General features: G+C 74.4%; 49 protein-coding genes, 1 rRNA gene and 1 pseudogene (1 of these 51 only partly in view). 38 read left to right on the forward strand and 13 right to left on the reverse strand.

Annotation, left to right across the window (positions count from 1 at the left end):
* Nucleotides 1–127 precede the first annotated feature (127 nt).
* The 3 genes and pseudogenes from rrf to WA788_RS28785 form a co-directional block, all read left to right on the forward strand.
* A 5S ribosomal RNA gene (gene rrf, locus WA788_RS28775) occupies nt 128–244 on the forward strand.
* 193 nt (nt 245–437) lie between these two features.
* The gene (locus WA788_RS28780) at nt 438–1523 is read left to right on the forward strand and encodes a hypothetical protein (protein ID WP_335982183.1); all 1086 of its coding nucleotides are present in this window, start codon (nt 438–440) and stop codon (nt 1521–1523) included.
* Nucleotides 1508–2177 (forward strand): annotated as a pseudogene (locus WA788_RS28785) (hypothetical protein); the annotation flags it as partial. The gene WA788_RS28780 and the pseudogene WA788_RS28785, both read left to right, overlap by 16 nt.
* A gap of 426 nt (nt 2178–2603) precedes the next feature.
* Here the strand turns inward: WA788_RS28785 and WA788_RS28790 are convergent.
* Nucleotides 2604–3911: a DUF1015 domain-containing protein gene (locus tag WA788_RS28790; protein ID WP_335982185.1), complete on the reverse strand. Its 1308-nt coding sequence runs from the start codon at nt 3909–3911 to the stop codon at nt 2604–2606.
* Between the two features lie 91 nt (nt 3912–4002).
* Here WA788_RS28790 and WA788_RS28795 point away from each other — a divergent pair, with 91 nt between their 5' ends.
* From WA788_RS28795 to WA788_RS28810, 4 genes are all read left to right on the forward strand, one after another.
* Nucleotides 4003–5025 carry an HAD-IIA family hydrolase gene (locus WA788_RS28795; protein WP_335982187.1) on the forward strand — a complete coding sequence of 341 codons (1023 nt, stop codon included), beginning with the start codon at nt 4003–4005 and terminating at the stop codon, nt 5023–5025.
* A 124-nt stretch (nt 5026–5149) separates the two neighbouring features.
* A complete protein-coding gene (locus WA788_RS28800) occupies nt 5150–5683 on the forward strand; it encodes a SigE family RNA polymerase sigma factor (protein WP_335982189.1) in 534 nt (177 codons plus the stop codon).
* Nucleotides 5676–6197 (forward strand): hypothetical protein, encoded by a 522-nt coding sequence (locus tag WA788_RS28805; protein ID WP_335982191.1) that lies wholly within the window; start codon nt 5676–5678, stop codon nt 6195–6197. The genes WA788_RS28800 and WA788_RS28805 overlap by 8 nt, the downstream gene beginning before the upstream one ends.
* A 182-nt stretch (nt 6198–6379) precedes the next feature.
* Nucleotides 6380–7615 (forward strand): mannosyltransferase family protein, encoded by a 1236-nt coding sequence (locus WA788_RS28810; protein ID WP_335982193.1) that lies wholly within the window; start codon nt 6380–6382, stop codon nt 7613–7615.
* Nucleotides 7616–7642: 27 nt separating this feature from the next.
* Here the strand turns inward: WA788_RS28810 and WA788_RS28815 are convergent, their stop codons facing one another.
* Together WA788_RS28815 and WA788_RS28820 are read right to left on the reverse strand one after the other, a co-directional pair.
* The gene (locus WA788_RS28815; protein WP_335982195.1) at nt 7643–8515 is read right to left on the reverse strand and encodes a siderophore-interacting protein; all 873 of its coding nucleotides are present in this window, start codon (nt 8513–8515) and stop codon (nt 7643–7645) included.
* A 4-nt stretch (nt 8516–8519) separates the two neighbouring features.
* Complete coding sequence (locus tag WA788_RS28820; protein ID WP_335982197.1) at nt 8520–9569, reverse strand: ABC transporter substrate-binding protein; 1050 nt, start codon at nt 9567–9569, stop codon at nt 8520–8522.
* Between the two features lie 56 nt (nt 9570–9625).
* Between WA788_RS28820 and WA788_RS28825 the strand changes: the two genes are divergently transcribed.
* The 3 genes from WA788_RS28825 to WA788_RS28835 are packed head-to-tail and all read left to right on the forward strand — an operon-like array spanning nt 9626 to nt 12854.
* Nucleotides 9626–10690, forward strand: coding sequence for a FecCD family ABC transporter permease (locus tag WA788_RS28825; protein WP_435131743.1), 1065 nt, complete (start codon nt 9626–9628; stop codon nt 10688–10690).
* On the forward strand, nt 10687–11760 hold the full coding sequence (locus WA788_RS28830) for a FecCD family ABC transporter permease (RefSeq protein ID WP_443034106.1): 1074 nt from the start codon (nt 10687–10689) through the stop codon (nt 11758–11760). The genes WA788_RS28825 and WA788_RS28830 overlap by 4 nt, the downstream gene beginning before the upstream one ends.
* A gap of 56 nt (nt 11761–11816) precedes the next feature.
* The gene (locus WA788_RS28835; RefSeq protein ID WP_443034107.1) at nt 11817–12854 is read left to right on the forward strand and encodes an ABC transporter ATP-binding protein; all 1038 of its coding nucleotides are present in this window, start codon (nt 11817–11819) and stop codon (nt 12852–12854) included.
* Here the strand turns inward: WA788_RS28835 and WA788_RS28840 are convergent.
* Nucleotides 12802–13149: a sterol-binding protein gene (locus WA788_RS28840; RefSeq protein WP_335982201.1), complete on the reverse strand. Its 348-nt coding sequence runs from the start codon at nt 13147–13149 to the stop codon at nt 12802–12804. The two genes, WA788_RS28835 and WA788_RS28840, sit on opposite strands and share 53 nt — an antisense overlap.
* A 150-nt stretch (nt 13150–13299) precedes the next feature.
* Here WA788_RS28840 and WA788_RS28845 point away from each other — a divergent pair, with 150 nt between their 5' ends.
* From WA788_RS28845 to WA788_RS28875, 7 genes are all read left to right on the forward strand, one after another.
* Complete coding sequence (locus WA788_RS28845) at nt 13300–14271, forward strand: histone (RefSeq protein ID WP_335982202.1); 972 nt, start codon at nt 13300–13302, stop codon at nt 14269–14271.
* Complete coding sequence (locus tag WA788_RS28850; protein ID WP_335982203.1) at nt 14264–14572, forward strand: hypothetical protein; 309 nt, start codon at nt 14264–14266, stop codon at nt 14570–14572. The genes WA788_RS28845 and WA788_RS28850 overlap by 8 nt, the downstream gene beginning before the upstream one ends.
* A gap of 7 nt (nt 14573–14579) precedes the next feature.
* On the forward strand, nt 14580–15386 hold the full coding sequence (locus WA788_RS28855) for a TlyA family RNA methyltransferase (RefSeq protein WP_335982205.1): 807 nt from the start codon (nt 14580–14582) through the stop codon (nt 15384–15386).
* Nucleotides 15383–16393, forward strand: coding sequence for an NAD kinase (locus tag WA788_RS28860; protein WP_335982206.1), 1011 nt, complete (start codon nt 15383–15385; stop codon nt 16391–16393). Before WA788_RS28855 ends, WA788_RS28860 begins: the two co-directional genes overlap by 4 nt.
* An 86-nt stretch (nt 16394–16479) precedes the next feature.
* Nucleotides 16480–18258 (forward strand): DNA repair protein RecN, encoded by a 1779-nt coding sequence (gene recN / locus WA788_RS28865; protein ID WP_335982207.1) that lies wholly within the window; start codon nt 16480–16482, stop codon nt 18256–18258.
* A gap of 86 nt (nt 18259–18344) precedes the next feature.
* A complete protein-coding gene (locus tag WA788_RS28870; RefSeq protein ID WP_335982209.1) occupies nt 18345–19175 on the forward strand; it encodes a hypothetical protein in 831 nt (276 codons plus the stop codon).
* Between the two features lie 154 nt (nt 19176–19329).
* Nucleotides 19330–20457, forward strand: coding sequence for a glycosyltransferase family 4 protein (locus tag WA788_RS28875; RefSeq protein ID WP_335982211.1), 1128 nt, complete (start codon nt 19330–19332; stop codon nt 20455–20457).
* Between the two features lie 51 nt (nt 20458–20508).
* Here the strand turns inward: WA788_RS28875 and WA788_RS28880 are convergent, their stop codons facing one another.
* Nucleotides 20509–22335 (reverse strand): glycoside hydrolase family 15 protein, encoded by a 1827-nt coding sequence (locus WA788_RS28880; protein ID WP_335982329.1) that lies wholly within the window; start codon nt 22333–22335, stop codon nt 20509–20511.
* A 542-nt stretch (nt 22336–22877) separates the two neighbouring features.
* Here WA788_RS28880 and WA788_RS28885 point away from each other — a divergent pair.
* From WA788_RS28885 to WA788_RS28930, 10 genes are all read left to right on the forward strand, one after another.
* Nucleotides 22878–24536 (forward strand): CTP synthase, encoded by a 1659-nt coding sequence (locus WA788_RS28885; RefSeq protein WP_335982331.1) that lies wholly within the window; start codon nt 22878–22880, stop codon nt 24534–24536.
* Between the two features lie 87 nt (nt 24537–24623).
* Nucleotides 24624–25247, forward strand: a complete 624-nt coding sequence (locus WA788_RS28890; RefSeq protein ID WP_335982213.1) for an NUDIX hydrolase — start codon at nt 24624–24626, stop codon at nt 25245–25247.
* A 201-nt stretch (nt 25248–25448) separates the two neighbouring features.
* The gene (locus WA788_RS28895) at nt 25449–28106 is read left to right on the forward strand and encodes a tetratricopeptide repeat protein (RefSeq protein ID WP_335982215.1); all 2658 of its coding nucleotides are present in this window, start codon (nt 25449–25451) and stop codon (nt 28104–28106) included.
* Between the two features lie 256 nt (nt 28107–28362).
* Complete coding sequence (gene ald / locus WA788_RS28900; RefSeq protein WP_335982333.1) at nt 28363–29478, forward strand: alanine dehydrogenase; 1116 nt, start codon at nt 28363–28365, stop codon at nt 29476–29478.
* Between the two features lie 261 nt (nt 29479–29739).
* Nucleotides 29740–30831, forward strand: coding sequence for a ParA family protein (locus WA788_RS28905; protein ID WP_335982217.1), 1092 nt, complete (start codon nt 29740–29742; stop codon nt 30829–30831).
* Nucleotides 30816–31448, forward strand: coding sequence for a hypothetical protein (locus WA788_RS28910; RefSeq protein ID WP_335982219.1), 633 nt, complete (start codon nt 30816–30818; stop codon nt 31446–31448). Before WA788_RS28905 ends, WA788_RS28910 begins: the two co-directional genes overlap by 16 nt.
* 45 nt (nt 31449–31493) lie before the next feature.
* Nucleotides 31494–32597: a segregation and condensation protein A gene (locus tag WA788_RS28915; RefSeq protein WP_335982221.1), complete on the forward strand. Its 1104-nt coding sequence runs from the start codon at nt 31494–31496 to the stop codon at nt 32595–32597.
* Nucleotides 32594–33322, forward strand: a complete 729-nt coding sequence (gene scpB, locus WA788_RS28920; protein WP_335982223.1) for an SMC-Scp complex subunit ScpB — start codon at nt 32594–32596, stop codon at nt 33320–33322. The genes WA788_RS28915 and scpB overlap by 4 nt, the downstream gene beginning before the upstream one ends.
* Nucleotides 33322–34422, forward strand: a complete 1101-nt coding sequence (locus tag WA788_RS28925) for a pseudouridine synthase (RefSeq protein WP_335982225.1) — start codon at nt 33322–33324, stop codon at nt 34420–34422. The genes scpB and WA788_RS28925 overlap by 1 nt, the downstream gene beginning before the upstream one ends.
* A 207-nt stretch (nt 34423–34629) precedes the next feature.
* Nucleotides 34630–35421, forward strand: coding sequence for a nucleotidyltransferase domain-containing protein (locus WA788_RS28930; RefSeq protein ID WP_443034112.1), 792 nt, complete (start codon nt 34630–34632; stop codon nt 35419–35421).
* A gap of 88 nt (nt 35422–35509) precedes the next feature.
* Here the strand turns inward: WA788_RS28930 and WA788_RS28935 are convergent, their stop codons facing one another.
* Entirely contained in the window at nt 35510–36253 is a 744-nt protein-coding gene (locus tag WA788_RS28935; protein WP_335982228.1) for a nucleotidyltransferase domain-containing protein, read from the reverse strand.
* A gap of 299 nt (nt 36254–36552) precedes the next feature.
* Between WA788_RS28935 and WA788_RS28940 the strand changes: the two genes are divergently transcribed.
* The 4 genes from WA788_RS28940 (at nt 36553) to der (ending at nt 40744) form a co-directional block, all read left to right on the forward strand.
* The gene (locus WA788_RS28940; RefSeq protein WP_335982229.1) at nt 36553–37638 is read left to right on the forward strand and encodes a prephenate dehydrogenase; all 1086 of its coding nucleotides are present in this window, start codon (nt 36553–36555) and stop codon (nt 37636–37638) included.
* A 150-nt stretch (nt 37639–37788) separates the two neighbouring features.
* Entirely contained in the window at nt 37789–38466 is a 678-nt protein-coding gene (gene cmk / locus WA788_RS28945) for a (d)CMP kinase (protein WP_335982231.1), read from the forward strand.
* 131 nt (nt 38467–38597) lie between these two features.
* Nucleotides 38598–39185: a lysophospholipid acyltransferase family protein gene (locus WA788_RS28950; protein WP_335982336.1), complete on the forward strand. Its 588-nt coding sequence runs from the start codon at nt 38598–38600 to the stop codon at nt 39183–39185.
* A 101-nt stretch (nt 39186–39286) separates the two neighbouring features.
* The gene (gene der, locus WA788_RS28955) at nt 39287–40744 is read left to right on the forward strand and encodes a ribosome biogenesis GTPase Der (RefSeq protein WP_335982232.1); all 1458 of its coding nucleotides are present in this window, start codon (nt 39287–39289) and stop codon (nt 40742–40744) included.
* 104 nt (nt 40745–40848) lie between these two features.
* Here the strand turns inward: der and WA788_RS28960 are convergent, their stop codons facing one another.
* Nucleotides 40849–41202, reverse strand: coding sequence for a hypothetical protein (locus tag WA788_RS28960; protein ID WP_335982234.1), 354 nt, complete (start codon nt 41200–41202; stop codon nt 40849–40851).
* Nucleotides 41203–41420: 218 nt separating this feature from the next.
* The gene (locus WA788_RS28965; protein WP_335982235.1) at nt 41421–42359 is read right to left on the reverse strand and encodes a hypothetical protein; all 939 of its coding nucleotides are present in this window, start codon (nt 42357–42359) and stop codon (nt 41421–41423) included.
* Between the two features lie 256 nt (nt 42360–42615).
* On the opposite strand from WA788_RS28965, the gene WA788_RS28970 reads away from it, so the two are divergent.
* On the forward strand, nt 42616–43479 hold the full coding sequence (locus WA788_RS28970; RefSeq protein WP_335982236.1) for a LysM peptidoglycan-binding domain-containing protein: 864 nt from the start codon (nt 42616–42618) through the stop codon (nt 43477–43479).
* A gap of 254 nt (nt 43480–43733) precedes the next feature.
* Nucleotides 43734–43952, forward strand: coding sequence for an I78 family peptidase inhibitor (locus WA788_RS28975; protein ID WP_335982238.1), 219 nt, complete (start codon nt 43734–43736; stop codon nt 43950–43952).
* Here the strand turns inward: WA788_RS28975 and WA788_RS28980 are convergent.
* Nucleotides 43909–44931 (reverse strand): phosphatase PAP2 family protein, encoded by a 1023-nt coding sequence (locus WA788_RS28980; RefSeq protein WP_443034108.1) that lies wholly within the window; start codon nt 44929–44931, stop codon nt 43909–43911. The genes WA788_RS28975 and WA788_RS28980 overlap by 44 nt on opposite strands.
* A gap of 396 nt (nt 44932–45327) precedes the next feature.
* Between WA788_RS28980 and WA788_RS28985 the strand changes: the two genes are divergently transcribed.
* Nucleotides 45328–47013: an MFS transporter gene (locus WA788_RS28985; protein ID WP_335982242.1), complete on the forward strand. Its 1686-nt coding sequence runs from the start codon at nt 45328–45330 to the stop codon at nt 47011–47013.
* A gap of 65 nt (nt 47014–47078) precedes the next feature.
* Nucleotides 47079–48269, forward strand: coding sequence for an acyl-CoA dehydrogenase family protein (locus WA788_RS28990; RefSeq protein ID WP_335982244.1), 1191 nt, complete (start codon nt 47079–47081; stop codon nt 48267–48269).
* A 42-nt stretch (nt 48270–48311) separates the two neighbouring features.
* Here the strand turns inward: WA788_RS28990 and WA788_RS28995 are convergent, their stop codons facing one another.
* A complete protein-coding gene (locus tag WA788_RS28995; protein WP_335982246.1) occupies nt 48312–48755 on the reverse strand; it encodes a cell division protein SepF in 444 nt (147 codons plus the stop codon).
* Nucleotides 48756–49141: 386 nt separating this feature from the next.
* Here WA788_RS28995 and WA788_RS29000 point away from each other — a divergent pair, with 386 nt between their 5' ends.
* Nucleotides 49142–50398 (forward strand): DUF5685 family protein, encoded by a 1257-nt coding sequence (locus tag WA788_RS29000; protein ID WP_335982248.1) that lies wholly within the window; start codon nt 49142–49144, stop codon nt 50396–50398.
* A 157-nt stretch (nt 50399–50555) separates the two neighbouring features.
* Nucleotides 50556–51560, forward strand: a complete 1005-nt coding sequence (locus WA788_RS29005) for a helix-turn-helix transcriptional regulator (RefSeq protein ID WP_335982250.1) — start codon at nt 50556–50558, stop codon at nt 51558–51560.
* On the opposite strand, the gene WA788_RS29010 is transcribed toward WA788_RS29005, so the two are convergent.
* From WA788_RS29010 to WA788_RS29020, 3 genes are all read right to left on the reverse strand, one after another.
* Nucleotides 51557–52021, reverse strand: a complete 465-nt coding sequence (locus tag WA788_RS29010; protein WP_335982252.1) for a PPOX class F420-dependent oxidoreductase — start codon at nt 52019–52021, stop codon at nt 51557–51559. The genes WA788_RS29005 and WA788_RS29010 overlap by 4 nt on opposite strands.
* 112 nt (nt 52022–52133) lie before the next feature.
* Entirely contained in the window at nt 52134–53186 is a 1053-nt protein-coding gene (locus WA788_RS29015; protein ID WP_335982254.1) for a DNA polymerase Y family protein, read from the reverse strand.
* 91 nt (nt 53187–53277) lie between these two features.
* Complete coding sequence (locus WA788_RS29020) at nt 53278–56760, reverse strand: DNA polymerase III subunit alpha (protein ID WP_335982256.1); 3483 nt, start codon at nt 56758–56760, stop codon at nt 53278–53280.
* 404 nt (nt 56761–57164) lie between these two features.
* On the opposite strand from WA788_RS29020, the gene WA788_RS29025 reads away from it, so the two are divergent.
* Nucleotides 57165–57504, forward strand: the 5' end (the start) of a protein-coding gene (locus WA788_RS29025) for a polyprenyl synthetase family protein (RefSeq protein ID WP_335982258.1). Its footprint extends 704 nt past the window's final position; only the first 340 of its 1044 coding nucleotides appear in the window; it begins with the start codon at nt 57165–57167; the stop codon falls past the right edge of the window.

Genomic DNA, 57504 nt, shown 5'->3' on the forward strand with positions numbered 1-57504 from the left:
ATGCTCGCGTCCACTGTTTGGTTCCCGGGTTGCGAACAGTCGCATCCGGTGAACATTCAACTGAAAAGTGTGCTTGTTCGCTCGGACTCTGTCGAAATCCCGTATATGCGGGATGACCCGATAGTGTTTCGGTGGTCATAGCGTTAGGGAAACGCCCGGTTACATTCCGAACCCGGAAGCTAAGCCTTTCAGCGCCGATGGTACTGCAGGGGGGACCCTGTGGGAGAGTAGGACGCCGCCGAACAATCTTTCTGGACCCTTGGTCCTGGCCTGAGCGCTGGGACCAGGGGTCCTTTTTGTTTTCCGCGCAGCGCGCCTCCCCGGCCGCTACGCGAGACTTGAACCACAGCAGTACGATCCGACAGGAGTCACGTCGATGCCCAACGCACCCGAAGACCGACCCGAACGCGGCGAACACCGCCGCGAGGATCGGCGTGATGACCGTCGAGACGACCGTCCCCGTCGTGATGACCACCGCGGTGGCGGGTTCCGCCGTGACGACCGGCGTGATGACCGTCCGCGGTACGACCGCCCGCGCGATGACCGTCAGGGTGGCGGCGGTTTCCGTCGGGACGACCGTCCCGGTGGGGGCGGTGGGTTCCGTCGTGATGACCGCGGTGACCGTCCGCGCTATGACCGCCCCCGCGATGATCGGCGTGATGACCGTCCGCGTGGTCCGCGTCGTGATGACGACCGTGGTGGCTTCCGTCGGGACGACCGTCCTGGTGGTGGCGGTGGGTTCCGCCGTGACGACCGTGGTGACCGTCCGCGCTTCGACCGTCCCCGCGATGACCGGCGTGACGATCGTCCGCGTGGTCCGCGTCGTGATGACGACCGTGGTGGCTTCCGTCGGGACGACCGTCCCGGTGGGGGCGGTGGGTTCCGCCGAGACGACCGGCGTGACGACCGTCCGCGGTACGACCGCCCGCGCGATGACCGTCAGGGTGGCGGTGGGTTCCGCCGTGACGACCGTGGTGACCGTCCGCGCTTCGACCGTCCCCGCGATGACCGGCGTGACGATCGTCCGCGTGGTCCGCGTCGGGACGACGACCGCGGTGGTTTCCGTCGGGACGACCGCCGTGACGACCGTCCGCGTGGTCCGCGTCGCGACGACGACCGGGGTGGCTTCCGCAGGGATGACCGGCGTGACGACCGTCCGCGCTTCGACCGTCCCCGTGACGACCGGCGCGATGATCGGCGCGACGACCGCCCGGGCGGTGCCTTCCGCCGTGACGACCGCCGCGATGACCGTCCGCGTGGTCCGCGTCGTGACGACGACCGGGGTGGCTTCCGCAGGGATGATCGGCGCGATGACCGCCGTGACGACCGTCCCCGTGGTCCGCGGCGCGACGACGACCGGGACCGCGGGCACGGCCGGCGCCCGGTGGTGCAGGGCCGCGGCCGGTTCGAGAGCCGCGGTGGCCGCGACGAGCGCCGTGACGACCGCGAGCCCATCAGGCGGCTGCCGATCCCGGACGAGGTCACCGGCCAGGAGATCGACCCGAGCGTGCGGCAGGAGCTGATGAGCCTGCCCAAGACGCTCGCGGAGGACGTGGCGCGCAACCTGGTGATGGTCGCGCGGCTGCTGGACGAGGACCCGGAGCAGGCGTACGCGTACTCGCGGGTGGCGCTGCGGCTCGCCTCGCGCGTCGCCGCGGTGCGGGAGGCGGCGGGCTTCGCGTCGTACGCCACCGAGCGGTACTCGGAGGCGCTGGCGGAGTTCCGCACCACGCGCCGGATGACCGGGACGGTGGACCTGTGGCCGGTGATGGCCGACTGCGAGCGCGGGCTCGGCCGGCCCGAGCGGGCGCTGGAGATGGCCGGGGCGCCCGAGGTGCACAAGCTGGACAAGGCCGGGCAGGTCGAGATGCGGCTGGTCGCGGCCGGCGCCCGCCAGGACCTCGGCCAGGCCGAGGCCGCAGTGGTGACCCTCCAGAGCCCGGAGCTGGCGGCGAACGCCATCCACCCGTGGACCGCCCGGCTGCGGTACGCCTACGCGGACGCGCTGCTGGCGGTCGGCCGCGAGAACGAGGCCCGCGAGTGGTTCGCCAAGGCGCTGGAGGCCGACCACAACGGGACGACCGACGCGTCCGACCGGCTCGCCCAGCTCGACGGTGTCGCGTTCGTGGACGCCTTCGACGAGGGGGACGAGGACAGTGGCGCGGACGGTGACGCGGACGAGGCCGAGGCGCCGACCGGCGGCGCGGCCGAGCCGGCCGAGGACGACGACCTGACCGACGAGGTCGTGGTCGACGGCTCTGACGCGGATGACGCTGACGACGAGGACGCGGACGACGAGGACGAGGACACGGACGACGACGAGGTCTCGTCGCACGCCGAGCCCGCGGCCGAGGAAGCCGACAGCGCGGCGGACGACGCGGACGACACGGATGACGCGGCCGACGCCGCGGAGGCCGACGCCTCCGACAAGGCCGACGACGAGAAGCCGGCCGACCCGTCCTCCTTCCTCGACTCGCCGTTCCGCGCCCCGGCACCGTCGGACCGCGAGGACGACTGACCGGTAGGCGCCACCAGTAGGACCGGGGGCGGCACCCGCGACCACGCGGATGCCGCCCCCGCCGCTTTTCCGGCTCCCCTCACCCCTATTCCACGCTCCGCATCACCAGTCCGCTGGCCGGCTTCGGCCCGAACGACGTCGACTTGCGGGGCATCATCACGCCCTGCCGGGCCAGGTCGAAAACGACGCCCTCGTGCACCGGGTGCATCAGGACGGCGGTGCCGCCGAGTTGACGGGCGAGCCGGACCGCGGCCTCGGCGTCGTGGATGTAGCGGATGTGCTCGGGGGAGTCCGGCACCCGCCAGACGTGGTCGAGCAGCAGGCTGTGCAGCACGGTCGCGTCCAGCCGCCGCCATGGCTCGGGCCGGTCGTCGGGCACCGTCTCACGCAGGAGCACGGCGTCCGGCCGGTCCAGGAGGTGGAAGTCCTCGCCCGCCAGCAGGAAGGCGTTCCCAGCACGCCCGGCCGCCGCACCAGGGCCCGCGCCCTCGGGCTCCCCGCTCGCCGTCGCCAGTGCCTCCAGCGCCTCCGCCAGGCCTTGGGCGGCCAGCCGCCGTACCCGGAAGGCGCCGCGCGCGGCGGCGAGGGCGGCGCCGGGCGCGAGCTCGGGCAGCACCCGGTGGATCGCGCGCACCCGCAGCGGATAGCGGGCGCTGTCCACGAGCAGCACCAGGCCGTAGTCCCAGCCGGTGCCGGGCGGGTGGTCGGCCTGGAGCCGGCGGTAGGTGGCCCAGCGGTGGTGCCCGTCGGCGATCAGGGCCTGGCGGGCGGCGAGTTCGGCGTCGACCGCGGTCAGCTCGGCGGGGTCGGTCAGTGCCCACAGCCGGTGCCGTACGCCGTCCTCGGTGGTGATCGCGAGCAGCGGTTCCGCGCTGGCGGCGGTGCGTTCGACGATTGCGGCGATGGCGGGTCCGTCGCGGTAGGAGAGCAGCAGGGGTTCGAGGTTGGCCCCGGTCGCGCGCATCAGGGCGGCGCGGTCGGCGACCGGTCCGGGCATGACGTCCTCGTGCGGGAGGACGGCGCCCTCCTCGGGGCCGCTGAGCCGCAGGGCGCCGATCACCCCGCGCTGGAGGTGGTCGCCGTCGCGCTGCTCGTAGACGTAGAGGGCGGGGGCCGGGTCCTGGGCGAGGACCCCGCGGTCGAGCCAGTGCGCCAGGGTGCGGGCGGCCTTGCGGTGCCGGGCGTCGGGGGTGGTGGCGTCCGGGAGGATCAGCCGGACCACGTTGTACGGGTCGGCGGTCTCCAGATGGCGCTGGCCGTCGGGGCGTACCACGACGTCGTACGGCGGCGAGGTGACGGCGGCCAGGCTGCCGACGTGCTCCCGTACGAAGCGCAGCCCGCGGAACGGCGCCAGGTGAGGGCCCCGCGGGTGGTCCTGATCGGTGTCGGTCATCCGCGCATGCTACGACGCCCTCGCGGCGCCGGGGCCGATCGGCATGGGGGATGATCGAGGGGTAGCCCACCGACGAGGAGCGAGCCCCGCCATGACGTACCGCACCAGCCCGCACCGCAGCGACGAGCCGCTGGACACGGCGTACGACACCGCGCTGCTGGACCTCGACGGCGTGGTGTACGCGGGCGGGGAGGCGATCGCGCACGCGGTGGAGTCGCTGGGCACCGCGCGGCGGCAGGGCATGCACCTCGCCTACGTCACCAACAACGCCTCGCGTACGCCGGACGCGGTCGCCGAGCATCTGACGCGGCTGGGGGTCCCGGCGGGGGCGGACGACGTGATCACCTCGGCGCAGGCGGTGGCGCGGCTGATCGCGGACCAGGTGCCGGCCGGTGCGAAGGTGCTCGCGGTGGGCGGGGAGGGGCTGATGGTGGCGCTGCGCGAGCGCGGCCTGGTCCCGGTGGACTCCGCGGACGACGACCCGGTGGCGGCGGTGCAGGGGTACGGTCCGGACCTGCGGTGGTCCCAGCTGGCGGAGATGGCGTACGCGGTGAACCGGGGGGTGCCGTGGTTCGCGTCGAACACGGACCTGACGATCCCGAGCGGGCGGGGCATCGCACCGGGCAACGGCGCCGCGGTGCAGGCGGTGCGGATCGCGACGGGCGGTGACCCGCAGGCGGCGGGCAAGCCGCTGCCGCCGATGCACCGGGAGACGGTGCTGCGTACCGGCGCGCGGCGGCCGCTGGTGGTGGGGGACCGGCTGGACACCGACATCGAGGGGGCGTTCGCGGGCGGGGTGGACTCGCTGCTGGTGCTGACGGGGGTGACCGACCCGGCGGCGCTGCTGGCGGCCGAGCCGAAGCACCGGCCCACGTATGTCGGGCGGGATCTGCGGGAGTTGCTGGTGGCGCAGCCGCCGGTGGAGGTGGGTGCGGCGGGGGCCGCCGTGTGCGGGGGGTGGAGTGCGTCGGCCGGGGGCGGCGTGCTCGCGGTGGAGGGCGACGGCGACCCGCTGGACGGGCTGCGGGCGCTGTGCGGGGCGGCCTGGAGCAGTGCGGGCGAGGGGAGTTGCGGCCTGGACGCGGGGAAGGCGGTCGGGCGGCTGGGGCTGTAGGGCGCGGTCGGGCCGGGCACCGCGGGCGGTGGTATGCCCGGCGCCGCCCCGAGCATCCACCCTATGACGCAGGTCACGTCGCGATGTCGCACGCGGTGTAGACCGGATCGGGCCCGACGAGCGTATGCCCGGTGAGACCGAGCAGACCCGGGAGCGATCGTTGACCGTCGAGGAGTTCGAGGAGTTCTACGCGCAGACGGTCGGTCGGCTGACCGGCCAGTTGTACGTGATGCTCGGCGATCACCAAGAGGCGCAGGACGTCGTGCAGGAGGCGTTCGTCCGTGGTTGGAGTCGGCGGCGGCAACTGCGGTCCGACGCACGCCCGGAGGCTTGGGTGCGTACGGTCGCGTGGCGGCTGGCGGTGAGCCGCTGGCGGGGCCGGCGGCGTACCGCGGAGGCATGGCACCGGACCGGGCCGCCGGTAACCGCGGAGGGGCCGGGGCCGGAGCCGGTGGTGCTGGTGGAGGCGCTGCGCGAGCTGCCGCCGAAGCAGCGCCGCACGCTGACCCTGCACTACGTCTGCGATCTGAGTGTGGACCAGATCGCGGCGGAGACCGGGGTGTCGGTGAGCACCGTCAAGACGCATCTGGTCCGGGGCCGCTCGGCGCTCGCCCACCTCCTGAACGATCCGCGGCACGAGGAGGCTTCCGGTGCCTGAACACCGCGACGCGCACGGCGACTTCGACGACCTGGGCGGCCTGCCGGGGCCCTTCGGCGGGTCCGGTCCTGATGGTCCTGATGGTCCGGACGAGCCGCTGCGCGCCCTGTTCAAGTCGGCCGCCGCCGACGGGCAGGCCAGGACGCGTTCCGCGCCGCCGGCGGAGGTCCGGGCGCGGGGAGCGGCGCGGCGCCGACGGCGTGCGGCGGTGGCCGCGGCCGCGCTGTCCGTGGTGCTCGCCGGAACAGCCGCGGGGCTGGTCTCGGCGTTGCCGCGCGGCGGCGGCTCCGTACCGCCCGGCAGCACGAGCAGCGGCGGGGGCGGGTCCGCCACCGCGCCGGGCACCGCGAGCAGCGGCCCGGTGCGCGGCGCGGACCCGGCCGGCACCACGCTGTCCCGGGCGCCCTCGACCACGACCAGCGTGCCGGGCACCGGCGCCGCGGACGGTGCCACCGGGCTGCCGTCCTCCCCGGCGAGCACCACACCGGCCTACCCGCGGACCACGGCGCCCTGAGCGCCCGCACCCCGTATCCCGCCCATACGCCCGCCCGCACGTCCGTCCCCCGTATCCCGAACGCCCGCTTCCGATCGACGGCTTCGCATCCTGATCCCGATATCCCGCACCGCCCCCGCCCGCGCGCCCCGGCCGCCAGGGCGCGGTGTCGTACGTCCGGACGCAGCCCGAAAGGTCCGTTCATGACGATCTCCCCTGCCCTGCCGACCGTCGAGGCGGCCGAGTCCGAGCCGGAGCGCCCCGGTGCTCGGCGCCGGCGCCCCTTCTCGGTGCGGCGGTTCACCGGCCGGCTGACGCGGGCCGACCGCGACGTGCTGTGGCTGTACGTCCTGACGCGGGCCGGGCTGTGGGGCACGGAGTACTGCGCCCGCTGGCTCTTCCCGGCCGATGGGGACAGCCGCCACCCGGCGGCGGTCCTCGCGCCGTGGCAGCAGTGGGACTGGGCGTATTACCTGCACATCGCGCGGGACGGCTACTTCCCGGCGGGCGCGCCGGGCCCCGGCCAGGTCGGCTGGGACAACCGGGAGGCGTTCTTCCCCGGCTTCCCGCTGGTGCTGCGGGCGGTGCACACGGTGATCGGCGACTGGACGGCGGCGGGGCTGACCGTCTCCTTCGCCGCCGGCGCGGTCGCGGTGGTGGCGCTGGGGCGGATAGCCGGGCTGGACCAGCCGGGTGCGGGCGCGCCGCGGCGGACGGCCGCGCTGTTCCTGCTGTCGCCGTGTGCGGTGTTCCTCGCCGCGGGCTACACCGAGTCGCTGTTCCTCGCACTGGCGCTGCCCGCGTGGCTCGCGGCCCGCCGGGAGGAGTGGGCGCGGGCGGCGGTGCTGGCGTGCCTGGCGTGCACGGTGCGGGTGTCCGGGCTGTTCCTGGTGGCGGCGCTCGTGGTCCAGCTGCTGGTGGCGGTGCGGCGGCCGCGCGACCTGCGCCCGCTGCCGTGGCTGGCGCTGCCCGCGCTGCCGCCGCTGCTGTACAGCGCCTACCTGCACTCGCGTACCGGCGACTGGCTGGCGTGGAAGGACGCGGAGGACCGGGGCTGGGCGCGGCAGTTCCACAGTCCGTGGAGCGCCTGGCACCACACGTGGACCGCGGCGTTCGGGCACACCCAGGGCACGGGGTACGCGGTGATGTTCCAGGCCGAACTGGTCGGGATGGCCGCCGGGACGGTGCTGCTGGTGTTCCTGCTGGTGCGGCGCCGGTGGGCGGAGGGGGTGTACGTCGGGCTGAGCCTGTGGGCGCTGGGCACGTCGTACTGGTACATGTCGATCCCGCGGGCGGCGCTGCTGTGGTGGCCGCTGTGGACGTCGCTGTGCGCGGCGACCGCGGTCCGGCCGCGGCTGCGCACCGCCTACTTCGCGGTGGCCGGGCCGCTGGGCACCGTGCTGGCGCTGGCCTTCTTCACCGGGCGGTGGGCGGGGTGAGGGCGGCCTGGCGGTGCCCGGCGGCGGTCAGGCGGCGGCCGTCTGTGCTTGCGCCTCGGCCGCGGCGACGGCGGCGCGGAGCAGGTCGTCCTCGGTGCGGCCCTGGCGCCAGTAGCCGGTGAACGAGACCGCCTTGCGGTCCATTCCGCGCTCGGTCACCAGGTGGCGGCGCAGCGCCCTTACGCAGCCGGACTCGCCGGCCAGCCACGCGTAGGGCGCGGCCCCGTCGGGGGCGGCGGTGGCGCGTACGGCGTCCAGCAGGGGTGTGGTGCGGTCGTGGCCGGCGCGGACCAGCCATGTGACGCGGGCGTCGGCCCGGGTGGGCAGGTGGCGGCGGTCGTCGGGGTGGCCGACCTCGACGAAGGCGCGGACCGGCAGTCCGGCGGGGAGCGCGGCGAGGATGTTCGCCACGGCGGGCAGCGCGGTCTCGTCGGCGGCGAGCAGCACCCAGCCGGTGCCGGCCGGCGGGCGGAACTCGATGCCGCCGTTGTCCTCGACGACGGGTGCCAGCAGCGCGACGCGGTCGCCGGGGCAGGCCCGCGCGGCCCAGCGGGAGGCCGGGCCGAGGTCGCCGTGCAGGGCGAAGTCGATGTCGAGTTCGGCGGTTTGCGGCCGGACGGCGCTGACGGTGTAGGTGCGCATCACGCCGCGCAGGGCCGGGTCGAGGCCGCGCCAGCGGGCGTACCAGTCGTCGTCGAGGACCTCGGGCAGGACGGGCGCGGACTGGCCGGGGCGCGGCAGGAAGAGCTTGACGCGCTGGTCGCGGCCGCCGGTGACGATCCGGGCGAGGCCGGCGCCGCCGAGCACGACGCGGCGCAGCGTGGGGGACAGCTGCCGGGTGCGCACGACCCGCGGGTGGAAGAACTGGTACGGGCGCTCGTTCACGGGGCGGTCGTTCACGGTGTCAGACCAGCTTCTTCGCGGAGGTGATGGCGTGGGTGAGGGCGTCGATCCGGTCGGCGCACTTGGCGTAGGAGAAGATCGGCTCGCTGGGCCAGCCGACGACCTGGCCGCCCTTGACCGCGGGGAGCTTCGTCCAGGTGGGCTTGCCGGTGAGGTCCTTGGGCTGGAGGGTGGCGGTGCGGTTGTCGAGCATGATGATGTCCGCCTGGTACTTGTCGGCGTTCTCCCAGCTCAGCGTCTCGAAGAAGCCGCCCTTGACCTGGTTCGGGACGATGAAGTCCACCCCGAGGCTCTGGTAGTAGCGCAGGTCGGAGGCGGCGGCGGGGGTGGAGACGTACAGCGAGTCGGCGCTCGCCGAGCCGGCCATGACGGTGATGCCGGGGTGCGCTTTGACGGCCGCGCGCAGGGCGGCGGAGGACTTCTCGAAGCGGGCCTTCTGGGCGGCGTTGGTGCCGGCGGCCATGTCGGCGCCCAGGGACGCGGCGAGTTCGGCGTAGCGCTGGAGCGGCGTGGTGAGGGGGACCCCGGCGACGTTGATGCCGACGCTGGGCGCCAGGGCGAGGATCTTCGCGGAGCTGTCGTCGGGGACGAACCAGAGCGTGGGGGCCTGGTACATGTGGCTGACGAGCAGGCCGGGGTCCAGGGCGGCGTACTTCTCGATGTTGAACTCGCCCCAGGCGTTGCCGATCACGGTGAGTTTCTTCACGTCGAGGTCGCCGGCCATCGGGTCGGGCGAGCCGTCCTTGAGGGTGGTCGGGCCGAAGACGCCGGTGCACTCGACGCCGTAGTCGTGCAGGGCCGCGGCGGTGCCGGTGTAGGCGACGAGGTTCGCGGGTATGCGGTCGGCCTTGGCGGTCTTCTTGCGGTCGTCGGTGAAGCTCCAAGGGCCGCCGGCCTTGGTGTCCTTGCCGCCGGAGGAGGCCGCGTCGGAGCCGGAGCCGGACGACCCGCCGCATGCGGCCAGCAGCGCGCCGAGACCGACGGACCCGCCCGCGGCGAGCACCCCTCGGCGCGACGGTTCGGAGACTGGGGCGAAACGGGACGCGTGCATGGGGCTACCGCTCTGCTCGAAGTGGACTGGCGAGGGTAGGCTAACCTAAGTCCGTGCTGGTCGACCGACACTCCCCGCCCCAGGCGGACACCGGGCCCCCGTCCGCCCCAGCGCGCGGCAGCGTCGCGCGCGCCGACGCGCGCCGGGCCGCCGGGCTGCTGCTGGCCGTCGGGCTGCTCGCCGTCGTGGTGGTGGCGAGCATCGCGATCGGCGCGCGGAACGTGCCCGTCGGCCACGTGTGGCACGGCCTGTTCCACTACACCGGCACGGACGACGACGTGGTCATCCGCAAACTGCGGCTGCCCCGTACCGTACTCGGCCTGGTCGTCGGCGCCGCGCTCGGTGTCGCCGGGGCCGCCATGCAGGCGCTGACCCGCAACCCGCTCGCCGACCCGGGCCTGCTCGGCGTCAACGCCGGTGCGGCCGCCGCCGTGGTCTCCGGGATCAGCTTCCTCGGGGTCACCTCCACCACCGGCTACGTCTGGTTCGCGCTGGTGGGCGCCGCGGTGGTCTCCGTGCTCGTCTACGCCATCGGCGGCAGCCGCTCGGCGACCCCGGTACGGCTCGCGCTCGCCGGCACCGCCATCACCGCGCTGCTCCAGGGCTGGACCACCGCCGTCGAACTCACCGACAAGGTCGCCCTGGACCGGATGCGCTTCTGGCAGGTCGGCTCGCTCGCCTCGGCGAACATGTCCACCGTGCGGGACGTCGCGCCCTTCCTCGCGGTCGGCGCGGTGCTCGCCCTGGCCACCGCCCGCCCGCTGAACGCCGTCGCGCTCGGCGACGACACCGCGCGCGGCCTCGGCGCGAAACTCACCCGCACCCGCGTGCTGGTGATGGCCGCGATCACCCTGCTGTGCGGCGCCGCGACCGCCGCGTGCGGGCCGATCGTCTTCGTCGGCCTGATGGTGCCGCACGTGGTGCGCGGCATCACCGGCCCCGACATGCGCTGGATCATCCCCTACGCCGCGGTGCTCTCGCCGGTGCTGCTGCTCGGCTCCGACGTCATCGGACGGGTCGTCACCCGGCCCGCCGAACTCCAGGTCGGCATCGTCACCGCCGTCATCGGCGGCCCCGTCTTCATCGCGCTGGTCCGACGCCGAAGGATGGCCGAACTGTGAGCCGGACCCTGACCCGGACCCCCGGCCGGAGCGCGGCCCCGCACCGGACCGTGCTGCGCCGAGGCCACCTCTCGCTGCCGGTCGACCGGCGCTCGCTGCTGGTCTGCGCGGGCCTGCTGGTGGTCGCGCTGGCCATCTCCGTGGTGCTCATCGGCACCGGCGACTACCACATCGCCCCGCTCGACGTGGTGCGCAGCCTCACCGGCCACGGCGACGCCGGGCAGGACTTCATCGTGCGCCAACTGCGGCTGCCGCGGGTCGTGGTGGCGCTGCTGGTCGGCGCGAGCCTGGGCATGGCCGGTGCCGCCTTCCAGACCGTCTCCCGCAACCCGCTGGGCAGCCCGGACGTCATCGGCTTCGGCCAGGGCTCGGCGGCCGGCGCGCTCATCGTGATCGTGCTGCTCAAGGGCTCCTCGTACCAGGTCGCGATCGGCGCGGTCGCCGGCGGGCTGCTCACCGGGATCGCGGTGTACCTGCTGGCGTGGAAGCGCGGGGTGCACGGCTACCGGCTGGTGCTGGTCGGCATCGGCGCGTCCGCGGTGCTGTCGGCGGTCAACAGCTACCTGCTGGTCAAGGCGGACATCGTGGACGCGGCCCGGGCCGTGGTGTGGATCACCGGGTCGCTGGACGGCCGCGACTGGTCGCAGGCGTGGCCGCTGCTGGGCGCGGCCGTCGTCCTCATGCCGACCCTCGTCATCAGCGGACGCGCGCTGAGGATCACCGAGATGGGTGATGACGCCGCCAGCGCGCTGGGTGTACGCGTCGAGCGCGTCCGGCTCGTCACGGTCCTGGCGGCGGTGCTGCTCACCGCCTCCGCGACCGCCGCCGCGGGCCCGATCTCGTTCGTCGCGCTCACCGCACCCCAACTGGCGCGCCGCCTGACCCGCTCGCCCGGCGTCGCCCTCGTGCCCTCCGCCCTCATGGGCGCGACCTTGCTGGTGGCCGCCGACTGGGCCGCCCAGCGCGCCTTCGGGACGGGCGAGGTGCCGGTCGGCGTGGCCACCGGGGTGCTCGGCGGCGGCTACCTGCTGTGGCTGCTGGTCAGCGAGCGGAAAGCGGGGCGGATATGAGCGGCAAGCAGTCAGCGCGGCCGGCGACGGCCCGACCGGGAAAGGGGTTCCGCCGGATGTTCCGCGGCACCGACAAGTCGACAACCGCCACCGCGAAGACGCCGGGCCGCGGCCAGGACGGCGAACCGTCCGGCGGCCCCCGCCTCACCGCCGAGTCCGTCACCCTCGGCTACGACCAGCGGGTCATCGCGGAGGACCTCTCGGTCGCGATACCCGACCGCTCCTTCACCGTCATCGTCGGCCCCAACGCGTGCGGCAAGTCCACCCTGCTGCGCGCCCTGTCCCGGCTGCTCAGGCCGGCGCAGGGCCGGGTGCTGCTCGACGGCCACGCGATCGGGTCCCTCCCGGCGAAAGCCGTGGCCAGGACCCTCGGCCTGCTCCCGCAGAGTTCGGTCGCGCCCGACGGCATCACCGTCTCCGGGCTGGTCGCCCGCGGCCGCTACCCGCACCAGGGCCTGCTGCGGCAGTGGTCGCCCGAGGACGAGCGGATCGTCGACGAGTCGATGGCCGCCACCGGCATCGACGCCCTCGCCGATCGCTTTGTCGACGAACTCTCCGGCGGGCAGCGGCAACGCGTCTGGATCGCGATGGCCCTCGCCCAGCAGACCCCGCTGCTCCTCCTCGACGAGCCGACCACCTTCCTGGACATCCAGCACCAGATCGACGTCCTCGACCTGTGCGCCGAACTCCACGAGCAGCACGGCCGCACCCTCGTCGCGGTCCTGCACGACCTCAACCAGGCTGCCCGCTACGCCACGCACCTCATCGCCATGAAGGACGGCCGGATCGAGGCCCAGGGCCCGCCCGCCGAGATCCTCACCACCGAACTGGTCGAGCGCGTCTTCGGGGTGCGGTGCCGGATCATCGACGACCCGGAGAGCGGCACGCCCCTGGTGGTGCCCGCCGCCCGGCGCGCGGCGGGCAAGACCGATGACGCGGCCGAAGGGGACGAGGACCGTACGGACACGGCAGAGGGGGACGAGGCCCGTACGGCCACGGCCGAAGACGGCGCGGAGGACCGTACGGACCGGGGCGGTGGCGCTACAGCAGCGAGCGCAGCCTCAGCAGGTCCCGCAGGCTCGCCTGCACCCTGACCCGGCCGGAGCCCCACGCCTTCGCGAAGTTCAACTCGCCGCCGACCAGCCCGACCAGCACGTCGCCGGTCATCGCCAGCCGGATCTGCGCCTTCTGCCGGGGGACGCCCGGCACCGTCACCACGTCCTGGATGCTGCTGCCCGCCAGCTTGCCGGCGAAGGTGACGTCCAGGTCCGTGAGGTGGCAGCTCAGCGAGCGTTCCAGGGCGGTGGCGTCGCGGACGGCGCCCTCGGCCTTCGCGAGGTTCGCCGCAAGGGTGTCGAGCGCGCTGCGGCACTCCTCGATGGTGGCCATCGGCTGAGATGTCTCCCGGTGGTCGGTACGTCCGGATGACGGTACCGCAGGGCCCGCGCTCGGGGAGCGGCGACGGAAAGAGGTAGCGTCGTCACCGCGTGCACCAGTGGGCGGCGACATGCGCCGACGGCGAGGCGAGGAGTGTGAGCGATGCGGGACGCGCTGCGTACCTGTCTGCAGATCGCGGGCGGCCTGACCGAGGCCACCCGCCGCCGTGCGGCAGAGGCCGCACGGGAGATGCTCGACCAGGCGGGTATCGACCCGGCGGCCCTCCAGGAGCGGATCGGCGCGGCCATCCCGCAGGAGGTGCAGACCCTCGCGGACGAGCTGGTCGCCTCCGGCCGGGCCAACCGCGACCTGCTGCTCGGCATCGTCCGCGAGGAGGTCGACAAGGCGATGAGCCGAGTCGGCCGGCTCGCCGACGAGGTCACCAAGGTCGGCGTCGTCCTGGAGGCGCTGGAGCGCCGGATCAGGAACCTGGAGCAGCCTGGGGCCGACACCGGTCCGGACGGCGCCCCGGGCGCGGGCCGTACCCGGGCCCCGGCTCCCACCCCCACCGCCACCGCCAAGGAACGGGCGCAGCGCACCCCGCCCGCGGCGCCACCCGTCGAACACGTCCGGGTCGACACCGAACCGGCCCCCACCTCGGTCGCCAACCCCCGCAGGACCGCCGCGCCCGGGAAGCCCGCGTCCGCGAAGCCCGCACCGGCGAAGAAGGCCGCACCGGCAGCGAAGAAGACGGCAGCGAAGAAGACGGCAGCCAAGAAGACCGCCGCGAAGCAGGCACCCGCGAAGGCGACCGCGGCCAAGAAGACCGCCGCCAAGAAGGCCCCCGCCAAGAAGGCGGCAACCACGGGCACCCCCGCGGAGGAGACCGCCGCACGGCCCGCACCGGCGAAGCAAACAGCGGCGAAGCAGACGCCCGCCAAGAAGGCCCCCGCGAAGACGACGGCCGCCAAGCAGGCAGCCGTAAAGAAAGCAGCTGAGAAGAAGGCCGCCGCCAAGAAGACCGCGGCCGCGAAGAGCACCCCGGCCAGGAAGGCCCCCGCCAAGCGCACCCCGGCGGCGGGGTCCGGCGGTACGGGGACGCCCGCCACCCCAAAGGGCACAGGCGATGAGTGAAAGCTACGATCTGCCGGGACTCGACCCGCACCTCCACCCCCACCCCCCGGCGGAGCCGCCCGCGGCGCAGCAGACCGCCCCGGCCCCGAGCGAGGAGCCGGGCGGGGCGGCCGAAGCCTCGCAGCGGGTGGAGCCGTTGGGGGTGGCGGTCGAGGCGACGGGGAATGCTGACGTCGACGCCGCGGTTGAGCGGCTGCGGGACGCGGACGCGCTCCCCACCGACGCGCACATCGAGGTCTACGAAGATGTGCACGCAGGACTGCGGAACGCACTGACCGCGCTGGACGAGAACAGGGGCTGAACCGTACGTGGCACGACGCCGACTCGACGCTGAGCTGGTGCGCCGGAAACTCGCGCGCTCCCGCGAGCACGCCGGGCAGTTGATCGCCGCAGGCCGGGTGACCGTGGCCGGGGCGACCGCGACCAAGTCGGCCACGCAGGTGGAGACCAGCGCGGCCCTGGTCGTCGCGAAGGACGACGGCGACCCGGACTACGTCTCGCGCGGCGGCCACAAGCTGGCCGGTGCGCTGGCCGCGTTCACCCCGCGCGGCCTGACCGTGGCCGGCCGCCGCGCCCTGGACGCCGGGGCCTCCACCGGGGGCTTCACCGACGTGCTGCTGCGCGCGGGCGCCGCCGAGGTGGTCGCGGTGGACGTCGGCTACGGCCAACTCGCCTGGTCGCTCCAGAGCGACGACCGGGTCACCGTCAAGGACCGCACCAACGTACGGGAGTTGACGTTGGAGGCGATCGACGGCCGGCCGGTCGGCCTCGTCGTCGGCGACCTGTCGTTCATCCCGCTCGGCCTGGTGCTGCCCGCGCTGGTGCGGTGCGCCGCGCCGGACGCGGACCTGGTGCTGATGGTGAAGCCGCAGTTCGAGGTGGGCCGGGAGCGGCTGGGCAGCGGCGGCGTGGTCCGCAGCAGCCGACTGCGCGCCGAGAGCGTGCGGAAGGTGGCCGAGCAGGCCGCCGTACTCGGGCTGGGAGCGCTCGGCGTCACCGCCAGCCCGCTGCCCGGCCCGTCCGGGAACGTGGAGTACTTTCTGTGGCTGCGCTCCGGCGCCCCCGCGCTGGACCCGGCCGAAGTCGACCGTGCTGTGGCGGAGGGGCCCCGATGAGCGAGCTGTCCAATACGTCCGAATCCGCGTCCGAGGCCGGGTCCGAGCCCGGGTCCGGGGACGCGTCCGTGCCCGCGGCTGCCGCCGATCCGGCGGACGGGGCCGCGGCCGCCGGCCGCACCGTCTTCCTGCTGACCCACACCGGCCGCGAGTCGGCGATCCGCAGCGCCGAGCGGGTGGTGCACGGGCTGATGCGCTGCGGCATCGGGGTGCGGCTGCTGGAGGACGAGGCCGCAGACCTGCCGCTGCCGCCCGCCGTCGAACTCGTCGGCGAGGTCGGTCCGGGTTCGGTCCAGGGCTGCGAACTGATCATCGTGCTGGGCGGTGACGGCACCCTGCTGCGCGGCGCGGAGTTCGCCCGCGCCTCCGGGGTGCCGATGCTCGGCGTCAACCTCGGCCGGGTCGGCTTCCTCGCCGAGGCCGAGCGGGACGACCTCGACAAGGTCGTGGACCGGGTCGTCACCAAGGAGTACGAGGTCGAGGAGCGGATGACCCTCGACGTCCTGGTGCGCAACGACGGCCGGATCGTCCACACCGACTGGGCGCTCAACGAGGCGTCGGTGGAGAAGGCGTCCCGCGAACGCCTGCTGGAGGTCGTCACCGAGGTCGACGGCCGCCCGGTCTCCGGGTTCGGCGGCGACGGCGTCGTGTGCGCCACGCCGACCGGCTCCACCGCCTACGCGTTCTCCGCCGGCGGCCCCGTGGTGTGGCCGGAGGTCGAGGCGCTGCTCATGGTGCCGATCAGCGCGCACGCGCTGTTCGCCCGGCCGCTGGTCACCTCGCCGCGGTCGGTGCTGGCGGTCGAGGTGCAGCCGCAGTCCCAGTACGGGGTGCTGTGGTGCGACGGGCGGCGCACCGTCGAACTGCTGCCCGGTGCCCGGGTGGAGGTGCGGCGCGGCGCCGTGCCGGTCCGGTTGGCCCGGCTGCACCACGCCTCGTTCACCGACCGCCTGGTGGCGAAGTTCGCACTGCCCGTCTCCGGCTGGCGCGGGGTCGTCGTGCCCTGACCCACCGGGGTGGTCCGGTGCGGTCGGTACCCCCGACTCATGCGAACGGGTACCCCGGGCGGTCCCACGGCCAGCCGAAACCTCGTATGGTCGTATCCGTGTTGGAGGAAATGCGGATTCGGTCGCTCGGAGTCATCGAGGATGCCGTGGTGGAGCTGTCCCCCGGCTTCACCGCGGTGACCGGCGAGACCGGCGCGGGCAAGACCATGGTCGTCACCAGCCTGGGGCTGCTGCTCGGCGGCCGCGCCGACCCGGCGCTGGTGCGGATCGGCGCCAAACAGGCGGTGGTCGAGGGCAGGATCGGCCTCGACCCGCAGGCGCCGGCCGCGGTGCGGGCCGCTGAGGCGGGCGCCGAACTGGATGACGGCGCGCTGCTGATCAGCCGTACGGTGTCGGCCGAGGGCCGGTCCCGCGCGCACGTCGGCGGCCGGGGGGTGCCGGTCGGCCTGCTCGGCGAACTCGCCGACGAACTGGTGGCGGTGCACGGCCAGACCGACCAGCAGGGGCTGCTGCGCCCGGCGCGGCAGCGCGAGGCCCTGGACCGGTACGCGGGCGACGCCGTCGCCGGCCCGCTGGCGACGTACGGCGCGGCCTACCGGCGGCTGCGCGAGGTCGCCGAGCAGCTCGACGAGCTCACCACCCGCGCCCGGGAACGCGCCCAGGAGGCGGACCTGCTGCGGTTCGGCGTGGAGGAGATCTCCGCGGCCGAGCCGCTGCCGGGCGAGGACACCGAACTGGCCGCCGAGGCCGAGCGCCTGGGCAACGCCGAGGCGCTGGCCGCCGCGGCCACGCTCGCGCACGCGGGCCTGGCCGGCAACCCCGAGGACCCCGAGGGCGTCGACGCGGGCACCCTGGTGGCGGCCGCCCAGCGCGCCCTGGACGCGGTCAGCGCCCATGACCCGGTGCTCGCCGACCTCGCGGCCCGGCTCGGCGAGATCGGCATCCTCGCCGGGGACGTCGCCGGGGAGCTGGCCGGATACGCCGACAACCTCGACGCGGACCCGCTGCGGCTGGCCGCCGTCGAGGAGCGGCGGTCCGTCCTGGCCCACCTGGTCCGCAAGTACGGCACCGACGCCGCCGACACGGCGGAGGGCGGCGGCATCGACGCGGTCCTCGCCTGGGGCCGGCGCAGCGCCGCCCGGCTGGACGAACTCGAGGGCGACGACGACCGGATCGCCGAACTGACCGCCGAACGCGACGCGCTGCGCGCCGAACTCGGCGCGCTCGCCCAGCGCCTGACCGACGCCCGTACGGAGGCCGCCGAGCGGTTCGCGGTCGCCGTGACCGCGGAACTCGCCGAACTGGCGATGCCGCACGCCCGCGTCACCGTCGGCATCCGCCAGACCGAGGCGGCCGACCCGGACGCCGGCGTGGAGGTCGGCGGCCGCGCGGTGCTCTACGGGCCCACCGGCGCCGACGAGGTCGAACTTCAACTCGCCCCGCACCCGGGCTCCCCGGCGCGCCCGATCGCCAAGGGCGCCTCGGGCGGCGAGCTGTCCCGGGTGATGCTCGCCGTCGAGGTGGTCTTCGCCGGCTCCGACCCGGTGCCCACCTACCTCTTCGACGAGGTGGACGCCGGGGTCGGCGGCAAGGCCGCGGTCGAGGTCGGCCGGCGGCTGGCCCGGCTGGCGCGCACCGCCCAGGTCGTCGTCGTCACCCACCTGCCGCAGGTGGCCGCGTTCGCCGACCGGCAACTGCTGGTGGAGAAGACCAACGACGGGTCGGTCACGCGCAGCGGCGTGTCCGTCCTCGAAGGCGAGGACCGGGTGCGCGAGCTGTCCCGCATGCTCGCCGGGCTGGAGGACTCGGAGCTGGGCCGCGCCCACGCCGAGGAACTCCTCGCCGCGGCCAAGGCGTCCCGCTGAGCCCCCGCCCCTCGCCGCGCCACGCCCGGCCGGGCCTGGCGCGCGGCGTTACGAACGCGAGTCACTACGGCGAGGAGCCGCACACGGTGAACCGGAGCAGCGGGCACGTATCGGTCGCCGCGTCGGCGGCAGCGGCCACCAGGGCCGCCTACCGGCAGCTGCGCCGCCGCCCCCCGGTGGAGGCGCGGATGTGGCAGCGCACCAACTACGCGGGCCGGGGCGTGGAGTTGTACGGCGGGCTGGCGGCGGCGGCCGGCGCGGCGACGGCGATGGCCGCCGCCCGCGGGGTGAGCGTACGGGCCCGGATCGCGGCGGTCGGCGCGGCGCTCGCGGCCGGCGCGTGCGGTGCCTACGACGACCAGAAGGGCGTCCCCGGCGAGCGCGGCTTCGCCGCCCACCTGGGCGCGTTGCGCGAGCGGCGGCTGACCTCGGGCGGGGTGAAGCTGCTCGGCATCGGCGCGGCGGGCCTGGCCGCGGGCGCGCTGCTCAAGGCCCGGCCGCTCGACCAGGTGCTGGCCGGGGTCGTCATCGCGGGCAGCGCGCACGCGGTGAACCTCGCCGACGTGGCGCCCGGCCGCGCCGCGAAAGCGGTGATCACGGCCGGGCTGCCGGGGCTGCTGCGGCGCGGCCCGGGCGCGGTGCTGGCCTCCGCGCCGCTCGGCGCGGCCGCCGCGGTGCTCGGCGACGACCTGCACGAGCGGACGATGCTCGGCGACGCGGGCGCGCACGCGCTGGGTGCGGCGCTGGGCGCGGCACTCGCGCTCGCCGACGGGCGCGGCGCGCTGGTCGCGCACGCCGCGGTCGTGGTCGCGCTGGCCGCGGTGGGGGACCGGGTGGGGGCGGGGCAGCGGTTCTGGAGCGCGCCGGTGGTACGCCGGTTCGACGCCTGGGGTCGAACGCCCCACCCGTACGGGTGATCCGGGGCGCGGACGGGCGGCATTCGCGCCCTCCTGGGCGGTCAGGCCCGGGCCAGGGCCTGGCATCCTGGAGCGGGCGCCGGTAGCCGCGCCCCCTTCGCCCGCGGCCTTCCGCGGCCGTGTCCGCACACCCCGAGTCAGGAGCCCCACCCGCGTGAGCAGCAGCCCGCACCCCCTTCAAGGGCAGCTCCACGCCGTGCACGTACTGGGCGCGGCGGCGGGCGCGCACGTCCGCTCGCTGTCCGCCGGGCTGGTGGCACGCGGGGTGGACGTCACCGTCTGCGGCCCGGCCGGGACCGACACCGAGTACGGCTTCGGGACCGGCGGGGCCCGCTTCCTGCCCGTCGACGTCGGCCGCAGCGCGGCCGCCGACGGTCCCGCGCTGGCCGCGCTGCGCACCGCCTTCAGCGGCGCGGGCGTCGTCCACGCGCACGGCCTGCGGGCCGGGTTGCTCTCCGCGCTCGCGCTCGGCGGCCGCCGGGTGCCGCTGGTGGTGACCTGGCACGGCGGCGAGACGCCCGCGGACGGCCGGGCCGGGCCGATGGTCCGCTGGCTGGAGCGCCGGGCGGTGCGGGCGGCGACGGTGGTGCTCGGGGTCTCCTCCGACCTGGTCGACCGGGCCCGCGGCCACGGCGCCCGCGACGTGCGGCTGGCGCCGGCGGCCGTACCGCGGCCGCAGCCCAGACCGCCGCTGCTGCCGGCCGACGGGGAGCGCAGGAAGCAGCGCGTGCGGGCCGAGTTCGGCGCCGAGGAGCGGCCGCTGCTGCTGGCCGTCGGCCGGCTCGAACCGGCCAAGGGGTACGACTTCCTGCTGACGGCCGCCGCGTACTGGGCCGACTCCGAACTGCGGCCGCTGCTCGCGATCGCGGGGGAGGGGCCGCAGCGGGCGGCGCTGGAACAGCGCGTCGAGGCCGAGAAGTTGCCGGTGGCGCTGCTCGGGCGGCGCGACGACGTGCCCGAACTGCTGTCCGCCGCCGACCTGGTGGTGCTGCCCAGCCGCTGGGAGGGGCGCCCCCTGATCGCGCAGGAGGCGCTGCACGCCGGGGTGCCGCTGGTCGCCACCGCGGTCGGCGGCACCCCCGAACTCGTCGGTGACGCCGCCCACCTGGTGCCCTACGGCGACCCCTACGTCCTGGCGCGCGCCGTCGTGGACCTGCTCGCCGACCCCGAGCGCCGGGCCGCCCTGGCGATCGCGGGCCGCGCCCAGGCGGCGACCTGGCCCACCGAGGACGACACGGTCGCCCAGGTCCTCAGCATCTACGACGAACTGGCGGGCCCCTGAACCGCCGGGATTCCAGGGGCCGTCCACCCGGCCGCGAGGCCGTCCGCCCGGCTACGGTTCCAGCGCGCCGCAGGCGGTCAGGCGCAGCGCGGTGTCGATCAGAGGGACGTGGCTGAACGCCTGCGGGAAGTTCCCCACCTGGCGCTGGCGCCGCGGGTCCCACTCCTCCGCGAGCAGCCCGAGGTCGTTGCGCAGGGCGAGCAGCTTCTCGAAGAGCCGCCGCGCCTCCTGCACCCGCCCGATCATCGCGAGGTCGTCGGCGAGCCAGAACGAGCAGGCCAGGAAGGCCCCTTCGTCGCCGGGCAGCCCGTCGAGGTTCTCCTCGCCGCTCGCGTCGCCGCTGGAGGTGGGGTAGCGCAGCACGAAGCCGTCCGCCGTGGACAGCTCCCGCTGGATCGCCTCGATGGTGCCGATCACCCGCTTGTCGTCCGGGGGCAGGAAGCCCATCTGCGGGATCAGCAGCAGCGAGGCGTCCAACTCGCGCGAGCCGTACGACTGGGTGAAGGTGTTGCGCTCCTTGTCGTACCCCTTCTCGCACACGTCGTAGTGGATCTCGTCCCGCAGTTCCTTCAGCTGCTCCAGCGGGCCCTCGATCTCGCCGGACTCGATGAGCTTGACGGTGCGGTCGACGGCCACCCAGGCCATCACCTTGGAGTGCACGAAGTGGCGGCGCGGGCCGCGCACCTCCCAGATGCCCTCGTCGGGCTCCATCCAGTGCTTCTCCAGGTAGCGGATCAGCTTGAGCTGGAGCACGCTCGCGTAGTCGTTGCGCGCCAGGCCGGTCATGTGGCCCAGGTGCAGCGCCTCGGTGACCTCGCCGTACACGTCGAGCTGGAGCTGGTGCGCGGCGCCGTTGCCGATCCGCACCGGCGAGGAGTTCTCGTAGCCGGGCAGCCAGTGCAGCGTGTTCTCGCCGAGCTCGCGCTCCCCGGCGATGCCGTACATGATCTGGAGGTTCTCCGGGTCGCCGGCCACCGCCCGCAGCAGCCACTCGCGCCAGGCGCGGGCCTCCTCGCGGTAGCCGGTGCGCAGCAGCGACGACAGGGTGATCGCGGCGTCCCGCAGCCAGGTGAAGCGGTAGTCCCAGTTGCGCACCCCGCCGATGTCCTCCGGCAGGGAGGTGGTGGGCGCGGCGACGATCCCGCCGGTCGGCCCGTAGGTGAGGGCCTTGAGCGTGATCAGGGAGCGGATCACGGCCTCGCGGTAGGGGCCGGAGTAGGTGCACTGCTCGACCCACTCGCGCCAGAAGTCCTCGGTCGCGGCGAGCGAGCCCTGCGGGCCGGGCAGCGACGGCTGCGGCTTGTGCGACGGCTCCCAGCTGATGGTGAAGCAGACCCGGTCACCGGGGGAGACGGTGAAGTCGCTGTAGGTGGTCAGGTCCTCGCCGTAGGTCTCGACATCGGTGTCCAGCCAGACCGAGTCCGGCCCGGCCACCGCGACCGTGCGGTCCCCGACCTGCTGCACCCAGGGCACCACCTGGCCGTAGGAGAAGCGCATCCGCAGCGAGGAGCGCATGGCCACCTTGCCGCTGACGCCCTCCACTATCCGGATCACCTGCGGCGCGCCGTCGCGCGGCGGCATGAAGTCGATCACCCGGGCGGTGCCGGTCGCGGTGTCCCACTCCGACTCCAGGACCAGCGACTCGCCGCGGTAGTGGCGGCGCGTCGCGTCCGGTGTCCTCGCACCCTCGGGCACAGCCGGGCCGATCCGCCAGAAGCCGTGCTGGTCGGTGCCGAGCAGGCCGGCGAAGACCGCCGGCGAGTCGAACCGCGGAAGGCACAGCCAGTCGACGGTGCCGTCCCTGCAGACCAGTGCGGCGGTCTGCATGTCACCGATGAGTGCGTAGTCCTCGATACGCCCTGCCACGTGAAACTCCAGTCGAACACGGCGCCGCCCCCGCTGGGACGGTCTTGCGGTATGGGGGCAATTCCTTCGGCGAGTCAGCTCTGGAACTGTGGACGAGCTAGTGATCCGGAGGGGGGCGGGGATGTGCCGTGCCGGTCGCTCGCGCAATGCGTTCGAGCAGAATACGTCCTCCCAGCGAGCCGTGCGTGCCTCTCGCTGATCTTCATTGAGCCGGTCGGGTGGCCCCGCCGCCCGGCGGCCGCGGAGCGGACGTCGCCGCAGGCAGACGCGGTGAGCGCCCGCCGTCCAGCCTCGCACGCCGAGCCCCGGGCACGCGATCGGCACCCGGCGTCCCCGCGGTCGCCACCGTTTCCTCACACCATCGCCATGCGGCCGTCGCGCGGTGCACACTCCCCGGCGGTCCGCGCCTGTCGCCCATCGCGCCCGGCGGCGCTGATACCCTGGTAGCCCGTGGGCCGGTGGGCTGTGAACCACTGAACCGCCGCGGCGGCGCGCCAGACCCGAGCGCCGCCCGACACTCACCTCGCGACCACGGGAGCCCCCTCTTGGCCTCATTGCTGAACAGTGCGCCGAAATCCACGACGACCAAGCACATCTTCGTCACCGGCGGGGTGGCCTCGTCGCTGGGCAAGGGGCTCACCGCCTCCAGCCTCGGCGCCTTGCTCAAGGCACGCGGCCTGCGCGTCACCATGCAGAAGCTCGACCCGTACCTGAACGTGGACCCGGGCACGATGAACCCGTTCCAGCACGGTGAGGTCTTCGTCACCGACGACGGCGCCGAGACCGACCTCGACATCGGCCACTACGAGCGCTTCCTGGACGTGAACCTCGCCGGCTCGGCCAACGTCACCACCGGCCAGGTCTACTCCACGGTGATCGCCAAGGAGCGGCGCGGGGAGTACCTCGGCGACACCGTCCAGGTCATCCCGCACATCACCAACGAGATCAAGTCCCGTATCCGGCGGATGGCCGGCGAGGACGTCGACGTGGTCATCACCGAGGTCGGCGGCACCGTCGGCGACATCGAGTCGCTGCCCTTCCTGGAGTCGGTGCGCCAGGTCCGCCACGAGGTCGGCCGCGACAACGTCTTCGTGGTGCACATCTCCCTGCTGCCCTACATCGGCCCGTCCGGCGAGCTGAAGACCAAGCCGACCCAGCACTCGGTGGCCGCCCTGCGCAACATCGGCATCCAGCCCGACGCGATCGTGCTGCGCGCCGACCGCGAGGTGCCCACCGCCATCAAGCGCAAGGTCTCCCTGATGTGCGACGTCGACGAGGACGCGGTGGTCGCCGCGATCGACGCCCCCTCCATCTACGACATCCCCAAGGTCCTGCACACCGAGGGCCTGGACGCCTACGTGGTGCGCCGCCTGGACCTGCCCTTCCGCGACGTGGACTGGACCCAGTGGGACGACCTGCTCAAGCGGGTGCACGAACCCGCCCACGAGGTCACCGTCGCCCTGGTCGGCAAGTACATCGACCTGCCCGACGCCTACCTGTCGGTCACCGAGGCGATCCGGGCCGGCGGCTTCGCCAACAACGCCCGCGTCGCCGTCAAGTGGGTCGCCTCCGACGACTGCGAGACCCCGGCCGGCGCCGCCGCGCAGCTCGCCGGCGTCGACGCGGTGTGCGTGCCCGGCGGCTTCGGCGACCGCGGTGTGGAGGGCAAGGTCCGCGCCATCACCTACGCGCGCGAGAACCGCATCCCGCTGCTCGGCCTGTGCCTGGGCCTCCAGTGCATCGTGATCGAGGCCGCCCGCAACCTCGCCGGGATCGCCGACGCCAACTCCACCGAGTTCGACCCGGCCACCCCCCACCCGGTGATCTCCACCATGGCCGAGCAGCTCGACATCGTGGACGGCAAGGGCGACCTCGGCGGCACCATGCGCCTGGGCACCTACCCCGCGCAGCTCGCCGAGGGCTCCATCGTCCGCGAGGTCTACGGCGACCGGCCCCGCGTCGAGGAGCGCCACCGCCACCGCTACGAGGTGAACAACGCCTACCGGGCCGAGCTGGAGCAGAAGACCGGCCTGGTCTTCTCCGGCACCTCGCCCGACGACAAGCTGGTGGAGTACGTCGAGTACCCCCGCGAGGTGCACCCGTACCTGGTGGCGACCCAGGCGCACCCGGAGCTGAAGTCGCGCCCCACCCGGCCGCACCCGCTCTTCGCCGGCCTGGTCAAGGCCGCGGTCGCCGCCCAGGCGAAGCGCTGACGCCCCACCGGCGTCCCCGCCGACTCCCCGCCGGCGTCCCCGTACGCCGGCGGTGATCCGACTCCCTGACATCCCGGAAGGCGCAGCATGCTCCAGGACACCCCGCAGGAGTGGCAGGTCACGGCCACCGCCACGCCGTTCACCGGCAAGAAGACCGGTGTGCGCACCGACCACGTGGTGATGCCCGACGGCTCCACGGCCAGCCGCGACTACCAGGTCCACCCCGGCTCGGTCGCCGTCCTCGCCCTCGACGACGCCGACCGCGTCCTGGTGCTCAAGCAGTACCGGCACCCGGTCCGGCAGAAGCTGTGGGAGATCCCCGCCGGGCTGCTCGACATCCCCGGTGAGAACCCGCTGCACGCCGCCCAGCGCGAGCTGTACGAGGAGGCGCACGCCAAGGCCGAGGACTGGCGGGTGCTCGCCGACATCTACACCAGCCCCGGCGGCTCCGACGAGGCGGTGCGGGTCTTCCTGGCCCGCGGCGTCTCCGACGCGGACGGCGAGCGCTTCGCGGTCAGCGAGGAGGAGGCCGACCTGGAGTACGCGCGGGTGCCGCTGGCCGAGCTGGTCCAGGCGGTGCTGGCGGGCGAACTCCACAACAGCTGCCTGGTGGTCGGGGTGCTCGCGCTCAACGCGGCGATCGCCTCCGGCGGGCTGGACGCCCTGCGGCCGGCCGAGGCGCCGTGGCCGGCGCGGCCGTTCACCGCGTAGCGGAGCCGTCCGCGGCAGAGAGCAGGGAGCAGGATGCGGGAAGCGGGGTGTGAAGGGCAGCGGTCCGAGGGCGCGGGGTGATCTGAAAGGGTGATCATTGGCGCCGCCGTCGGCCACGGGCCCGGGGGCGTGGGGCCCGGCGTGAACTAGGCTCGACGCGCCCCCTTCCCGGGGCACCACCTCACCTCCGGGAGCGCGCCCGTGCCGGACCAGGCCCTCGACCCGTGGCGGTCCCCTGCGGGGAACACCGGCGAGACCGGCCGCCCCGCGGACCCCGAGCGCACGCCCGACCCGGACCCGGAAGAGGGCGCGGCCGCGCGGGGACGTGAGCTGCCCGCGGAGGAGGCCGAACCGGCGGCGGAAGAGGCCGAGGCGGCCGGAGAGGCTGAGGAGTCCGCCGGAGAGCCCGAGGCGGCGGAAGGGCCGCGACCGGCGGCGGAAGGGGCCGAGCCGGGCGAAGCGCGGGTCCAGTTGCCGAGGCCGCCCGCCCGGGCGCCCGAGCCGGCGTCCGGGGCCGCACCGGACGGCAGTGCCGAGGCCCGCGCCGTACGGCCCCGGCCCGGCACGTACACGGCGACCGCGGCCGCACCCGTTCCGGCCCCAGCGGCCCCGCCGCGGCCCCCGCACCCGCCCGCCGCGGCACCGCCCCAGGCCCCGCCGGCCACCGAACCGGACAGCGGCGCCGTGGTGCGCCCACTGCCCGAGCCGGCACCGTACTTCACCGGCCGGGAGCGCGAACTCGCCCAGCTGCGGGCCGACATCGTACGGCCCGGGCTTGCCGCGGCGGGCCGGAAACAGCCGGACCGCGGCCGGGTGCTGCTGGTGGTCGGCCGGCCCGGCGCCGGTCGCACCGAGGTGGCGGTGAAGCTCGCCCGGGAGGTCGCGGCGGCCTACCCCGACGGCCGCTTCTTCACGCGGCTCACCGGCACCGACGGCGAACCCGTGCCCGCCGAGAGAGTCGCCCGCGCGCTACTGGGGGCCCTGGCCGCCCGGGTGCCCCCCGCCGCCCGCCCCGCGGTGCCCGGGCAGCCGTCGCCCGGCAGCGGCGGCGCCGAACCGGCCGAGGACCCGGTGGCCGCGCTGCGCAAGGCAACCGCCGGGCGCCGCCTGCTGCTGGTCCTCGACGACGTGGCACGCGCCGACCAGCTCGCCGCGCTGCTGCCCGACGCGCCCGGCAGCCTGGTCGTGGCGACCGCGGACGGCCCGCTGACCGGCGTCCCCGACGTCCGCCCCTGCGCCCTCGGCGGCCTGGACGCCCCCGCCTCCCTGACACTGATCGCCCACACCACCGGCCGCACCCGCCTGACCAACGACCCGCGGGCCGCCGAGGCACTCGTCCAGGAACTGGCCGGGCACCCCACCGCGCTGCGGCTGGCCGCCGCCTGGCTCGCGGCCCAGCCGCGCATGCCGCTGTCCGAGGCGACCGCGCGGCTGCGCGCCCTCCCCGGCACCCCGCCCGCCCCTGCCGCCCCGCCGGCACCCCCGGCCCCGGCCCCGGCGCCCGCCCCGGACGGCCCGGGCCCGGCCGAGGAGGGCGGCGGCGCGGCTCCCCAACAGCCCGGCCCCGTGCCGCCCCGCCCCGCACGCCGCCCCAGCGCTCCGCCCGAGCTGCTGCGGGCCTTCCGGGCCGCGTACGGCATCCTCCCGGCGCCGGTCGCCCGCCTGCTGCGCAGCCTCGTGCTCGCCCCGGCCGGAAGCATCGACGCCCAGGTCGCCTCTGCGCTGGCCGGCTGCGCGGTGGACGCCGCCGAGCGCGCCCTCGCCGGCCTGGCCGACGCCGCGCTGCTGGTGCGCGGCCCCGCCGACGGGCTGTACCGGGTGCCCGGCTGCCTCGAAGAGCTGCTGCGCGCCCTGCTGGCCGGCAGCGACCGCCCGCAGGACATCCGGCTGGCCCGGGCGCGGATGCTGGAGCGGACCGTACGGCTGCTGGAGTCGTGCCGGGCGGCGCTGGCGCGCGAGGGCGGCACGGACGCGCTGCCGGCCACCGTCCGGTTCGCCTCGCCCGCCGCCGCGGCCGGCTGGCTGCTGGCCCGCCGCCCGGCACTGATGGCCGCCGCCCGCGCCGCGGTGGCCGACGGCGAACTCGACACCCTCGCCCGCCGGTTGGTCGCCGCGCTGGTCCGCGCACTGCTCGCCCTGCCCGCGGCCGCGCCCGGGCCGGCCGGCGGAAGCCGCGGCCCCGGCACCCGCGCCGAGCGCTACGAACTGCACACCCTGGCGCTGACCGTCGCCGAGCGCCGCCGCCTGCCGCGCGAGCGGGCCGCCGCGCTGATCAACCTCGCCGACCTCGACGCGGAGGCGGGCCGCACCGAACAGGCCGTCACCGCCTACCGCGACGCGCTGCAAGCCGCCCGCGCCGCCGACGACAGCGGCGCCGAGGGACGGGTGCTGGAGGCGATCGGCGGCTGCCACCTCGAACTCGGCGACCTCTCCCGGGCCGGCGACTGGTTCGGTCGCGCGCTCGCCCTGCGCCAGGGCCGCGGCGAACTCGCCGACCAGGCGCGGCTGCACGCCCGGATCGGCGCGGTCCTGACGTACCAGGGCAGCCACGGCCTCGCGCTGCGCGAGTGGCGTGCGGCCGCCGGGGTGCACCGTCGCCTCGGCGACGTGGGCGCGCAGGCCCGCGCGCTGGCCGAGGCGGCCCGGGTCCAGGAGTACGCCGGGCTGCCCGAGGACGCCCTGCGCACCTGCCGCGACGCGCTGTACTACGCCCGCCAGGTCGGCGAACGGCGGCTGGAGGCCGCCGTGCTGCTGCGGCTGGCCGACGCGCTCCAGCACCTTGGCGACACCGGGGGCGCCGACCTCCAGCGCGCCGCCGCCCGCCGCCTGCTGCGCGCCGGCGAGCGCCCGGCGTTCTGACCCGCGCGCTGCCCGCAGCCGGGCGTAACAACGGCGTCATCTGGACGTGACCAGCCTACGAAACTGCCAATGCTCTCCGCTGAACCCACCACTTTGTAAGGCTGGACAGCGGCTCTTCCTTCACTAGACTGAGTTTCGCCGCACACAAGCCGGTCAGGTCCGGAGTGTCGCGCGATGCCGCCGCATGTCCGGACACCGGACGTGTGGGCGCACCCTCTCCCGAACCTCCCTCCTCAGTGCAAGGACCGTGATCGACGTGAAGGTGGGCATCCCCCGCGAGGTCAAGAACAACGAGTTCCGCGTGGCCATCACCCCGGCCGGCGTCCATGAGCTCGTCCGGCACGGCCACGAGGTCGTCGTCGAGCAGGGCGCTGGGGCCGGCTCGTCGATCCCCGACGAGGAGTACCTGTCGGCGGGCGCGGCCGTGCTCGGCGGCGCCGACGAGGTGTGGGGCGCCGCGGACCTGCTGCTGAAGGTCAAGGAGCCGGTCGCCGAGGAGTACCACCGGCTGCGCAAGGACCAGGTGCTGTTCACCTACCTGCACTTGGCCGCCTCCCGCGCCTGCACCGACGCGCTGCTGGCCTCCGGCACCACCGCGATCGCGTACGAGACGGTCGAGACCCCCGGCCGCCGGCTGCCGCTGCTGGCCCCGATGTCCGAGGTCGCCGGGCGGCTCGCCCCGCAGGTCGGCGCCTACCACCTGATGCGCTCGGCCGGCGGCCGCGGGGTGCTGCCCGGCGGGGTGCCCGGGGTGAAGTCCGGCCGCGCCGTGGTGATCGGCGCCGGCGTCTCCGGCTGGCACGCCACCACCATCGCGCTCGGCCTCGGCTTCCACGTCACCCTGCTGGACAAGGATGTCGACAAACTGCGCGAGGCCGACAAGGTGTTCGGCAACCGCGTGCAGACCGTCACCTCCAACGCCCTCGCGCTGGAGCAGGCCGTCCTCGACGCCGACCTGGTCGTGGGCGCGGTGCTGGTGCCCGGCGCCAAGGCGCCGAAGCTGGTCACCAACGACCTGGTCTCCCGGATGAAGCAGGGATCGGTACTTGTCGACATCGCGATCGACCAGGGTGGCTGCTTCGAGGACTCCCGCCCCACCACGCACGCCGAACCGACCTTCGCCGTCCACGACTCGGTCTTCTACTGCGTGGCCAACATGCCCGGCGCGGTGCCCAACACCTCGACGTACGCGCTCACCAACGTGACGCTGCCCTACATCGTCGAACTGGCGAACCGCGGCTGGCGCGAGGCGCTGCGGCGCGACGAGGCCCTCGCGCTGGGCCTCAACACCTATGAGGGGCAGGTCGTTTACGGGTCCGTCGCCGAGGCGCACGGCCTGACCGCCGCTGACCTGCACACCGTGCTGGGCTGACCGCCCGCGCGTGCGAAGAAACGTCACGCGCGCACGGCCGGTGCCAACTGCGCGCCCACGGCGGGGTCTTGTCCATCGAGACCCCGCCGTCCGCGTGGTTACGCCCTTGACAGAGGGGTGTTCCGTTCCCGACACATCGTGCCGTGTCCGGCGGATTGTGTTGCTGCGAACCACCGACACGCCATAGAGTCGCGAAACGTCGGCTGTAGTCACGCTGACCTATCTAGAAGTTTCCTGGTCACCAAGGAGGTAAGACGACTTGTGAATGAGTCGACATTTGCTCCCGGGGGTGGTCAACCAGGAACGACCGTCGGTTCGGTTGCGGTCCGTACCTTCGATTCCCGCCGGCCCGAGACGACGACCACGGAGACGCTCCCCGGTTACGCCATGGCTCCTTACGACGACGACCACGACCTGCAAGACGGTCAGTTCTACGACCCGGACGCCGAGTACGAGCCGGACCCGGAGTACGCGGCCACGCTCGCGCCCGACGCCGCCCGGCAGCGCCGCGAGCGCGTCGGCCCCACCGGCCGCCCGCTGCCGTACTTCCCGATCCCGAACCCGCTCACCGACCACGGCCCGGCGAAGATCATCGCGATGTGCAACCAGAAGGGCGGGGTCGGCAAGACCACCTCGACCATCAACCTGGGTGCCGCGCTCGCCGAGTACGGCCGCCGGGTGCTGCTCGTCGACTTCGACCCGCAGGGCGCCTTGTCGGTCGGCCTCGGGGTCAACCCGATGGAACTCGACATCACCGTCTACAACCTGCTGATGGAACGCGGCCTGGCCCCCGACGAGGTGCTGCTGAAGACCGCCGTCCCCGGCATGGACCTGCTGCCCAGCAACATCGACCTGTCCGCCGCCGAGGTGCAGCTGGTCAGCGAGGTGGCCCGCGAGTCCGCGCTCCAGCGCGCCCTCAAGCCGCTGATGTCCGACTACGACTACATCGTCATCGACTGCCAGCCCTCGCTCGGCCTGCTCACCGTCAACGCGCTCACCGCGGCGCACTCGGTGATCGTGCCGCTGGAGTGCGAGTTCTTCGCGCTGCGCGGGGTCGCGCTGCTCACCGAGACCATCGAGAAGGTCCGCGAGCGGCTCAACCCCGAGCTGGAACTCGACGGCATCCTCGCCACGATGTACGACTCGCGCACCGTGCACAGCCGCGAGGTGCTGGCCCGGGTGGTCGAGGCGTTCGACGACCACGTCTTCCACACCGTCATCGGCCGCACCGTGCGCTTCCCGGAGACCACCGTGGCCGGCGAGCCGATCACCACGTACGCGTCCAACTCCGTGGGTGCCGCCGCATATCGCCAACTCGCCAGGGAGGTGCTCGCCCGGTGCCACGCCGAGTGAGTCTGCCGGGCGCCGACGAACTGTTCCGGACCACCGGCGGGGCGTCGCTCCAGGCACCCTCGCCGCCGCACGGCGCCGAGGCGGACACCGACGCACGGCCCGGCGGCCCCGGCGCGCCGGGCAGCGGCGCCGCGCCCGCCGCCCCCGCACCGAACGGGTCCGCGCCCGGTGAGGAGCACACCGGTCGGGACGGCGCCCGTACGGTGCCGCCCGGGCAGCGCCGCCCGGCGCCCGGGGAGCGCACCCCGGAGCGCGGCGGCGCCGTCCAGGCCGCCGCGACGGCCCCGGCGCCCGGGGCGACCGCGACCGTCACTCCGGGCAAGCCCACCCCGCCGCCGATCACGGCGACACCCCAACCCGCCGCGCCCGCACGGCGCAAGGCGCCCCGGCAGAACCGCCGGCCCAGCGGGCGCGAGCGCCACGACGAGAAGATCACGGTCTACGTCTCCGCGGAGGAGCTGATGGACCTGGAGCACGCCCGGCTGGTGCTGCGCGGCGAGCACGGGCTCGCCATCGACCGCGGCCGGATCGTCCGCGAGGCGGTCGCCGTCGTCCTGGCGGATCTGGAGTCGCGCGGCGACGCGAGCATTCTCGTCCGCCGCCTCAGAGGGCGCTGACGCGCCGACGGGACCGCCCCGGCCACGGCGAGTAGCCTGCTGGCGATGCCTACCTCACCCGCCACCCCCCGCCGCAGCCTCGGACGCGGCGCAGCCGCAGCAGCAGCGGCGGAACCGGCCCCTGCGCCGGAACAGGCGGCGGACGAAGCAGAGGGCGCGGCCGCGGACGTGACCGCGGAGGTGGCTGCGGAGGCAGCGGAGGACGCACCCGCGGAGGTGGCGGAGGACGCACCCGCGGAGGTGGCCGCCGACGGGCCCGAGGGGAGCGAACCCGAGGGGGGCGGGGACCGGTTCACGGTGCGGCTGGCGAACTTCGAGGGGCCGTTCGACCTGCTGCTGCAGCTGATCGCGAAGCACCGCCTCGACGTCACCGAGATCGCCCTGTCGAAGGTCACCAACGAGTTCATGGCGCACCTGCGCGCGATGGGCGCGGACTGGGACCTCGACCAGACCACGGAGTTCCTGGTCGTCGCGGCCACGCTGCTGGACCTGAAGGCGGCCCGGCTGCTGCCCGCCGCCGAGGTGGAGGACGAGGCCGACCTCGCGCTGCTGGAGGCGCGGGACCTGCTCTTCGCCCGGCTGCTCCAGTACCGCGCGTTCAAGCAGATCGCCGCGATCTTCGCGGAGCGGCTGGAGCAGGAGGCGCTGCGCCACCCGCGCACCGTCGGACTGGAGCCGCAGCACGCGGAGTTGCTGCCGGAGGTGGTGCTGAGCATCGGCCCGGAGCGGTTCGCGCAGCTGGCGGTGAAGGCGATGCAGCCCAAGCCGAAGCCGCAGGTGTACGTGGACCACATCCACGCACCGCTGGTCAGCGTGCGGGAGCAGGCCGAGCATGTGATCGCGCTGCTGCGGGAGCGCGGCGCGGCCAGCTTCGGCGAGCTGACCGCCGACGCGGCCGACACCCTCACGGTCGTGGCGCGCTTCCTGGCGCTGCTGGAGCTGTACCGGGAGAAGGCGGTCGCCCTGGACCAGGAAGAGGCGCTGGGCGCGCTCCAGGTGCGCTGGACGGGTGCGGCGCGCGACGCGGCGCCGCTGGTGACCGACGAGTTCGACCAGGAGGCCGCGGCGGCGGACTCCCGCGGCACCGGCGGGCGTACCGCCGGCGCCGCCGCCGACCCCGGCGCGGCCGGGAAGGGAGAGCAGGGATGACCGACGTGACCGACCTCACGCGGGGCGCCGCGGGCACCCCCGCCGCCGACGGTGCGGCCGCCCCCGCGGGGCTGCTCGCCGCCGAGACCGCCGAGCTGGAGCTGAAGCCGGCGCTGGAGGCGGTGCTCATGGTGGTGGACGAGCCCGCGACCGAGGAGCACCTGGCGAAGGTGCTGGGCCGGCCGCGGCGGGCGGTGGGCAAGGCGCTGCGCGAGCTGTCCGACGACTACACCCGCGAGGGCCGGGGCTTCGACCTGCGGCTGGTCGCGGGCGGCTGGCGGTTCTACACCCGCCCAGGCTTCTCCGCGGCGGTGGAGAGCTTCGTACTGGACGGCCAGCACGCTCGGCTGACCCAGGCCGCGCTGGAGACGCTGGCCGTGGTCGCCTACCGGCAGCCGGTCAGCCGGTCCCGGGTCTCGGCGGTGCGCGGGGTCAACTGCGACGGGGTCATGCGCACCCTGCTCCAGCGCGGGCTGGTGGCCGAAGGTGGGACGGAACCCGAGACAGGTGCGATCCTGTACACGACGACGAACTACTTCCTGGAACGCATGGGCCTGCGCAGCCTCGACGAGCTGCCCGAGCTCGCCCCGTTCCTGCCGGAGGCGGAAGCGGTCGAGGCGGAGTCCGCGGAAGGGCTCCCGTCCTTCGACCCGGACGCCCCGGACGATCCACCGACGACCTCGAACATGTCGAACACCTCGAACACCTCGATTACGGAACCTTGATGCGAAGCAGCGACAGGAACAGCGGCGGCAACCGGAAACCCCGCGGCGGCAGTGGCGGCGGGCCCGCCGGCGGCTCTTCCGGCGGTTCTTCGGGCGGCCGGCGCGCCGACAAGCCCGAGCGCCCCCGCAAGCCGCGTCCGGAGGAGCGCCGCTACGACGTGGGCGCCACCGGGCAGTCCGGCGCGAACAAGCCCGGCGGAATGCCGCGCACCAAGGACGCGGGCGGCGCGAAGCCCGGGGCCCGGCCGACCGGCAACCGCGGCCGCAAGCCGGTCCCCGCCCGCCCGCGCGAGCTCGACGCCCAGATCGAGGAGCGCAACCGCGAGCGGCACAGCAAGCCGCAGATCCGGACGCCCAAGACGTTCCCCGGTGCCGAGCAGGAGGGCGAGCGGCTCCAGAAGGTGCTGGCCAGGGCCGGCATGGGCTCGCGCCGCGCGTGCGAGGAGCTGATCGAGCAGCGCCGGGTCGAGGTGAACGGCGAGATCGTCACCGAGCAGGGCATGCGCGTCGACCCCGACCACGACGAGGTGAAGGTCGACGGGCTGACCGTCGCCACCCAGTCGTACCTGTTCTTCGCGCTCAACAAGCCGGCCGGTGTCGTCTCCACGATGGAGGACCCCGACGGGCGGCAGTGCCTGGGCGACTACGTCACCAACCGCGACACCCGACTCTTCCACGTCGGTCGGCTCGACACCGAGACCGAGGGCCTGATCCTGCTCACCAACCACGGCGAGCTGGCCCACCGGCTGACCCACCCGCGCTACGGCGTGCAGAAGACCTACCTCGCCGCGATCCAGGGCCCGTTGCCCCGCGACCTGGGCAAGCAGCTCAAGAGCGGCATCGAGCTGGAGGACGGCTGGGCGCGCGCCGACCACTTCCGGATCGTGCACAACACCGGCAAGAACTACCTGGTCGAGGTGACCCTCCACGAGGGCCGCAAGCACATCGTGCGCCGCATGCTGGCCGAGGCGGGCTTCCCCGTCGACAAGCTGGTGCGCACCAGCTTCGGGCCGATCCCGCTCGGCGACCAGAAGTCCGGGTGGCTGCGCCGCCTGACCAACACCGAGGTCGGCATGCTCATGCGCGAGGTCGACCTGTAGCAGGCGGGGGCGGCGGCCTCCCGGTAAGGGCCGGCATCCTGGGCGGCGGCCACTTACCGGTGGCCGCCGCGTCCGGCCCGCGCGCCTGTCGGAACCGCCTCGACAGCCGTACCCGCCCGCGGCTTGGATGGACGCGTGACCGTACCTCCCGCGTCCTCCGCCACCGCCGCGCCCCGTGCCACGGCCGCCACCGCCGCGTCCGCCGGCGTGCCCGTCACCTCCCTCGCGACGCTCGCCGCCGCACAGGTGCCCGACCTCGCGCCCGCCGTCGCCGAACTGCTCGGCAGCGGCCCCGAGCTGCTCTTCGCCACCGTCTCCGGCGCGCACCTGTACGGCTTCCCCTCCCGCGACTCCGACGTGGACCTGCGCGGGGTGCACCTGCTGCGCCTGCGCGAGGTGATCGGGCTGCGCGAGGGCGAGGCGACCCGGACCCGGATGTGGCAGCGCGACGGCCTCGACCTGGACCTGGTCACCCACGACCTGCTGAAGTTCGCCCGGCTGATGCTGCGCCGCAACGGCTACGTACTGGAGCAGCTGCTCTCACCGCTGGTCGTCCACACCACCGCCGCCCACGCCGGACTCACCGCGCTGGCCCCCGGCGTGATCACCGCCGGCCACGCCCACCACTACCGCGGCCTCGCCACCACCCAATGGCGGCTGCACGCCAAGAACGGCGAACTCAAGCCGCTGCTGTACACCTTCCGGGGCCTGCTCACCGGCATCCACCTCATGCGCACCGGCCAGGTGCTGGCCCACCTGCCCACTCTGGCCGCGGAGGTCCCGGAGGCGCCCGCCTACCTGCCCGACCTGATCGCCGCCAAGGCCGAGGCCGAGCACGGGCCCACCCCCGACTTCCCCGCCGAACGCCTCACCGCCGACGTGGCGGCCCTGCACGAGACCCTGACCGCCGCGCAGGACGCCTCCCGGCTGCCGGACCGCCCGAGCGCCGAGGACGCGCTGCACGACCTGGTCGTCCGCACCCGCGAGGCGGCCGTCTGAGGCCGGGGCCCGTCACCCGAGCCGCGTCACCGCACGCTGGCCGCGTCACCTCACCCGGGCCGCGTCACCCCACGCCGGCCCCGCCCCGTCACGGGACCCGCGTCGTGGCCGGGGACGGCGGCGCAGGCGCCGAGGCGGCGGACGCGGCGCGCACACGGATCAGGAAGTCCTCGACGCGCGCGATGTCCGGCTCGTCCGGCAGCGGGCTGCGGGCGGCGGCCGCGTCGATCTCCTCGTTGAGCGCGCGCACCCACGCCCGCAGCTCGTCCCAGCCCAGCTCGCCGCGCCGGACCGCCAGCAGCCGGTCGCGGTGCTCGCTCGCGTCGATGTCGAGCCGGCCGGTCCGCACCAGGTCGCGGCAGCTCAGCAGCAGCCGCAGCAGGTGCATGCCGTGCTTCCAGCGCGGCCGGCCCTGGGTGCGCAGGTCGGCCTCCAGCTTGCCGAGCTGCTGCACGGCGTAGCCGCGGAAGGACGCCTCGGCGCGGCGGGAGAGGAATGCGTCGCGCAGCGCGAGCAGTTCGCGGCCGGTCGCGTCGGCGTGCTCGACAAGCGGGGAGTGCAGGCACTCCAGGATGTTCGGGTTGCCGCGCAGCGCGAGCACGCAGAACCGCTCCAGCTCCCAGGAGAACTGCTCGTCCAGCGGTCCGGTGACATGGGTGGGCGGCTTGTCCAGCCGCCAGTACAGCGGGGTCGGCGCCAGGAACACCCCGCGCCGGTCGATGTCGCTGCCGTCCGTGGCCAACCCGAAGGCGCGCGAGCCCATCACGCACGCGTAGACCGTGTGGTCCGTGACCAGTCGGTGTCCCACGTCGTCCCCGAGCGATGCGTGCATGAGGGCGATTATGGCCATCCGGTCGGCTCGCGCGGGCGGCTTTCCGTGTTCCCCGCGGGTCGGCGGTGGCGCTGCGGGGCGGATGGTGCGCGCGGGGCCGCCGCGGGGTGCCGTGCGCCTCGCGGTCCGGTCCCGTCCGTCCCGGCCCCGTCTCGGCCCGCGGTCGGCGCCGCCCCGCCCCCGCGCGGCTGGCTACGCTGGACGCGGACCGCCACCTGCCGGCCCGCGGTCCTGTACGGGCCGCAGCCCGCACCCCCTTCGCACCCGCCCGCCCCTCGTACCCGCAAGGACACCCTTTCGTGAGGACCGCCCTCGTCATCGGAACCGGCCTGATGGGCACATCGGCCGCGCTCGCACTCAGCGGCCGCGGGGTCGACGTCTATCTGACGGACTACGACGAATCCGCCGCCCGCACCGCCGAGGCGCTCGGCGCCGGGAGCGCCGGGCAGCCGCCGCGGCCGGTGGACCTGGTGGTCGTCGCGGTGCCGCCCGCGCACGTGGCCGCGACCCTCGCGGACGCGATCGGTGACGGCCTGGGCCGCGGCTACCTGGACGTCGCCAGCGTCAAGGGCGGCCCGCGCCGGGAGCTGGACGCGCTGGGCTGCGACCTCACCCGCTACATCGGCACCCACCCGATGGCCGGGCGGGAGCGCTCCGGCCCGTTGGCCGCCAGCGCCGACCTCTTCGAAGGCCGCCCCTGGGTGCTCACCCCCACCGCCGGCACCGACACCGAGGTGCTCAACCTCGCCCTGGAACTGGTCGCCCTGTGCCGCGCGGTCCCCGTCGTGATGGACGCCGACGCGCACGACCGCGCGGTGGCGCTGGTCTCGCACACCCCGCAACTGGTCTCCAGCATGGTCGCCGCCCGCCTGGAGCACGCCGAGGACACCGCCGTACGCCTGTGCGGGCAGGGCATCCTCGACGTCACCAGGATCGCCGGGTCCGAGCCGGGCATGTGGATGGACATCCTCGCCGCCAACCCCGGCCCGGTCGCCGACGTCCTCGACAAACTCGCGACCGACCTCGCCGGGACCGTCACCGCGCTGCGCGCCCTCCAGTCCGCCGACGGCGACAAGCGGCGCGACGGCGCGAGCGGCATCGAGGACATCCTGCGCCGCGGCAACGCCGGCCGCGCCAAGGTCCCCGGCAAGCACGGCGCCGCCCCCAAGCCGTACGAGATCGTCTCCGTGCTCATCGGCGACCAGCCCGGCGAACTGGCCCGGCTCTTCGCGGACGCCGGCGCCGCGGGCGTCAACATCGAGGACGTGCGGATCGAGCACTCCACCGGCCAGCAGGCGGGCCTGGTCCACCTCACCGTCGAGCCGCGCAGCGCCCCCGTGCTGGCGGCGGCGCTGCGCGAGCGCGGCTGGGCGCTTCGGCAGTAGGCGCGCGCGCCGCCCCGGCGCCCCCGCCCGGGGCCGCCGGGGCACGGGTGGCACGGGGCCGCCCGGGGGGCCGGTAACCTTGGGGGATGGCATCCGGCGCGCCGCCGGCCCGCCCGTACCCGCATCCGTGCACGAGGAAGGCCACCCGCTGTGTCAAATCCGGTGATCGTCGCGATCGACGGCCCCTCCGGCACGGGCAAGTCCAGCACATCCCGGGCGGTCGCGTCCCGGCTCGGCCTCAGCTACCTGGACACGGGTGCGCAGTACCGCGCGATCACCTGGTGGATGCTGTCCAACGGCGTGGACGTGGACGACGCGTCGGCCGTCGCCGACCAGGCGGGCAAGCCGGCGATCGTGTCCGGTACCGACCCGGCCGCCCCGGCGATCACCGTGGACGGCGTGGACGCGTCCGGCCCGATCCGCAGCCAGGAGGTCACCGCCGCGGTCAGCGCCGTCAGCGCCGTGCCCGAGGTGCGGACCCGGATGGTCGAGATCCAGCGCGCCGCGGCCGCCGCCGCGCCCGCCGGGATCGTGGTCGAGGGCCGCGACATCGGCACCACCGTGCTGCCCGACGCCACCGCCAAGATCTACCTGACCGCCTCCGCCGAGGTGCGTGCCGCCCGCCGCAGCGGCGAGCTGAAGGGCGCCCAGTCCGTCGCCGACACCCAGGCCGCCCTGGTCCGGCGCGACGCCGCCGACTCCGGCCGCAAGACCTCCCCGCTGGCCAAGGCCGACGACGCCATAGAGGTCGACACCAGCGAGCTGACCCTCGAACAGGTCGTCGAGCAGGTCGTCGCGCTGGTCGGGGAGAAGCGAGCGGCGCGGTGAGCACGCAGCCGGCGCGGCCGGTACGGCCCGTGCCGCCGCCGCACCCTTCGCCCCGACGGCAGCCGTCGGAGCCGTCGCCGCTGCCCAGCGCGCGAGGCGCCGCGGTGGCCCGCGGCATCGGCATCGGGCTGATGAACGGCCTGTGGCGCCCCCGGGTGCTCGGCGACTGGCGGCTGCCGGGGCACGGCCCGGTCATCCTCGCGGGCAACCACAGCCACAACGTCGACGGCCCGATGCTCATCGGCACCTGCCCGCGGCCGCTGCACTTCCTGGTGAAGAAGGAGGCGTTCGTCGGCCCGCTCGACCCGTTCCTGCGGGCCATCGGACAGGTCGAGGTCGACCGCTCCGGCGCCGACCGCGGGGCGATCACCGCCGCGCTGGGCGTGCTGGAGCGGGGCGGGGTGCTGGGCATCTTCCCCGAGGGCACCCGCGGCGAGGGCGACTTCGCGCAACTGCGGGCCGGACTGGCGTACTTCGCGGTGCGCTCCGGCGCCCCGGTCGTGCCCGTGGCCGTGCTCGGCAGCGCCCGGCGCGGCCGGCTGGTCGGCGGCCTGCCGCCGCTGGGAGCCCGGATCGACGTCGTCTACGGCGAGCCCTTCCAGGCGGGCGACGGCAGCGGGCGGCGGACCCGTACCGCGCTCGACGACGCCACCACACGCATCCAGGCGCACCTGACCGCGCACCTCGCCGAGGCCAGGCGGCTCACCGGCCGGGCCTGACCCGGGCGGACGGCGGCCGGCCCCCCGGCCGACCGCGCACCGCCGGCCGGGCCCGGGCGGATCGCGCCCACGTACTTCTTGCTGATCGACGGAGAGACCTCATGGACCAGGGACACGAACACGGCACCGCCGACGCGCTCGGCGACGCCGAATACGCCGAGTTCATGCAGCTCGCCGCGGAGGAGGGCTTCGACCCGGAGGAGGTCGCCGACGACCTCGCCGACGCCGGGCACGGGCCGCTGCCCGTGCTCGCCGTGGTCGGCCGGCCGAACGTCGGCAAGTCGACACTGGTGAACCGGATCATCGGCCGCCGCGAGGCCGTCGTGGAGGACCGCCCCGGCGTCACCCGCGACCGGGTCACCTACGAGGCGAACTGGAACGGGCGCCGCTTCAAGCTGGTCGACACCGGCGGCTGGGAGCAGGACGTGCTCGGCATCGACGCGTCGGTGGCCGCGCAGGCGGAGTTCGCGATCGACGCCGCCGACGCGGTGGTTTTCGTCGTCGATGCCAAGGTGGGCGCCACCGACACCGACGAGGCCGTGGTGAAGCTGCTGCGCCGGGCCGGCAAGCCGGTGGTGCTCGCCGCCAACAAGGTCGACGGCCCCTCCGGCGAGGCCGACGCGTACGCGCTGTGGAACCTCGGGCTCGGCGAGCCGTACCCGATCTCGTCGCTGCACGGCCGCGGCACCGGCGACCTGCTCGACGCCGTCATGGAGGCGCTGCCCGAGGCGCCCGCGATGACCTTCGGCGAGGCCCTGGGCGGGCCGCGCCGCATCGCGCTGATCGGCCGCCCCAACGTCGGCAAGTCCTCGCTGCTGAACAAGGTGGCCGGCAGCGACCGGGTGGTGGTCAACGAAATCGCCGGCACCACCCGCGACCCGGTCGACGAGCTGATCGAGCTGGGCGGCGTGACCTGGAAGTTCGTCGACACCGCCGGTATCCGGCGGCGGGTGCACCTCACCGAGGGCGCCGACTACTACGCCTCCCTGCGCACCGCGGCCGCGGTGGAGAAGGCCGAGGTCGCGGTGGTCCTGATCGACGCGAGCGACACGCTCAGCGAGCAGGACACCCGGATCATCTCGATGGCGGTCGAGGCCGGCCGCGCCGTCGTCATCGCCTACAACAAGTGGGACATGCTCGACGAGGAGCGCCGCTACTACCTCGAGCGCGAGATCGAGCGGGACCTCGTCCAGGTGCAGTGGGCGCCGCGCGTCAACGTCTCGGCGCGGACCGGGCGGCACATGGAGAAGCTGGTCCCGGCGATCGAGACCGCGCTCGCCGGGTGGGAGACCCGGGTGCCGACCGGGCGGCTCAACGGCTTCCTCGGCGAGCTGGTCTCCGCCCACCCGCACCCGATCCGCGGCGGGAAGCAGCCGCGCATCCTGTTCGGCACCCAGGCGGGCACCAAGCCGCCGCGCTTCGTGCTGTTCGCGTCGGGCTTCCTGGAGGCGGGCTACCGCCGGTTCATCGAGCGCCGGCTGCGCGAGGAGTTCGGCTTCGAGGGCACGCCGATCCAGGTGTCGGTGCGGGTGCGGGAGAAGCGCGGCCGGAAGAAGTAGCGGCGCCGGCGCCGGTAGTGGCTCGACCCGGTAGGGCCGCTACTACCGGGCCCGGGCGCTGCCTGTCCGGCCGTCACCTGGTCCGGCCGCTATCTGTCCGGCCGTTACCGGTTCCGGTCGTCGCCGCGGCCCGGGGGGAGCGCCGCCGGGCCGTCCCCGTTCGTCCCGCCGCGCCGCCCGGTCCGGCCGCCGCGCCCGTTCGCACCGCCGTTCGTGCCGCTGCCCGAGCCGTGCGCCCCGCCGCTCCCGGCGCCCCCGGGAGCGCTGCGGTGCCGGCCGCCCGGCGCCAGCGGCGGGTACTCCGCCTGCCAGGCCGCGAACCCCTTGAACTGAAGGGACTCCTCACCGCTGCGGTCCCCGGGGAGGGTACGGAACAGCCGCTGGTACTCCGAGTACAGCGCGTCGTAGATCGGCGTGTTCGACGCACCGGACCCGCTCCCGTCCTGCGCGGTGCGCATGGGCGGGATGTAGCGCTGGTAAGGGGCTCGGGAGGATGCGTCGAAGCTGTACACGTAACTGCCAACGACCCGGCGCCGGGCGGGATGCGGGCCGGGCGGTTGAATTGCCGATATTTGACCAGGTCAACGCGGCGATGGCGGCGGTATGACGTGCGAAGGGCGCGCGTGGCGTACCGCGCGCGCCCTCCGACCGGGTGATCGCTATGACGATGTGCTGATCACGTTCCCGACAGCGGCATGGTCGCCGCGACGAGCTGGCCGCGCGCGCAGGCCCGGGCCAGCGCGTCCCGCATCAGGTCCTCGCGCGGCTGGCGGCCGATCGAACCGGCCGGGCCGGCGTACACGTACACCTCGTTGCCGCGCTGCACCGCGGCCCGCCAGCCGTCGCTGACCTGGAGCGGCTGGTGCGCCTGCCACCAGGCCGCGGCCGGGCCGCCGCCCACGCCCGGCTGGAGCACGGCGTGCAGCTTGCCCATGGCCAGCAGCACCGACCAGCCCGGCAGCGGCGACGGCGGCGCCTCCAGGTCGAGCTGGGGGACGAAGCCCTGCTCGATGAGGAGCGGCAGGAAGTCGTCGCCACCGCCGGTGGAACCGACCCGGGCGACCGGTCCGGTCGGCTCCACGACCAGCGCCGGGCGCAGTTGCTCCTCCACGATGATCAGACCGCAGGTGATGCCCAGCACCGCTTGCCGGGGGGCGAGGTCGAGGTCGGGCGCGGCCGGCCCCGACGGTCGCGCGGACGCGGCCGACCGGTCCGCGCTCTGGCCGCCCACCGTGCCGCTCCCCGCGCCGCCCCCTGCCGTGCCGCCGCCCTCGGGTCCCCCGTACGGCGCGCTGTGCGGCGGGACACCGCCGGCGGGGCTGCCCGGCCCCGCGGGCACACCGCCGGAGATGCTCGCCACCGCGCCCTGCAACTGGGCCTCGGACACCGGCACGACCTGCGAGGGGATGCACGCGGCGTGCGCGAACGCCAGCACGGCGGTCTCGTCGCCCACGAACAGCACGGTGCTGGTCCGCTCCTGCCCGCTGTCACCGGGCGTGCGGCAGGACGTGCAGTCGTACGTGCCCGGCAAGCTCTCGCCGGTGAGGAGCCGGTCGGTCTCCTCGTCGCCGATCTCGGCTCGTACCTCATCGCTCACGTCGAGCATGGGCGCCACGGGAGTCTCCTTGGAAGTGCGGTGCTGCGGTCACGAATGCGGGCCGGGGGTCCGGTCGCCGGGCGGGTCCCGGCGCACTGTGACAACGGACGGCCCGCGCGCGGAGTCACGGTTTACGGGATACGGGTTGCGCCGGGTGCGTGCGCCGTCCGGGTGAGGTGTAGGGCGTGCGTGCCGTGGCGGCGGCGTGCCGTGGCGGGGGCGTGCCTAGCGTGGCCCGATGATCGAACTGTCGAACTTGTCGGACTCATCTGATATGTCAGCCCCGCCAGCTCAGCCGGTTCAGTCACGCCGGCCGGCCTCCCAGCCGGCGCCACCGCAGGCGGCGCTCCCGTGGGCCGCCGAGCAGGCGTCGCCCTCCCCGTCGCCCTGGGGCGAGGCATGGGCCGCCGCCCGCCGCTCGCGCCACCTCGGCGGCATCCGCCGCATCACCCTGGCCGGCATCCGCGGCCCGCGCGCCGTCGCCGCGGCCGCCGTGCTCGGCGCCTGCGCACTGCTGCCGATGGTGACGCAGACCGCCGCCGCGGCTCCCGCCCCCCAGCAGCCCGCCTCCCTGGACACGGCCCGCACCGTCGACCCGCAGGCCGGTACGGCGCAGCTCGGCGACGTCGCCCCTGCCGCGGCCACCGCGACCACCGCAACCGCCACCACCGCCGCCACCACTGCCGCTGTGCCCGCCGCGCCCCGTGCGGAGAGCTTCACCCGGCAGCGCTCGGTCTGGGACGACATCGCCCTGTGCGAGAGCAGCGGCAACTGGCAGATCAACTCCGGCAACGGCTACTACGGCGGCCTCCAGTTCTGGCAGCCCACCTGGGAGCTGTTCGGCGGGCTGAAGTACGCGCGCCGCGCCGACCTCGCCTCGCCCCAGCACCAGATCGACATCGCCGAGGCGGTGCTGCGGGTACAGGGCTGGAACGCCTGGCCGGTGTGTGCCAAGCGCGCCGGGATGAGCGGCTTCAACCACCTCGTGCACACGGTGCAGCCCGGCGAGACCCTGTCGGGGATCGCCGCCTCCTACGGCGTGGACGGCGGCTGGCAGCGGCTGTACCAGCTCAACAAGAGCCTGGTCGGCGATGACCCGAACGAGCTGGAGCCGGGCACCGTCCTGACCGTCAACTGAACCGGCCGGCCGCCCTGGCCATCCCGGCCATCCCGGCCGCCCGGACCCTGCGCCCCCTGTGGGGCCGGTGGGATTCCCCACCGGCCCCACAGGTGCGGGCGGGAGCCGATCGTCCGGTGTCGCGTCTTAACTTGCGACCGCCCGGTAAACCACTGGAAATGATGGTTTTTTGTGTGGGGGCTGTGCGGGAGGTGTGTGTTCCGTTCGCGTACTCCGTACCGCGTACGGCTATTGCAGCGAATACCGTTGCCCTCATGGGACCGCAGCCGAACCCCCAGGACCGCAATCCGGACGACAACCTCGACGCCTATCTCGGGCTGCCCGCCGCCGAGGCGGAGGCCCGGGCGCGCGCCCACGGCTGGACTACGGTCCGCAGCCTGCCGCCCGGGACGGTGGTGACGATGGAGTTCGTCCTCGGGCGGCTGAACTTCATCGTGGCCGAGGGCCGCGTGCAACGCTGCTGGCTTGGCTGAGCGGCGGCACGGGGCGCACGATCTGCCGGTCCACCGGGCGGCGGCGGGCGCCGCCCGAGCCGGGCGGGGTGCGCTCGCCGCGCACCGTGGCCGGTCGGCCGGGGGAGTGCCCGCCCGCTGAGGCCGAGCCCGCCGCGGTGGCCGCGGGTGCGGCGACCGGGGCAGGGGTCGTGACGACTGTGCCCGGCGCCGGTGCGCCGGAGGGCGCTGCCACCTGGGCGGCCGTGCCCACCGTCTCGCGGTCCGGTTCGCCCTCGCCGCTTTGCTGGCCGGCGGGGACGGGAGCGGCCGGCGTCCCCGCGCCCGGGGCGGCGCGGCGGGCGCGGAAGCGGCGCCAGGCACCGGTGAGCCAGTCCTCGGCCTTGGACATGAACGGCTCGAACCACGGCAGCGCCAGCAGGATCAGCAGCCCCGCCGCCCAGCCGAGCAGCACATCGCTCACCCAGTGGGTGCCGAGGTAGACGGTGGTCGCGCCGACGCCGAGCGCCAGCAGCGCGCTGGCGATCGAACCCCAGCGGCGGGCCCGCGGAGTCGTGGCGAGATAGGCCAGTACGCCCCAGGTCACCACCGCGTTGGCGGTATGCCCGGAAGGAAATATATCGCCGCCGGCGAACATCTCCGCGGAGCCGACGGTCGTCGCGTAATGCGGACCGAGCCGGCCGAGGCCGTATTTCACGGCCCCCACGGTGATGTTGAGCAGCAGCAGGGAGGTGCCGAGCACCAGCAGGGGGTGCAGGGTGCGGTGGCGCCAGGCTCGCCAGCCCAGCCAGGCGAGCACCATCACGGCGGTGGGGCCGCGCTGGCCGAGGACGACGAAGTAGTCCAGGAACGCGTGGATCTGCGGCCACTGCTTGTAGGGGCGCCAGAGCATGACCTGCCAGTCGAGCGTCACCAGCTTCGAGGTGGTGAGCACGCCGACGACGATCGCTACGTAGGAGGCGACGGTGAGGCCGAACAGCCACACGCGCGTTCGGCTCATCCGCGGCAGGCCGCGGCTCGCCGGTCGCTCGGCCGCGCGGTCGGGCCCGTTATCGGTACGCACTGAAACGACGTTACAGCGTGTGATGGCGTGCAACCGCCGTACGGACGGATCTGTAATGACGATGTGATGTGGAGTGCGTCTCACCACCCCTTTGGGGGACGGTGATTGAGGTGAATGCGAGGAGGCCGTGGAGTTTATGTTCGGGTGTCGATACTCACACGGCCGTGTTCTTATTCGTTGCTTATTTCCCTCGAATTTATTCGGGGTTTCCCGCGTGCTGGCCGCCCGGGCGGGGGGCGGGCGCCGTGGACGGCACAGGACGGCCACAGCCCGGTCACGTACGCTGGCCGCTCACCGCCCTGGAAGCACGGAGTCGGCCGTGGAGGTACGCCTATGACGCGGCAGGTCAGCCGCTGGACCATCCTCGTGGTGCTGTGCGCGAGTCTGCTGATCGTCGCACTGGACGCCACCGTGCTGCACGTGGCGGTGCCCGCACTCACCGAGGACCTACGGCCCGGCGCCCAGGACCTGCTGTGGATCGTCGACGTCTACCCGCTGATCGCCGCCTCGCTGCTGATCCTCTTCGGCACCCTCGGGGACCGGATCGGCCACCGGCGGGTGCTGCTGATCGGCTACACGCTCTTCGGCGCGGCCTCCGGGCTGGCCGCGTTCGCCCCCACCCCCGACGTCCTGATCGCCGCCCGCGGCCTGCTCGGCGCCGGCGGTGCGATGATCATGCCCGCCACGCTGTCCATCCTGCGGCAGGTCTTCCCCGACCGGCGCGAGCGCGCCACGGCGATCGGGGTGTGGAGCGCGGTCGCCGCCGTCGGCGCGGCGGTCGGCCCGGTGCTCGGCGGCTTCCTCGTGGAGCACTTCTGGTGGGGCTCGGTCTTCCTGGTCAACATCCCGCTGATGGCCGTGATGCTGCCGGTCGGCCGGCTGCTGCTGCCCCCCTCGCGGGGCTGCGCCGAGGGCCCCTGGGACGTGGCCGGCGCCGCCACCGCCGCGCTCGGCGTGCTGGGCGCGGTCTTCGGCGTCAAGCGGTTCGGGGCGGGCGCGGCCCCGCTGGAGCCCTCGGTCTGGGTGCCGCTGCTGCTCGGGCTGGCGCTGCTGGTGTACTTCGTGCGGCGGCAGCGGCGCCTGGCGCACCCGCTGATCGATGTGCGGATGTTCGCCCAGGCGGCGTTCTCCACCTCGGTGGGCTGCATCGTGCTGGCCATGCTGGCGCTGGTCGGGCTCGAGCTCATCGCGGTGCAGTACCTCCAACTCGTGCTCGGCCTCAGCGCGCTGGACACCGGGCTGCGCCTGCTGCCGCTCACCTTCGCCGCGATGGCGGCCGGGCTGGCCGGTTCCAGGGCGCTGGCCCGCTTCGGGCCGCGCCGGATGGTCGGCGGCGGCTTCCTGCTCACGGCGCTGGCCGTGCTGTCGCTGACCGCGATGGGGCAGCAGGACCGCCCGCTGCTGCTCACCGTCGCCTTCGTCGCGCTCGGCTTCGGCCTGGAGGCCACCCTGTTCGGGGCGTACGAGTCGATGCTCAGCCAGGCGCCGGCCAGCCGGGCGGGCGGGGCGGCCGCGGTCGGCGAGACCGCGTACCAACTCGGTGCCGGGCTCGGGATCGCGCTGCTCGGCAGTGTGATGAACGCGGTCTACGCCCCCCACGCCTCCGGGATCAGCGCCACCGACACCACGGCGGCCGGCCAGTCGCTGGGCGGCGCCTACGACGTCGCCGAACGCGTCGGCGGGGCCCGGGGTACGGCGTTGCGGACGGCCGCACGTCACTCGTTCGTGCATGGCCTGCATGTGACGCTCCTGGTGAGCGTGGCGCTGCTGCTGTCGGGCGCGTGGGCGGCGCGGCGGCTGCCGCGGGTGATGGAGTGCGCGGTGGGCGGCGGTGCGGGCCGGTCCGATGAACGGGCCGCGGTGGAGCTGCCGTGGCCGGTGCGGACGGAGGGCGCGGGGGCGGAGGAAGAGGGCGCCGGTGCCCGGGGAGAAGGTGCCACGGTACACGGGGCGGGGGCGGCGGCCCCCGGAGCCGCGGCGCGCTCGACCGCCGTACGCTCTGGACGGGCCCGGGGCTGAGCCGTAACGTCGGCGCCGACCCGCGATGATGACCACCGCTAGTTTTACGGGCCGGAGGTCCACTGATGTCCCACGCCGTGAAGGCGCCCTTCGACCCGCGCGACCCGCTGGGCCTCGACGACCTGCTCACCGCCGAGGACAAGGCGGTGCGCGACACCGTCCGCGGGTGGGCCACCGACCGGGTACTGCCCCACGTGGCCGGCTGGTACGAGCGCGGCGAACTGCCCGAGATCCGCGAACTGGCCCGTGAACTCGGCTCCCTCGGCGCCCTCGGCATGCAGCTGACCGGCTACGGCTGCGCGGGTGCGAGCGCGGTGCAGTACGGCCTGGCCTGCCTGGAGCTGGAGGCCGCCGACTCCGGCATCCGCTCGCTGGTGTCGGTGCAGGGTTCGCTCGCGATGTACGCCATCCACCGCTTCGGCTCCGACGCGCACAAGGAGCGCTGGCTGCCGTCGATGGCCGCGGGCGAGGTGATCGGCTGCTTCGGCCTGACCGAGCCCGACCACGGCTCCGACCCGGCCGGTATGCGCACCCGCGCGGTCCGCGACGGCGCGGACTGGGTGCTCGACGGCCGCAAGATGTGGATCACCAACGGGTCGGTCGCCGGGGTGGCCGTGGTCTGGGCCACGACGGAGGAAGGGGTGCGCGGCTTCGTCGTCCCCACCGACACCCCCGGGTTCTCGGCCCCGGAGATCCGCCATAAGTGGAGCCTGCGGGCGTCGGTCACCAGCGAACTGGTGCTGGACGGGGTGCGGCTGCCCGCGGACGCGGTGCTGCCCGAGGTCAGCGGCCTGCGCGGCCCGCTGAGCTGCCTGAACCACGCGCGCTACGGCATCGTGTGGGGCGCGATGGGCGCGGCCCGGGCCAGTTTCGAGGCGGCGCTGGACTACGCGGGCGAGCGGGAGCAGTTCGGGCGGCCGATCGGCGCCTTCCAGCTCACCCAGGCGAAGCTCGCCGACATGGCGGTCGAACTGCACAAGGGCATCCTGCTGGCGCACCACCTCGGGCAGCGGATGGACGCGGGCACGCTGCGCCCGGAGCAGGTCAGCTTCGGCAAGCTCAACAACGTGCGCGAGGCGATCGAAATCTGCCGCACCGCCCGCACCATCCTGGGCGCCAACGGCATCTCCCTGGAGTACCCGGTGATGCGGCACGCGACCAACCTGGAGTCCGTGCTGACCTACGAGGGCACCGTGGAGATGCACCAACTCGTGCTCGGCAAGGCACTCACCGGCATCGACGCCTTCCGCGGGTGAGGCGTTGCCCGCGGAAGGCGGTGGCGGCCACCGGAACCGGACTCAGCTCTGGTTGAAGAAACCGTCGCCGCCGCGACGGGAGTCGGCGTTCATCACGGAGTAGTCGGCCGGGGTGAGCAGGAACACCCGGGTGGCCACCCGCTCGATGGAGCCGCGCAGGCCGAAGGTCAGCCCGGCGGCGAAGTCCACCACGCGCTTGGCGTCGGAGGGCTCCATCGCGGTGAGGTTGACGATCACCGGGACGCCGTCGCGGAACAGCTCACCGATGCCGCGCGCGTCACGGAAGCCGTCGGGCGTCACCGTGGCGATCCGCCGCCCCTCCTCCTCGGCCGACTCGGTCGCGATCCGAACCCGCGGGTCGGTCACCCACGTGTCGGCGCGCTCCGGGCCCTCGCCGTAGTCGGCGTACTCCTCGTCGTAGTAACCCTCGCCGCCGTTGTCGTCGACGAGGCCAAGCCAGGCACTCGCCCGTCGAACAGAACCCATGGACGCCTCCTCTCTCGCACGCGGTCTGTACCGTCCGCTTAGTCCTATCGTCATCCATGATGAGGGTGATGCGCCAAGGGGATACGCGCCACGCAGGCCCTTTGTGACGGTACTGGCACACACGATAGTGGCGCACCGTCAAGCAGGGGCAGGCATCGGGGGCCTGACGATCTGATGGGAACGTCCTCCACGATCGGGTGATTTCGGAGGCCGTACGGCCGTACGGGACCGGGGCCCCGCACCGATAACATGACCGCCGGCCGGGTTCTGAAACCTGACCGGAGGTCAAAGCGCAGGCGGCGGCGGGTGTATGGCCGGCCGGGCCGAACGGCCGCCGGCGCCGACCGCGCGTCCTGCAATGCGGGTTCGATGGGGGAGTGGGAAGCGTGTTCGGAATCATCCGTCCTTGCCGGCACCGGATGTCGGAGGGCATGGCGGCCTCGTGGCTGGCCCATCTGTGCGGACTGTGCCTCGCCCTGCGCGACGGGCACGGGCAGTTCGCCCGTGTCGCGACCAATTACGACGGTCTGATCATCTCTGTACTGGTCGAGGCCCAGTCCGCGCCCACTCCCGCCCAGCGGCGCACCGCCGGGCCCTGTCCGCTGCGCGGCATGCGCACCGCGACCGTCGCCAAGGGCGAGGGCGCCCGGCTGGCCGCGGCGGTCTCCCTGGTCCTGGCCTCGGCGAAGGTACGGGACCATGTCGACGACGGCGACGGCCCGTTCGCCCGCCGCCCCGTCGCACGCGCGGCCCAGAAGGTCGCCCGCCGCTGGGACCGGGCCGGCGCACGCACCGGCGGCGACCTCGGCTTCGACACCACGCTGCTGCTCGACGCGGTCGGACGCCAGGCGGAGGTCGAAGCGGCGGCAGGGCTCGGCAGTTGCGTGCTGGCCGTCACCGAACCCACCGAGACCGCGACCGCCGCTGCCTTCGCCCACACCGCGGTCCTCGCCGGGCGGCCGGGCAACACCGCCCCGCTCCAGGAGGCCGGACGGCTCTTCGGCCGCCTCGCCCACCTGCTCGACGCGGTCGAGGACCTGGCCGAGGACACCCGCACCGGCGCCTGGAACCCGCTCACCGCCACGGGCACCGACCTCGCCGAGGCCCGGCGGCTGTGCGACGACGCCCGCCACGGCATCCGACTCGCCCTCCGCGATGTCGACTTCGCCCACACCGCCTCCGCCCGCCTGGCCCACACCCTGCTCGTCCACGAACTCGAACGCTCCGTGGACCGCGCCTTCGGCACGGACGGCTGCGCGCACCACCCCGCGGCCCGGAACGGCGACCCGTACCCGGGCAACCCCTACACCGGCAACCCGTACACCGGCAGTCCCTACGCACCCGGCGCGCCCGGCCAGCAGCCCCACCCTCCCGGTCAGCAGCCGGGCGGCCCCGGCGGTTTCCCGCCCCCGCCCGAGCCGCCCCGCCGCCGCGGCCTGATCGCCGGATGCCTGGTCTACGCCGGCATGTTCTGCACCTGCCAGGTGTGCTGCACCGACCACAAGGACGCCTGGACCGGACGACCGCGTGACGCCTGGTGCGACGACTGCGATTGCTGCGACAGCACCGACTGCAGCAACTGCGGCGACTGCTGCGAGTGCTGCGGGAACTGCGACTGCTGTGACTGCGGGTGCGACTGCTGAACCGGGGCGCCGCCGGGGTCGGGCCGTTCCGCCGGGTACCGCCCGGTGGCGGCAGCGGCCCCCTCGAACCGCTCCGCCACGGCTGCCCTGCTCCTTCCTCCCTCGCTCGCTCCCTTGCGGTCAACTCCTGTCCTGGACCACTGCCAGACTGAACGGCATGCTGGAAACCTCAGCCCGCCTGCTGCGCCTGCTCTCCCTCCTCCAGTCGCGCCGCGACTGGACCGGACCCGAACTCGCCGGGCGCCTGGACGTCACCGCCCGTACGGTCCGGCGGGACGTCGAACGCCTGCGCGCGCTCGGCTACCCCGTCCACGCCACCCCCGGCACGGCGGGCGGCTACCGGCTGGGCGCGGGTGCCGCCCTCCCGCCGCTGCTGCTCGACGACGAGGAGGCCGTCGCGGTGGCGCTGTGCCTGCGTACCGGCGCGGTCGGCGGCGTCGAGGGCATCGAGGAGACCTCGGCGCGGGCGCTGACCAAGCTGGAGCAGGTCCTCCCGTCGCGGCTGCGGCACCGGGTGCAGGCGATGCAGGCGGTCACCGTGCGGCCCGCGCCCGCCGCTATGACGGTCAGCCAGGAAGTGCTGACCGTGATCGGCGCCGCCTGCCGGGACCGGGAGCAGCTGCGCTTCGACTACCTCGACCACCGCGGCGCCGGCAGCCGCCGCACCGTCGAGCCCTACCGGCTGGTCCACCACGGCCGCCGCTGGTACCTCCTCGCCTTCGACACCGACCGGGACGACTGGCGGACCTTCCGGGTGGACCGGATCGAGCCCAAGCCGCCCACCGGCCCCCGCTTCGCCCCGCGCGAACTCCCCGACGACGCCGCCTCCTACGTCGCCGCGGGCGTCACCTCCCGGGCCTACCGCTACCAGGCCAGGGTGGTGCTGCACGCGCCCTTGGACACCATTGCCGCCCTCGCCTGGTCCGGCTTCGGCCGGCTCGCCGCCCTCGGGCCCGACACCTGCGAACTGACCACCGGGTTCGAGACCTTGGACGCCGTGGCGATGTTCATCGGCATGACCGGTGCGGAGTTCGAGGTGAAGGAGCCGCCCGAGTTGGTGGCCCAGCTCGCGGCGGTGTCCGGCCGGCTGGCCCGGGCGGCCCACCGCGGAGGTGCGGAGGGCGGCGCCCAGGTGGCCCCCGGCGACCTCGGGCAGCCCTAGTCCAGGGGGCCGCTCGTGCCGCCCTGGGTGCGGCCCCAGCCGTAGGCGCGGTCGGCCCGCAGGCGTATGACCAGCCTCCCGTCGGCCACCATGGCCGCGCGGTACTCCTCCCAGTCCGGGTGTTCCCCGGCGATCGCCCGGTAGACCTCGACCAACTCGTCCACGGTGGCGTCGTGCGGATCGGCGGCCACCGGGGTGAGCTCCGCCTCGCCCTCGGCGACCAGATAGGCGCCCAGGTCGGGGGTCGTGACGTAGAAGCTCGCCCGCGGGTCGCGGCGCAGATTGCGGGTCTTGGCCCGGCTGTCGGTGGCGGAGACGCGGATGTAGCGGGTCGACTCGTCGTAGAGGAAGGTGACGTTGGACAACTGGGGCCTGCCGTCTTTCTTGAGTGTGACGAGCACTCCGTTCCGCTGGTCCTTGAGCAGGTCCAGCAGCGGGCTGGTGGCGGGGGCCTGGTGCATGATCGCTCCTCGGTGAGCGGTGCTGACGGATACCGGTCGGTTACTGCCTGTGCATGGGGGAACGCGCCGTGGCCGGGCGGTTGTTCCGTCCCGAGCACCGAATCGCACGGATTCACTCTTTCGGGACAAGCCCCGTCGCCCACGGCGGCCGGTCCGGCCCGAGACGCGCCGGGCGGGGCCGGCGCGGCCTTCTGGCGGCGGACGGTGCCAGGCTCGCCGGCATCACGGCGTCGCTTCCGAAACGTGCCCGGGCGCTGTCCGCGGCGGCCTCCACCGCGCGGGCCCGGTCGTCCCGCGGATCGAAACTGAGCTGCCGCACGGCCTCCCTGGCGGGGCGCAGCGCGTCCAGCCGCAGATGAACGCGCCGGACCCGGGCCCGCTGCAGTCCCAACTGCTCGTACAGCGCGTACGCCGCCCGGGCCAGCGCGGCCGAGTGCGCGGTGGACTCGGGCAGTACCCGCTTGCGCACCGACGCCGACCCGTCCGCGTACCCCACCGTCAGCACCATCGCGCCGGCGACCTGCTCCTCCCGCCGCAGCTGCCCGCCCAGTGCGTCCGCCAGCGACAGCAGCGCGGTGCGGTGCCGCTCGGGATCGAGCACATCAGCGGGAAACTCCACCGCTCTGGTGAGCGACCGCGGCAGTTCCGCCGGTGTGACCGGCCGGGGGTCGATCCCCAGGGCCCGCTCGCGAACCGCTCTGCCGACCGTGCCGCCCAGGATTCTTTGCAGCGTCACCAGCGGCAGGTCGGCGAGCGAGCCGACCGTGTGCAGCCCGTACCGCCGCAGTGTTTCCGCGGTGGCCGGCCCGACGCCCGGCAGCGCCGCCACCGGCAGCGGACGAAGGAACGCGGCCACCGCCTCGCGGGAGGAGCCGACGACGGTGACGCGGCCGGGCGGCGTGACGGACGCGGCCATGGCGGCGATCTGACGGTTCGTCCCGGCCCCGATGCAGGCGCGGTCCAGCCCGAACAAGGCCACCAGGCGCACCTGCACCAAGTACGCGATCCCGCGCAGATCCCGGTCCCAGAACCTCAGCGCACCGGTCACGTCCAGGTCCGCGGCGTCGGGCGGGAGCGCCTGCACGACCGGTGTGATGTTCGTCAACGCCTCCAGGACCGCGGCGAACAGGGCCTCGCGTCGGCGGTCCGGAATCAGCAACCGCACGTGCAGCACCTGCCTGCCGCCGGAGTGCCGCCCTCCGGCCACGCCACCGGTCCCTCTCACGCGGCAGTCACCCCGACGATGCGGCGCGTCCTCATCCCGCGCTCCCCGGGCTGCGGTGGCCGAGCCTGCGCAGGTCGGCGGTGCGGGAGCCGGCGGGCTGGAGGTCGGCGTAGGGGTGGAGGCGGGCGCCGGTGGTGCCGTTCGCCAGAGTTCGCTGCGGCTGCGGCTGCGGCTGCGGCTGCGGCTGCGCCGGTGTCGGGTGGGGACCGTCCGCTCCCAGGAGCGCAAGGGCGGCCTCCGGTCCCTCGTCACGCCGGGTGGCGGCGAGCTGCTCAAGGTCCCAGGCCATGGTGCCGACGATCGTCCGGCGCGTGCCGCGGACCTGGACGGTGCCGCGGACCAGCAGCAGCCCGGAGTGGAAGACGGTGTGCGCGCATGCCTCGTGGGAGTCCTCGAAGAAAGCGAGGTCGACCAGGCCGGAGCCGTCCTCCAGGGTGACGAAGATGATCCGCTTGCCCGAGGCGATCGGCGGGGTCTGGGTCGCGGACCGTATGCCGGCCACGAGGACCTGCCGGCCTGCGGGCAGGCCGCCCAGATGGGCGGCGTCGGTCGCGCCGATCTCCCGCAGCAGCCGGTGGTGGTACTCCATCAGATGCCGGGAGACGTCGATGCCGAGCGTGTGCAGTTCCTCGCCGAGCACTTCGCGCTTGGTCATCTCGGGCAGGCCGCCGGGCCCGGCGGCGCCGACCGCCTCCGTGGTGAGAGGGACCTGCCCCTCGGTCACGTTGCGGTTGCGGGACTGCCTGTGCAGTTCGGCGATCTGCAACAGCAGATCCCGCCGGGTCGACCGCCCGTCGTGCAGCGCATCCAACGCACCGATGCCGGCGAGCTGTTCGGCCACCGGACGGCTGGGCCTGGCCCGCTGCCAGAAGTCGGACAGGGAATCGTACGGCTGCCCCGCGGAGATCCGCGCGCACTCTTCCTCGCTGATCCCGCGCACCCCGGACAGGGCGAGCCGCACCCCCCACCGCTCGTCCTCGGCACGCTCGACGACGTGTTCCGGGCGGGAGCGGTTGACGTCGACCGGCAGCACGGGCACCCCGCGGCGCCGGGCGTCGGCGACGATGACCCGCTTGGGCCACATGCCCGGGTCGTGCTCCAGCAGCCCGGCCAGCAGGAACGCCGGGTAGTGCGCTTTCAGCCAGGCCGACTGGAGGGCCGGCACCGCGAACGCCACCGCGTGCGCCCGGCAGAAGCCGTAGGCGCCGAACGCCTCGACCGTGGCCCACACCTCGTCGCGGACCTCGGGGGAGAAGCCGCGGGCGGCGGCCGCACGGTGGAACCAGTCCCTGATCTCCGGCAGCTTCCCGGGGTTGCCGAGCAGGCGCCGGCCCACCTCCGCCCGGTCCTTGCCGCATCCGGTCATCACGTCCAGCGTCTCGATGATCTGCTCGTGCCAGATGGTCACCCCGTAGGTGTCGGCGAGCACCGGTTCCAGGGCGGGGTGGGCGAAGCGCGGAGAGCCGCCGTGCCGGGCGGCGATGTACCGCTCGGGCATTCCGCCGGCCACCGGCCCGGGGCGGAAGAGGCTGATGTCGGCGATGACGTCCTGCACGTCCCGCGGCTGAAGGCGGGAGAGCAGGTCCTGCTGGCCGGGCGACTCCAACTGGAACATGCCGATGGTCTGGCTCTGCTGGATCAGCTGGAACGCGAAGACGTCGTCGAGCGGGACCTGCTTCCCGTCGTCGAGGTCGATCCGCTGCCCCGTGGCACGTTCGATCTCCGCGACCGCGTGCGCCATCGAGGACTGCATCCGTACCGCCAGGACATCCAGTTTGATGTTGCCCAGGATTTCGACCTCTTCCTTGGCCGCCATGGCCATGGGGTAGTCGCCCTGCGGGGTCGGCTGGACAGGAAGGCGGTCCAGCAGGGTCGCGTCGCTGATGATCACTCCGCACGGGTGCATGGCCATGCCGTGGACAAGGGAGTCCAGCCCTTCTGCGAGTTCCCACAGGGGCCCGTACCGCCCGGCCTCGGAGGCGAGTGCGCGAAGTTCGGGCAGTTCGGCGAGCGCGCTGGTGATGTCTCCGGCCCGCAGGTGCGGGAAGCTCTTGGCGACGCGGTCCACCTCCGCGGGGGGGATGCCGAGCGCCAGCCCCGTGTCGCGCAGCGCTCTGCGCGCCCGGTAGGTCTCGGGCATCGCGGTGACCGCGACCCGCTCGTGGCCGAACCGGCGGAAGATCGCGTCGTAGCACTCCAGCCTGCGCATCGACTCCACGTCGATGTCGATGTCGGGCAATCCCCTGCGCCGTTCGCTGAGGAAGCGTTCGAACAGCAGGTGGTGGTCGAGCGGGTTGGCGGTGGCGATACCGAGGGCGTGGCAGACCATCGAGCCCGCGCCGGAACCGCGGGCGGCGACCCTGATGCCCAGCTCGCGGATGTCGGCGACCACCTGCCCGACGGCGAGGAAGTACGAGTCGTAGCCGAGCTTCCCGATGATCTCCAGCTCACTTCCCATACGTTCCAGCGCCGCACGGTCCCGCTCCAGGCCGCGGCGCGCCAGCCCCGCCTCGCAGCGTTCCCGCAGCAGCCGGACAGCGGCACCAGGACCTGGCTTCCGAGCCCCGACGACCTCCGGTTCGGGGAAGTGCCGGGACCCGATTCCCAGATCCGCCCCCGGGTCCAGGCGGCAGGCCGCTGCCGTGGCGGCGGTGTCGGCGAGCAGCCGGTCCGCCCGGCGCGGTCCCATGCCGGCGCACTCGGCGATCTCCCGCGCCACCCGGGACATCTCCCCCTCCCCCTTGAGCCAGCGCTGCCCGCTGTCCAGCTGCCGCCGGTCGATCGGCCGCAGCAGCCGCGCGGCGTCGAGGACGTCGGCGAGCCGGTGCTGCTCCGCGTCGGCGTAGCGGACGGCGTTGGTCAGCACCGCGGTGGTACGGGTGCGGTCGGCGAGCGCGAGAGTGCGGGCGGCCAGCCGCAGCGAGCCCGGCCCCGTCCCGGGCTTGCCGTGGACGACCGCCTCCAGTCGCAGCCCGTCGCCGAAGATCTCCCACCAGGGCCGCAGCAGCCTCACCGCGACGTCCTCCCGGCCGGCCGCCAGCGCCCGCACCGGCTCCGAGAGCGGCCCGAGCAGCACGGTCAGACCGGCGCCGCCGTGCTCGCGCAGCGCGTCCCACGGCACCTCGACGGGCGCCGTCCGGCTCGCAGTGCCGACGTGGGCGGCACTGGTGATGCGGCACAGCCGGGCCCAGCCCTGGGCATCCTGGGCGAGCAGGACGAATCGCAACGGCGGCTCGACCACGTGGGCGCCGCCGCGCGCCGGGGCCCTGAGCCGCTGGGCCGGGGGCGGTGGCGCGAGCGCGGCCACGGCGAGGTCGATCCCGAAGACCGGCCGCACCCCTGTTTCCGCGCACGCCCGCGCGAACCGCACGGCCCCCGTGACGGTGTCCCGGTCGGTCAGTGCCAGCGTCCGCACCCCTCGCTCGGCCGCCCGCAGGGCGAGCTGTTCGGGATGGGCCGCGCCGTACCGCTCGGAGTAGCCGGACGCGACATGCAGATGGGCGAAGCCCGCCATGCCGCACCTCCACCCTCCACCCCTTTTCGGCCATCCGTCCGGAACGTTCTCGCACGTTCGTTCGATTACCTTAGCGCGGTCGCCCCAGGTCAGCGACTCGAACGCGCCCGTTGGTCGGCGGTCCGGGGGTGGAGGACGATGGCGAAATCGAACGCCTGCGCCGCATCTTCGCGGCCTGGCAACGGACTTGGCGGTGCGGACCGCGGCGCCGCCGGCCGCAATGACGTTCATCACGAGAGGGCGCCGGCCTTCGCCCCCGCACCAGCCATGGGGTGCCGGAAGGTGCTCCGAGCGGCCGGAATAGTGTGGGGGTATCTGCCGCTCGCGGCTTCCGTCCGGTTCGCCGGACCGAAGAGGCGGGCGCGCGGCTCTGGTCATCGGTCCTGCCTGAGAGCTGGTGGAGTGTGCGCGGAGGCGTCGAACTCGGCCCCGAGCCCCTGACGGTGCTCTCCCCGCCCACCGACACCGCCATGGTGGACGGCTGCGCGGTGGAACTGGCCGCGCTCCTGCTCGGGCACCTGGAGTCCGTGTGCGCCTCGGACGACCGGCTGGGCGTGCTGATGCGCTACGCCCTGCTGCCGGGCGGGAAACTGCTGCGCCCGCTGCTCCTGCTGGAGACCGTCGCGGCCCTGGGCGGCGACCCGGGCGCGGCACTGCCGGCCGCCGCGGCACTGGAGATGCTGCACGCCGCCACGCTCGTGCACGACGACATCATCGACCAGGACGCGCTGCGGCGCGGCCGCC

The organism is Streptomyces sp. CA2R106 (genome assembly GCF_037034245.1).
Lineage (GTDB): Bacteria > Actinomycetota > Actinomycetes > Streptomycetales > Streptomycetaceae > Actinacidiphila.

Bases quoted from the DNA above. Each gene is read 5' to 3' on its own strand.
- scpB (WP_335982223.1), top strand. From the start codon at position 32,594: ATGACCGACGTGACCGACCTCACGCGGGGCGCCGCGGGCACCCCCGCC.
- WA788_RS28990 (WP_335982244.1), top strand. From the start codon at position 47,079: ATGTCCCACGCCGTGAAGGCGCCCTTCGACCCGCGCGACCCGCTGGGC.
- WA788_RS28835 (WP_443034107.1), top strand. From the start codon at position 11,817: ATGTTCCGCGGCACCGACAAGTCGACAACCGCCACCGCGAAGACGCCG.
- WA788_RS28950 (WP_335982336.1), top strand. From the start codon at position 38,598: ATGAACGGCCTGTGGCGCCCCCGGGTGCTCGGCGACTGGCGGCTGCCG.
- WA788_RS28960 (WP_335982234.1), bottom strand. From the start codon at position 41,202: ATGCGCACCGCGCAGGACGGGAGCGGGTCCGGTGCGTCGAACACGCCG.
- WA788_RS28915 (WP_335982221.1), top strand. From the start codon at position 31,494: ATGCCTACCTCACCCGCCACCCCCCGCCGCAGCCTCGGACGCGGCGCA.
- WA788_RS28800 (WP_335982189.1), top strand. From the start codon at position 5,150: ATGCCCGGTGAGACCGAGCAGACCCGGGAGCGATCGTTGACCGTCGAG.
- WA788_RS28810 (WP_335982193.1), top strand. From the start codon at position 6,380: ATGACGATCTCCCCTGCCCTGCCGACCGTCGAGGCGGCCGAGTCCGAG.
- WA788_RS28925 (WP_335982225.1), top strand. From the start codon at position 33,322: ATGCGAAGCAGCGACAGGAACAGCGGCGGCAACCGGAAACCCCGCGGC.
- WA788_RS28790 (WP_335982185.1), bottom strand. From the start codon at position 3,911: ATGACCGACACCGATCAGGACCACCCGCGGGGCCCTCACCTGGCGCCG.
- WA788_RS28780 (WP_335982183.1), top strand. From the start codon at position 438: ATGACCGTCGAGACGACCGTCCCCGTCGTGATGACCACCGCGGTGGCG.
- WA788_RS28935 (WP_335982228.1), bottom strand. From the start codon at position 36,253: ATGCACGCATCGCTCGGGGACGACGTGGGACACCGACTGGTCACGGAC.
- recN (WP_335982207.1), top strand. From the start codon at position 16,480: ATGGTCGTATCCGTGTTGGAGGAAATGCGGATTCGGTCGCTCGGAGTC.
- WA788_RS28795 (WP_335982187.1), top strand. From the start codon at position 4,003: ATGACGTACCGCACCAGCCCGCACCGCAGCGACGAGCCGCTGGACACG.
- WA788_RS29020 (WP_335982256.1), bottom strand. From the start codon at position 56,760: ATGGCGGGCTTCGCCCATCTGCATGTCGCGTCCGGCTACTCCGAGCGG.
- WA788_RS28860 (WP_335982206.1), top strand. From the start codon at position 15,383: ATGAGCGAGCTGTCCAATACGTCCGAATCCGCGTCCGAGGCCGGGTCC.
- der (WP_335982232.1), top strand. From the start codon at position 39,287: ATGGACCAGGGACACGAACACGGCACCGCCGACGCGCTCGGCGACGCC.
- WA788_RS28840 (WP_335982201.1), bottom strand. From the start codon at position 13,149: ATGGCCACCATCGAGGAGTGCCGCAGCGCGCTCGACACCCTTGCGGCG.
- WA788_RS28975 (WP_335982238.1), top strand. From the start codon at position 43,734: ATGGGACCGCAGCCGAACCCCCAGGACCGCAATCCGGACGACAACCTC.
- WA788_RS28985 (WP_335982242.1), top strand. From the start codon at position 45,328: ATGACGCGGCAGGTCAGCCGCTGGACCATCCTCGTGGTGCTGTGCGCG.
- WA788_RS28970 (WP_335982236.1), top strand. From the start codon at position 42,616: ATGTCAGCCCCGCCAGCTCAGCCGGTTCAGTCACGCCGGCCGGCCTCC.
- WA788_RS29010 (WP_335982252.1), bottom strand. From the start codon at position 52,021: ATGCACCAGGCCCCCGCCACCAGCCCGCTGCTGGACCTGCTCAAGGAC.
- WA788_RS28890 (WP_335982213.1), top strand. From the start codon at position 24,624: ATGCTCCAGGACACCCCGCAGGAGTGGCAGGTCACGGCCACCGCCACG.
- WA788_RS28845 (WP_335982202.1), top strand. From the start codon at position 13,300: ATGCGGGACGCGCTGCGTACCTGTCTGCAGATCGCGGGCGGCCTGACC.
- WA788_RS29005 (WP_335982250.1), top strand. From the start codon at position 50,556: ATGCTGGAAACCTCAGCCCGCCTGCTGCGCCTGCTCTCCCTCCTCCAG.
- WA788_RS28980 (WP_443034108.1), bottom strand. From the start codon at position 44,931: ATGAGCCGAACGCGCGTGTGGCTGTTCGGCCTCACCGTCGCCTCCTAC.
- WA788_RS28820 (WP_335982197.1), bottom strand. From the start codon at position 9,569: ATGCACGCGTCCCGTTTCGCCCCAGTCTCCGAACCGTCGCGCCGAGGG.
- WA788_RS28850 (WP_335982203.1), top strand. From the start codon at position 14,264: ATGAGTGAAAGCTACGATCTGCCGGGACTCGACCCGCACCTCCACCCC.
- WA788_RS28995 (WP_335982246.1), bottom strand. From the start codon at position 48,755: ATGGGTTCTGTTCGACGGGCGAGTGCCTGGCTTGGCCTCGTCGACGAC.